Annotated in this window: 55 protein-coding genes and 1 pseudogene (2 of these 56 cut by a window edge); 20 read left to right on the forward strand and 36 right to left on the reverse strand. The window is 71.8% G+C overall.

Annotation, left to right across the window (positions count from 1 at the left end):
- Positions 1-12 carry the final stretch of an LLM class F420-dependent oxidoreductase gene (locus tag ACMTAK_RS12685; RefSeq protein WP_413806312.1) on the forward strand. 954 nt of this gene lie to the left of the window's left edge, so 12 of the gene's 966 nt are visible here — the last part of the coding sequence; its start codon lies beyond the left edge, outside the window; the stop codon is at positions 10-12.
- Here ACMTAK_RS12685 and ACMTAK_RS12690 read toward each other — a convergent pair.
- A complete protein-coding gene (locus tag ACMTAK_RS12690; RefSeq protein ID WP_413806313.1) occupies positions 7-939 on the reverse strand; it encodes a LysR family transcriptional regulator in 933 nt (310 codons plus the stop codon). The two genes, ACMTAK_RS12685 and ACMTAK_RS12690, sit on opposite strands and share 6 nt — an antisense overlap.
- 812 nt (positions 940-1,751) lie before the next feature.
- Here ACMTAK_RS12690 and ssuE point away from each other — a divergent pair.
- Both ssuE and ACMTAK_RS12700 read left to right on the forward strand, forming a co-directional pair.
- Positions 1,752-2,306, forward strand: a complete 555-nt coding sequence (gene ssuE, locus ACMTAK_RS12695; RefSeq protein ID WP_413806314.1) for an NADPH-dependent FMN reductase — start codon at positions 1,752-1,754, stop codon at positions 2,304-2,306.
- Positions 2,307-2,568: 262 nt separating this feature from the next.
- Entirely contained in the window at positions 2,569-3,729 is a 1,161-nt protein-coding gene (locus ACMTAK_RS12700; protein WP_413806315.1) for an LLM class flavin-dependent oxidoreductase, read from the forward strand.
- A gap of 57 nt (positions 3,730-3,786) precedes the next feature.
- Here the strand turns inward: ACMTAK_RS12700 and ACMTAK_RS12705 are convergent, their stop codons facing one another.
- Both ACMTAK_RS12705 and ACMTAK_RS12710 read right to left on the reverse strand, forming a co-directional pair.
- On the reverse strand, positions 3,787-3,972 hold the full coding sequence (locus ACMTAK_RS12705; protein ID WP_413806316.1) for a DUF397 domain-containing protein: 186 nt from the start codon (positions 3,970-3,972) through the stop codon (positions 3,787-3,789).
- Positions 3,969-4,826, reverse strand: a complete 858-nt coding sequence (locus ACMTAK_RS12710; protein ID WP_413806317.1) for a helix-turn-helix domain-containing protein — start codon at positions 4,824-4,826, stop codon at positions 3,969-3,971. Before ACMTAK_RS12710 ends, ACMTAK_RS12705 begins: the two co-directional genes overlap by 4 nt.
- Positions 4,827-4,988: 162 nt before the next feature.
- Between ACMTAK_RS12710 and ACMTAK_RS12715 the strand changes: the two genes are divergently transcribed.
- Positions 4,989-5,444 (forward strand): ATP-binding protein, encoded by a 456-nt coding sequence (locus tag ACMTAK_RS12715; RefSeq protein WP_413806318.1) that lies wholly within the window; start codon positions 4,989-4,991, stop codon positions 5,442-5,444.
- On the opposite strand, the gene ACMTAK_RS12720 is transcribed toward ACMTAK_RS12715, so the two are convergent.
- Positions 5,433-5,987, reverse strand: coding sequence for a hypothetical protein (locus ACMTAK_RS12720; RefSeq protein WP_413806319.1), 555 nt, complete (start codon positions 5,985-5,987; stop codon positions 5,433-5,435). The two genes, ACMTAK_RS12715 and ACMTAK_RS12720, sit on opposite strands and share 12 nt — an antisense overlap.
- Positions 5,984-7,171 (reverse strand): helix-turn-helix domain-containing protein, encoded by a 1,188-nt coding sequence (locus tag ACMTAK_RS12725; protein WP_413806320.1) that lies wholly within the window; start codon positions 7,169-7,171, stop codon positions 5,984-5,986. The genes ACMTAK_RS12720 and ACMTAK_RS12725 overlap by 4 nt, the downstream gene beginning before the upstream one ends.
- A 295-nt stretch (positions 7,172-7,466) precedes the next feature.
- Between ACMTAK_RS12725 and ACMTAK_RS12730 the strand changes: the two genes are divergently transcribed.
- Together ACMTAK_RS12730 and ACMTAK_RS12735 are read left to right on the forward strand one after the other, a co-directional pair.
- Positions 7,467-7,853, forward strand: coding sequence for a DUF6234 family protein (locus ACMTAK_RS12730; RefSeq protein WP_413806321.1), 387 nt, complete (start codon positions 7,467-7,469; stop codon positions 7,851-7,853).
- A 155-nt stretch (positions 7,854-8,008) separates the two neighbouring features.
- Complete coding sequence (locus ACMTAK_RS12735) at positions 8,009-8,272, forward strand: hypothetical protein (protein ID WP_413806322.1); 264 nt, start codon at positions 8,009-8,011, stop codon at positions 8,270-8,272.
- A 222-nt stretch (positions 8,273-8,494) separates the two neighbouring features.
- Here ACMTAK_RS12735 and ACMTAK_RS12740 read toward each other — a convergent pair whose 3' ends face one another.
- From ACMTAK_RS12740 to ACMTAK_RS12770, 7 genes are all read right to left on the reverse strand, one after another.
- Positions 8,495-10,819, reverse strand: coding sequence for a glycosyl hydrolase family 95 catalytic domain-containing protein (locus ACMTAK_RS12740; RefSeq protein ID WP_413806323.1), 2,325 nt, complete (start codon positions 10,817-10,819; stop codon positions 8,495-8,497).
- A 189-nt stretch (positions 10,820-11,008) separates the two neighbouring features.
- Positions 11,009-11,866, reverse strand: a complete 858-nt coding sequence (locus tag ACMTAK_RS12745) for an ABC transporter ATP-binding protein (RefSeq protein WP_413806324.1) — start codon at positions 11,864-11,866, stop codon at positions 11,009-11,011.
- Positions 11,863-12,867 (reverse strand): ABC transporter ATP-binding protein, encoded by a 1,005-nt coding sequence (locus tag ACMTAK_RS12750; RefSeq protein WP_413806325.1) that lies wholly within the window; start codon positions 12,865-12,867, stop codon positions 11,863-11,865. Before ACMTAK_RS12750 ends, ACMTAK_RS12745 begins: the two co-directional genes overlap by 4 nt.
- A 6-nt stretch (positions 12,868-12,873) precedes the next feature.
- Entirely contained in the window at positions 12,874-13,725 is an 852-nt protein-coding gene (locus ACMTAK_RS12755; protein ID WP_413806326.1) for an ABC transporter permease, read from the reverse strand.
- Complete coding sequence (locus tag ACMTAK_RS12760; RefSeq protein ID WP_413806327.1) at positions 13,722-14,696, reverse strand: ABC transporter permease; 975 nt, start codon at positions 14,694-14,696, stop codon at positions 13,722-13,724. The genes ACMTAK_RS12755 and ACMTAK_RS12760 overlap by 4 nt, the downstream gene beginning before the upstream one ends.
- A 3-nt stretch (positions 14,697-14,699) precedes the next feature.
- On the reverse strand, positions 14,700-16,349 hold the full coding sequence (locus ACMTAK_RS12765) for an ABC transporter substrate-binding protein (RefSeq protein ID WP_413806328.1): 1,650 nt from the start codon (positions 16,347-16,349) through the stop codon (positions 14,700-14,702).
- Between the two features lie 40 nt (positions 16,350-16,389).
- Positions 16,390-17,562 carry a C45 family autoproteolytic acyltransferase/hydolase gene (locus ACMTAK_RS12770; protein ID WP_413806329.1) on the reverse strand — a complete coding sequence of 391 codons (1,173 nt, stop codon included), beginning with the start codon at positions 17,560-17,562 and terminating at the stop codon, positions 16,390-16,392.
- 121 nt (positions 17,563-17,683) lie between these two features.
- On the opposite strand from ACMTAK_RS12770, the gene ACMTAK_RS12775 reads away from it, so the two are divergent.
- Complete coding sequence (locus ACMTAK_RS12775) at positions 17,684-18,586, forward strand: MurR/RpiR family transcriptional regulator (RefSeq protein WP_413806330.1); 903 nt, start codon at positions 17,684-17,686, stop codon at positions 18,584-18,586.
- Positions 18,587-18,616: 30 nt separating this feature from the next.
- Here the strand turns inward: ACMTAK_RS12775 and ACMTAK_RS12780 are convergent, their stop codons facing one another.
- The 8 genes from ACMTAK_RS12780 to ACMTAK_RS12815 form a co-directional block, all read right to left on the reverse strand.
- Entirely contained in the window at positions 18,617-18,940 is a 324-nt protein-coding gene (locus ACMTAK_RS12780) for a gas vesicle protein K (RefSeq protein ID WP_413806331.1), read from the reverse strand.
- Between the two features lie 98 nt (positions 18,941-19,038).
- Positions 19,039-19,275 (reverse strand): gas vesicle protein, encoded by a 237-nt coding sequence (locus ACMTAK_RS12785; RefSeq protein WP_413806332.1) that lies wholly within the window; start codon positions 19,273-19,275, stop codon positions 19,039-19,041.
- Positions 19,272-20,195: a GvpL/GvpF family gas vesicle protein gene (locus ACMTAK_RS12790; RefSeq protein ID WP_413806333.1), complete on the reverse strand. Its 924-nt coding sequence runs from the start codon at positions 20,193-20,195 to the stop codon at positions 19,272-19,274. Before ACMTAK_RS12790 ends, ACMTAK_RS12785 begins: the two co-directional genes overlap by 4 nt.
- Entirely contained in the window at positions 20,192-20,584 is a 393-nt protein-coding gene (locus tag ACMTAK_RS12795; RefSeq protein WP_413806334.1) for a gas vesicle protein, read from the reverse strand. Before ACMTAK_RS12795 ends, ACMTAK_RS12790 begins: the two co-directional genes overlap by 4 nt.
- On the reverse strand, positions 20,581-20,844 hold the full coding sequence (locus ACMTAK_RS12800) for a gas vesicle protein GvpG (RefSeq protein WP_413806335.1): 264 nt from the start codon (positions 20,842-20,844) through the stop codon (positions 20,581-20,583). Before ACMTAK_RS12800 ends, ACMTAK_RS12795 begins: the two co-directional genes overlap by 4 nt.
- Before the next feature lie 13 nt (positions 20,845-20,857).
- Entirely contained in the window at positions 20,858-21,601 is a 744-nt protein-coding gene (locus ACMTAK_RS12805; RefSeq protein ID WP_413806336.1) for a GvpL/GvpF family gas vesicle protein, read from the reverse strand.
- Positions 21,602-21,603: 2 nt separating this feature from the next.
- Positions 21,604-21,975: a gas vesicle protein GvpJ gene (gvpJ, locus tag ACMTAK_RS12810; RefSeq protein WP_214663399.1), complete on the reverse strand. Its 372-nt coding sequence runs from the start codon at positions 21,973-21,975 to the stop codon at positions 21,604-21,606.
- Positions 21,976-22,192: 217 nt separating this feature from the next.
- The gene (locus tag ACMTAK_RS12815) at positions 22,193-22,519 is read right to left on the reverse strand and encodes a gas vesicle protein GvpO (RefSeq protein WP_413806337.1); all 327 of its coding nucleotides are present in this window, start codon (positions 22,517-22,519) and stop codon (positions 22,193-22,195) included.
- A 212-nt stretch (positions 22,520-22,731) separates the two neighbouring features.
- Here ACMTAK_RS12815 and ACMTAK_RS12820 point away from each other — a divergent pair.
- Positions 22,732-22,918 (forward strand): annotated as a pseudogene (locus tag ACMTAK_RS12820) (diaminopimelate decarboxylase); the annotation flags it as partial.
- A gap of 119 nt (positions 22,919-23,037) precedes the next feature.
- Here the strand turns inward: ACMTAK_RS12820 and ACMTAK_RS12825 are convergent.
- Genes ACMTAK_RS12825 through ACMTAK_RS12835 form a run of 3 tightly spaced genes read right to left on the reverse strand, consistent with a single transcriptional unit; the run spans position 23,038 to position 24,207 of the window.
- Positions 23,038-23,271 carry a helix-turn-helix domain-containing protein gene (locus ACMTAK_RS12825; protein ID WP_413806338.1) on the reverse strand — a complete coding sequence of 78 codons (234 nt, stop codon included), beginning with the start codon at positions 23,269-23,271 and terminating at the stop codon, positions 23,038-23,040.
- Entirely contained in the window at positions 23,271-23,768 is a 498-nt protein-coding gene (locus tag ACMTAK_RS12830) for a DUF2975 domain-containing protein (RefSeq protein ID WP_413806339.1), read from the reverse strand. The genes ACMTAK_RS12825 and ACMTAK_RS12830 overlap by 1 nt, the downstream gene beginning before the upstream one ends.
- Positions 23,769-23,799: 31 nt before the next feature.
- Positions 23,800-24,207 (reverse strand): tautomerase family protein, encoded by a 408-nt coding sequence (locus tag ACMTAK_RS12835; RefSeq protein WP_413806340.1) that lies wholly within the window; start codon positions 24,205-24,207, stop codon positions 23,800-23,802.
- A 114-nt stretch (positions 24,208-24,321) separates the two neighbouring features.
- Here ACMTAK_RS12835 and ACMTAK_RS12840 point away from each other — a divergent pair, with 114 nt between their 5' ends.
- The 3 genes from ACMTAK_RS12840 (at position 24,322) to ACMTAK_RS12850 (ending at position 26,828) form a co-directional block, all read left to right on the forward strand.
- On the forward strand, positions 24,322-25,239 hold the full coding sequence (locus tag ACMTAK_RS12840; RefSeq protein ID WP_413806341.1) for a LysR family transcriptional regulator: 918 nt from the start codon (positions 24,322-24,324) through the stop codon (positions 25,237-25,239).
- Positions 25,240-25,316: 77 nt separating this feature from the next.
- Positions 25,317-25,919: a TetR/AcrR family transcriptional regulator gene (locus ACMTAK_RS12845; protein WP_413806342.1), complete on the forward strand. Its 603-nt coding sequence runs from the start codon at positions 25,317-25,319 to the stop codon at positions 25,917-25,919.
- 144 nt (positions 25,920-26,063) lie between these two features.
- Entirely contained in the window at positions 26,064-26,828 is a 765-nt protein-coding gene (locus ACMTAK_RS12850; RefSeq protein WP_413806343.1) for an SDR family NAD(P)-dependent oxidoreductase, read from the forward strand.
- A 385-nt stretch (positions 26,829-27,213) separates the two neighbouring features.
- On the opposite strand, the gene ACMTAK_RS12855 is transcribed toward ACMTAK_RS12850, so the two are convergent.
- Entirely contained in the window at positions 27,214-28,041 is an 828-nt protein-coding gene (locus tag ACMTAK_RS12855) for an alpha/beta fold hydrolase (protein ID WP_413806344.1), read from the reverse strand.
- Positions 28,042-28,112: 71 nt separating this feature from the next.
- Here ACMTAK_RS12855 and ACMTAK_RS12860 point away from each other — a divergent pair, with 71 nt between their 5' ends.
- Both ACMTAK_RS12860 and ACMTAK_RS12865 read left to right on the forward strand, forming a co-directional pair.
- Positions 28,113-29,066 (forward strand): helix-turn-helix domain-containing protein, encoded by a 954-nt coding sequence (locus tag ACMTAK_RS12860; RefSeq protein WP_413806345.1) that lies wholly within the window; start codon positions 28,113-28,115, stop codon positions 29,064-29,066.
- A 77-nt stretch (positions 29,067-29,143) separates the two neighbouring features.
- On the forward strand, positions 29,144-30,985 hold the full coding sequence (locus ACMTAK_RS12865; RefSeq protein ID WP_413806346.1) for a leucine-rich repeat domain-containing protein: 1,842 nt from the start codon (positions 29,144-29,146) through the stop codon (positions 30,983-30,985).
- Positions 30,986-30,988: 3 nt separating this feature from the next.
- Here ACMTAK_RS12865 and zwf read toward each other — a convergent pair whose 3' ends face one another.
- Genes zwf through tkt form a run of 3 tightly spaced genes read right to left on the reverse strand, consistent with a single transcriptional unit; the run spans position 30,989 to position 35,586 of the window.
- Positions 30,989-32,461, reverse strand: a complete 1,473-nt coding sequence (zwf, locus tag ACMTAK_RS12870; protein WP_413806347.1) for a glucose-6-phosphate dehydrogenase — start codon at positions 32,459-32,461, stop codon at positions 30,989-30,991.
- Entirely contained in the window at positions 32,458-33,492 is a 1,035-nt protein-coding gene (gnd, locus tag ACMTAK_RS12875) for a phosphogluconate dehydrogenase (NAD(+)-dependent, decarboxylating) (RefSeq protein ID WP_413806348.1), read from the reverse strand. Before gnd ends, zwf begins: the two co-directional genes overlap by 4 nt.
- 27 nt (positions 33,493-33,519) lie before the next feature.
- Positions 33,520-35,586, reverse strand: coding sequence for a transketolase (gene tkt, locus ACMTAK_RS12880; protein WP_413806349.1), 2,067 nt, complete (start codon positions 35,584-35,586; stop codon positions 33,520-33,522).
- A 265-nt stretch (positions 35,587-35,851) separates the two neighbouring features.
- Here tkt and ACMTAK_RS12885 point away from each other — a divergent pair, with 265 nt between their 5' ends.
- The 3 genes from ACMTAK_RS12885 (at position 35,852) to ACMTAK_RS12895 (ending at position 38,310) form a co-directional block, all read left to right on the forward strand.
- Complete coding sequence (locus ACMTAK_RS12885; RefSeq protein WP_413806350.1) at positions 35,852-36,526, forward strand: HAD family hydrolase; 675 nt, start codon at positions 35,852-35,854, stop codon at positions 36,524-36,526.
- Positions 36,486-36,644, forward strand: a complete 159-nt coding sequence (locus tag ACMTAK_RS12890; protein ID WP_413806351.1) for a hypothetical protein — start codon at positions 36,486-36,488, stop codon at positions 36,642-36,644. Before ACMTAK_RS12885 ends, ACMTAK_RS12890 begins: the two co-directional genes overlap by 41 nt.
- Positions 36,645-36,819: 175 nt before the next feature.
- Positions 36,820-38,310, forward strand: coding sequence for a sensor histidine kinase (locus ACMTAK_RS12895; protein ID WP_413806352.1), 1,491 nt, complete (start codon positions 36,820-36,822; stop codon positions 38,308-38,310).
- Between the two features lie 10 nt (positions 38,311-38,320).
- Here the strand turns inward: ACMTAK_RS12895 and ACMTAK_RS12900 are convergent, their stop codons facing one another.
- A complete protein-coding gene (locus tag ACMTAK_RS12900; protein ID WP_413806353.1) occupies positions 38,321-38,881 on the reverse strand; it encodes an NADPH-dependent FMN reductase in 561 nt (186 codons plus the stop codon).
- A 503-nt stretch (positions 38,882-39,384) separates the two neighbouring features.
- Positions 39,385-40,266 carry a LysR family transcriptional regulator gene (locus ACMTAK_RS12905; protein WP_413806354.1) on the reverse strand — a complete coding sequence of 294 codons (882 nt, stop codon included), beginning with the start codon at positions 40,264-40,266 and terminating at the stop codon, positions 39,385-39,387.
- A gap of 80 nt (positions 40,267-40,346) precedes the next feature.
- On the opposite strand from ACMTAK_RS12905, the gene ACMTAK_RS12910 reads away from it, so the two are divergent.
- The 3 genes from ACMTAK_RS12910 (at position 40,347) to ACMTAK_RS12920 (ending at position 43,207) form a co-directional block, all read left to right on the forward strand.
- The gene (locus ACMTAK_RS12910; protein ID WP_413806355.1) at positions 40,347-41,330 is read left to right on the forward strand and encodes an EamA family transporter; all 984 of its coding nucleotides are present in this window, start codon (positions 40,347-40,349) and stop codon (positions 41,328-41,330) included.
- Positions 41,327-41,959, forward strand: a complete 633-nt coding sequence (locus ACMTAK_RS12915) for an NAD(P)-dependent oxidoreductase (protein ID WP_413806356.1) — start codon at positions 41,327-41,329, stop codon at positions 41,957-41,959. The genes ACMTAK_RS12910 and ACMTAK_RS12915 overlap by 4 nt, the downstream gene beginning before the upstream one ends.
- A 396-nt stretch (positions 41,960-42,355) precedes the next feature.
- On the forward strand, positions 42,356-43,207 hold the full coding sequence (locus ACMTAK_RS12920; protein WP_413806357.1) for a universal stress protein: 852 nt from the start codon (positions 42,356-42,358) through the stop codon (positions 43,205-43,207).
- A gap of 44 nt (positions 43,208-43,251) precedes the next feature.
- On the opposite strand, the gene ACMTAK_RS12925 is transcribed toward ACMTAK_RS12920, so the two are convergent.
- Genes ACMTAK_RS12925 through ACMTAK_RS12935 form a run of 3 tightly spaced genes read right to left on the reverse strand, consistent with a single transcriptional unit; the run spans position 43,252 to position 49,361 of the window.
- Positions 43,252-44,388 carry an enolase C-terminal domain-like protein gene (locus tag ACMTAK_RS12925; RefSeq protein WP_413806358.1) on the reverse strand — a complete coding sequence of 379 codons (1,137 nt, stop codon included), beginning with the start codon at positions 44,386-44,388 and terminating at the stop codon, positions 43,252-43,254.
- Positions 44,389-44,395: 7 nt separating this feature from the next.
- The gene (locus ACMTAK_RS12930) at positions 44,396-47,539 is read right to left on the reverse strand and encodes an FAD-binding and (Fe-S)-binding domain-containing protein (protein ID WP_413806359.1); all 3,144 of its coding nucleotides are present in this window, start codon (positions 47,537-47,539) and stop codon (positions 44,396-44,398) included.
- A 19-nt stretch (positions 47,540-47,558) separates the two neighbouring features.
- Entirely contained in the window at positions 47,559-49,361 is a 1,803-nt protein-coding gene (locus ACMTAK_RS12935; protein ID WP_413806360.1) for a thiamine pyrophosphate-requiring protein, read from the reverse strand.
- A gap of 176 nt (positions 49,362-49,537) precedes the next feature.
- On the opposite strand from ACMTAK_RS12935, the gene ACMTAK_RS12940 reads away from it, so the two are divergent.
- Positions 49,538-49,729: a hypothetical protein gene (locus ACMTAK_RS12940; RefSeq protein ID WP_413806361.1), complete on the forward strand. Its 192-nt coding sequence runs from the start codon at positions 49,538-49,540 to the stop codon at positions 49,727-49,729.
- Here ACMTAK_RS12940 and ACMTAK_RS12945 read toward each other — a convergent pair.
- The 4 genes in view from ACMTAK_RS12945 to ACMTAK_RS12960 are tightly spaced (at most 35 nt apart) and all read right to left on the reverse strand, a layout consistent with a single transcriptional unit that may run on beyond the window.
- A complete protein-coding gene (locus ACMTAK_RS12945) occupies positions 49,706-50,467 on the reverse strand; it encodes a class I SAM-dependent methyltransferase (protein ID WP_413806362.1) in 762 nt (253 codons plus the stop codon). The genes ACMTAK_RS12940 and ACMTAK_RS12945 overlap by 24 nt on opposite strands.
- Positions 50,464-51,291 carry a MerR family transcriptional regulator gene (locus ACMTAK_RS12950; RefSeq protein ID WP_413806363.1) on the reverse strand — a complete coding sequence of 276 codons (828 nt, stop codon included), beginning with the start codon at positions 51,289-51,291 and terminating at the stop codon, positions 50,464-50,466. The genes ACMTAK_RS12945 and ACMTAK_RS12950 overlap by 4 nt, the downstream gene beginning before the upstream one ends.
- Positions 51,292-51,314: 23 nt before the next feature.
- Entirely contained in the window at positions 51,315-52,124 is an 810-nt protein-coding gene (locus ACMTAK_RS12955; RefSeq protein ID WP_413806364.1) for an alpha/beta fold hydrolase, read from the reverse strand.
- A 35-nt stretch (positions 52,125-52,159) separates the two neighbouring features.
- On the reverse strand, positions 52,160-53,886 hold the 3' portion of the coding sequence (locus tag ACMTAK_RS12960; protein ID WP_413806365.1) for a protein kinase domain-containing protein. The gene runs 604 nt beyond the window's last position; 1,727 of the gene's 2,331 nt are visible here — the last part of the coding sequence; its start codon lies beyond the right edge, outside the window; it ends in the stop codon at positions 52,160-52,162.

Raw genomic sequence — 53,886 nt, forward strand, 5'->3', positions numbered from 1 at the left:
AGGGAGCTATAGCCCCCGGGAAGCCCGGGGCGTTCCGGGGCTGTCCGCGCGCCGTACGAAGAGCTCGTGCAGATCGCGTACGGCGCGCGGCACCGAGCCCGAGCGGCGGCGCTGGATCATCAGCAGCACTTCGGTGGCCTCGCCGTCCGCGAGCGGCCGGTGGGTGATCGCGCCCCCGCGCTCCAGGGGGTCGCCGATGACACTGAAGTCGGGGAGCACGGTGACGCCGAGCCCCTCGGCCACCATCAGCTTGCCCATCTCGGCCCCGTCGGTGGAGTACGAGAAGGACGGGGTGCGCCCGGCGAGCAGCCGGTGGATGAAGCGGTGCATCAGATAGCCGGAGCGCATCACGATCAACGGCTCCCGCCCGTCCAGCAGATCCGCCGCGCTCACCGTCGGCCGGGCGGCCAGCGGACTGTCCGGGCGCAGACAGACCACCGGGCGACCGCGCAGCAGCTCGGCGCTCTCCAGGGTGGGCGGGACGTCGTCCCCCTGGAGGCAGTTGACCAGGCCCAGGTCGAAACTCCCCTCCAGCAGCGCCCGGTGGATCTCGGCCTGCTGCGCGCCCACCACCTCGACCTGGGTCACCGGGTGGGTGGCGCGGAACTCCCGGACGGCCGGGATCAGCAGCGGGACGGTCGCGGTGTTGACCGTGCCCAGCCGGATCATCCGGCTGACGCGGTGCTGGTCACCGGCGGCGCCGCGCAGCCGGTCGACGGCCTCGATGACGCCGGCGATATGCGGCAGCAGCTCCCTTCCCTCGGCGCTGATCGTCGCGCCGGAGCGCTTGCGCTCCAGCAGATCCACGCCGAGTTCGCGTTCGAGATTGCGCACGGTCTCGCTGAGCGCCGGCTGGGACAGATGCAGTTCCTCGGCGGCGCGGCGGAGCGATCCGAGGCGGGTGACGGCGGCGATGTATTCCAGCTGTTCAATTCGCACACTCCGCACCCTGCCCGCGCGGGCCCGCCCGCTTCAAGGGGATCCCTATCACGGTCTCATGAATACCGACTCACTCCCCGGCCCGCCTCCCGGGTAATCTCGAAGCGGGCATCGCGGAATTCCGCGGCCCGGCCCGCGCGTCCGGGATATGGAATGGCACCCGGGCCTTCTTGACCGGCAGGACTTCCCCCTGGTTGGATCGGTGACATGAAGCGACAGGACCTCACGCGGCGACGCCATGTCGACCTCGCGCGTGTCTCCAGCGCGTCCTGTTGCTGTCCGGCCTGACCCGCCGTACGGGTCTGAGCGAGCCCTGAGGGATCACGCCCGCTGCGCTCCCCGTCGCCTCCCATGATCGGGAAAGGCTTTTAGCCGCCGCCACCGAGGAATCGCGGCCGCGCCGCCCCGCCTTCGGCGCCCTTTAGCGCTCCCGGTCTTTCCGCGCCCCTGCCACGGTGAATTCCATTCGCCGCCGGGGCGCCGATTCCCCATGCCCGCAATTGCTCCACCGGGAGTTCCCCCATGCCCGCAGAACCTCTCCGTTTCGCCTATTGGGCGGCGACTTGGGCGGCGACCGATGTCAGCGGTGGCCACCGAGCAGATCGGGGACGTCCGCGCCTCCGCCGCCACCGCCGGCCGCCCGGCGCCCGGCTTCGCCCTCAACGCCTCTCTGCCGCTGGTCCGCGAGCTCGAGGCGGAGCCGCCGGAGCCGGTGCCCGCGCTCATCCGACCTCCACCGTTCCCACCGGTGTCGCCACCGCTCCCACCGGCTCCTGACCCCACCGCTCCGACCGCACCACGAAGGGTTGCTCATGGCCACCGTCCTGTCCCTCTCCGGCTCCCCCTCCGCCACCTCCCGCACCGCCCGGCTGCTGCGCCGTCTGGACGCCCGGCTGACCGCCCAGGGCCATCATGTGGTCCCGCTCGACGTCCGCGCCCTGCCCGCCGCCGCGCTGCTCGGCGCGGACTTCTCGCACCCGGCCATCGTCCGGGCCAAGGCGCTGGTCGAGCAGGCGGACGGGCTCGTGGTGGGGACGCCGGTCTACAAGGCCGCCTACTCCGGGCTGCTGAAGTCCCTGCTGGACCTGCTGCCGCAGTACGCGCTCGCGGGCAAGACCGTGCTGCCGCTGGCCACCGGTGGCACCACCGCCCACGTCCTGGCCATCGACTACGCGCTGCGGCCGGTGCTGTCCTCCATGGGGGCGGCCCATATCGTGCAGGGCTGGTTCACCCTGGACAAGGACATCACGGTGGAGCCGGACGGCGGGGTGAGCGTGGCCGCCGGGGCGGCCGAGGCGCTGGAGCAGGTGGTCGACCAGTTCTCGGCGGCGCTCGGCCACCCCACCGTGCTGGCCGCGGCGAGCTGACCGTGTCGTCCCCGCCCGAGTCCGCCCATGTCATCGCCGATGACACCGAGGCGCTGAAGGTGGCCGTGGCCCTCGCCGAGGTGTTCCGGCTGCTCGCGGCCGCCGACGGCTCGCACACCCTGACCGGTGTCAAGCACTACCCCTGCACGACCCGGCCCGCTGGAAGGACCAGCACATCGGCCGCTATGTGCTCAACGGCACGAAGCCACCCCGCCACGGCCTCCTCTAGTCCCCCACCCGCCTCCCTGAACGGAGCCGCACCATGTCCCTCACCTTCCACTGGTTCCTGCCCACCAACGGCGACAGCCGCCATGTCGTCGGCGGTGGCCATGGCACCCCCGTCACCTCGGCCGGAGGGGATCGTCCGCCGTCCGTCGGCTATCTCGCGCAGATCGCCCGCGCCGCCGAACACCTCGGCTTCGCCGGTGCGCTCACCCCGACCGGTGCCTGGTGCGAGGACGCCTGGCTGACCACCGCGATGGTCAGCCAGCACACCGAGCGGCTGAAGTTCCTGGTGGCCTTCCGCCCCGGCTTCCTCTCGCCCACCTTCGCCGCCCAGATGGCCTCCACCTACCAGCGGCAGACCGGCGGACGGCTGATGCTCAACGTGGTCACCGGCGGCGAGAGCCAGGAGCAGCGCGGCTACGGCGACTTCCTCGACAAGGAGGCCCGCTACGCCCGCACCGGCGAGTTCCTGGGCATCGTCCGCGACCTGTGGGACGGCAAGACCGTCGATCTCGCCGGGGAACACCTCCATGTCGAGGGCGCCAAACTGGCCCGGCTCCCCGACCCGATCCCCCAGGTCTACTTCGGCGGCTCCTCGCCCGCCGCCGGTCAGGTCGCCGCCCGCCACTGCGATGTCTACCTCACCTGGGGCGAGCCGCCCGCCCAGGTGGCCCGGAAGATCGCCTGGATCCGCTCCCTCGCCGCCGAGCGGGGCCGTACGATCCGCTTCGGCATCCGGCTGCACGTCATCACCCGCGACACCGCCGAGCAGGCGTGGGCCGAGGCGCGCCGGCTGCTCGACGGCTTCGACCCGGAGACCGTGCGCTCCATCCAGAACGGCCTCGGCCGCAGCGAGTCCGAGGGCCAGCAGCGCATGCTCGCCCTGCACGGCGGCAGCCTGGACAACCTCGAGATCTACCCCAACCTCTGGGCCGGTGTCGGCCTGGTGCGCGGCGGCGCGGGCACGGCGCTGGTGGGCAGCCACGCCGAGGTGGCCGAGCGGATCGCCGAGTACCACCGACTCGGCATCGACGAGTTCATCCTGTCCGGCTATCCGCACCTGGAGGAGGCGTACTGGTTCGGCGAGGGCGTCCTGCCCGAGCTGCGCAAGCAGGGCCTGTGGTCCCACCCCTTCCAGCCCACCGCCCCCGAACAGTCCACCGCCCAGGTCCCCTTCGCGGCGGCCGGGAGTTCCTGACGACCCGGTGACGTCGGGTGGCGTGCCCGCGGTTGAGTCCGCGGGCGCGCCTCCGGCTCAGCCGTGTGCGGCGAACCGGACGAACTGCGCCCAGCCGTCACGGCTGACGGCAAGACCGGGGCGCGCCGTGTCCTTGGAGTCCCGTACGTGGACGGCCTCTTCGGTGACGGCGACCTCCACGCAGTCGTCTCCCTGACTGCCGCTGTAGCTGGACTTGAACCAGGTGAGTTCCGCCCTACTCATAGGTCTCCTCGCAGTCGCTCCAGCAGGCCACGGGAGTCTTGGGGTGTCAGGGCCTGCGAGCGCAGTGTGTCATAGCGCTGGTGGAGGAGGCGTACCTCTTTCGAGTCGGCAATCAGCCGTCCGTTCTGCTGCCCCTCCGAGTAGGCGTAGCGCCGCCCTTCCAGTGTTTCCAGCAACCGAACAGGTCCGTCCAGGCACGCGTGCAACTCGGCTTCGACAGGAACGACTTGCAGCTTCACGTTACGCAGCGCGCTGCGCTCCAGCACGTGGTCGAACAAGCGCCGCCGCTGCTCTCGATCACCGAACCTCCTCCGGAACACGGCCTCCTCCACGATGAAGCTGAACGGGACGTGCGGCCGCTCGTGCAGCATCTTCTGCCGCTCGGTCCGCGCCACAAGCTGGGCCTCCAACTGCTCATTCGTCAGCAGAGGGATGGTGCCCTCGAACACCGCCCGCGCGTAGTCCTCCGACTGCAACAACCCCGGCACCAGCCGACACTCATAGGTGCACAGACTCACCGCCACCCGCTCCAGCCGCGCCCATCGCCGGAACCACGCCGCGAGCCCCGGCTCGCCGCGCGACAGATGCCGGGCCGCCTTCCGCAGCGCGCCCGTGTTGCCCAGGACCCCCTCCGCCCGCTCCACGAACGACTCGTCCGGCATGCGCCGCCCCAGCTCCACCGACGCCACGGTGTGCTTCGAGAATCGGACCAGCTCCCCGAACTGAGCCCGGGTGAGGCCCGCATGTTCGCGGAGGGCCTGGACCACGGCCCCGAAGGTCCGCAGACTGTCGGAGGGGTCGGGCTCCCGTTCCCAGTCACCGTCCCCGGCCACACAGGTGTTGTCGGTCGTCATACGCGGACACCTCCAGGTGCGTACGTGCGAGGGCCCCCGCGCTCGACTCACCCAGGGTGACGGATCAACGGGTGTACCGTCCACCGAGCGCGCATGTACGCTGACGCTGCGTACGCGGCGCGGTGCTGGCCAAGGCCGACGATCATCCGCCACCGTGGCCCCATGAACGCAAGCACGCCCCAACTCCCCGCCACGAGCTGGAGCTTTACCCAACGCCTGTCCTCCACGCGGCGCGGGGCCCGGCTGGCCCGGCTGCTCGCCGTGGAGCAGCTCCGCGTCTGGCCCGTGTCACCCGACGTCGCCGACCGCGCCATGGCGATCATCGCCGAGCTGAGCGCCAACGCGGCGCTGCACGGGCGTGTGCCGGGCCGCGACTTCCGGCTCGGCCTCGCCCTCGACGGCGCCAAGGAAACCCTCCGCATCGAGGTCATCGACACACGGGGCGAGCGGCAGCCGACCCTCCAGCCGACCGCCCCTCTCCCGGACCGTGAAACCGGGCGCGGCCTGCTGCTGGTGGACGCGCTCGCCGACCGATGGGGCACCGAGCCGCACCATCCGGTGGGCAAGACGGTGTGGGCGGAGCTGGACTCCCGCCCCGGCTGCCGGTCAGTGCCGTAGGTCCTCCGGTCGCGGGGGTATGCCCCGCAGATGGCGGCCCTGCTCCGTCATGGCCCGTAAAAGGCGGTGCCCTTCGTGCGCCACGACCAGCTCCTCGGCCACGGCCACCCGGACGATGCCCACGGTATCCAGAGCCGTGATCCCCTTGCGTCGGGCGAAGCGGCCGGCCTCCCCGTCGTCGGTGATCCAGACCGAGCCGGCGAATTCCGGCCGGTTCTGGATCAGCGTCAGAGTCTCCGCCTCGCCGAGGTGCTGGAGGGGGCGCGCCGGGTCACCGGCGAAGACCAACCGCCGTAAGCGGTCGACGAGTTCGGTCTCGTGCGGGTCGTCGATCTCGATCGGCTTGCCGAGCCAGCCGTCGGCGACGACCGTGCGGAGCCGGGGCAGGTGGCGCGCCGAGCGTGTGGCCTCGTAGGCGACGGCCTGGGTCCAGCGGCCCCGGCTGTCGAGGATCTTTTCCAGCAGGCTCAGCCGGTCGACGGCCGCGAAGTTGCACAGGACCGTGTTGTCGGGGAACCACCAGGTGCGTTTCGTGGCCGTCATGGCTGGAAGATCAGGTCGCCCTTCTCCGCGTCCGCGGCGGGAACGGTGGCCGCGGGCTGCTCGGGGTCCAGGGCGTCGTGCAATGCGTTCGGGTCCATGCCGAAGTAGGCCGCGAGCGGGCGCAATGTGGTGTCACCTGCCAGATAGCCCTCGTAGAGACCACGGGCGGGGGCCAGCGGGAGGCGTCTGGCTTGGGCCGCGGCGACGCGTTTCTCATGGAGATCCGCGTGTTGGGCCAATAGGTGGCACATCTCGGTGGTCACGCCGCGCAGGCGGTTCCTGGCGTGGGGGGTGACCAGGCCGAGCTGGTGCAGGCGGGCGGCGAGCGCGCTCGGAGAGACCTTGAATCGGACGACCAGAGCGCGGAAGGCGTCATCGGACACCCCGGAGTCGGCCGACTCGGTGCCCACTTCGGCATGGATCTCTGCCTGCGGCATCAGGAAGTTCGCCGCGAAGACATTGGCACGGATCTCCGTGTGGTCCTTCTGCCTGCCGGGAGCCAGGTGGGTCTCGGTGCGCATCTCCTGTGCGTCGCGGGCCAGGATGTGGCCGAGTTCATGGGCCAGGGTGAAGCGCTGCCGGGTCCACACCCCCGTGCGCGCCAGCAGCACCAGCCGGAAGCGATCCGTCTGCCAGGCCGCCCCGTCGAGGCCCCGTGGGAGATCCGTCTGCGCCACGTCGATCCCGAAGTGCTCTTCGAGGGCATGGGCGAGGTCGGAGGTCTCGCATGCGGCCACTGATGTCACTCCGCGAGCGGAAAGCGCCGTCAGGGCATCCAGTGCCAGCGCTTCCCCCTGGTCGACATACCGCTCCAGGTCCGCCTTGGGACGGGGCAGGGCAGGCAGCGAGCGGGATCGGCCCATCAGGTCGAGCACGTCGTACGCGGTGGTGAACCGGTGGACGAGCTCCTTCAGGGCGAGACCGGAATCGGAGTCGGAGAAGGGACTACTGGCGCGTGCCGCGAAGGCAGGACGCTGCGGCTCGCGACCGGTGAGCAGCCAGTCCACCGTGGTCTGGCCCAGCTCCGCGACGCGGGCCAGGTCGAGCGAGGTGAAACGGCGCCTGCCGCTCAGTGACTTGGACAGCTTGTCGGGGGTGAGCCCGACGCGCTCCGCGAACGCGGCCTGCTGGAGGGAGGCAGCACTCATGACCTTGCGCACACGGTCGGTCACAGTCTCGTCCATGAGGACAGCCTAACCAAGGCTTGCGAAAATCGCAATCGACGAGCGCACGGCGCACCCCTGCTCTTGTAAAGCGAAGGTCGTCGGTTCGAACCCGACGGTCGGCTCGCTACCTGAGCAGGGAAGAAGCCTCGGACGGTCTGCCGTCCGGGGCTTTTGACATCTACAGGTGACATCAACGCCACCGGGGAAGCGTCGGAGCCCAGTTCGAGGGTGTCTTTCGCGTCAACTGTGGCGAGAAAGGTCCTGAGTACAGGTACTCATGTGCCTCCCGTGCGGGTCGTGATGGGCTGGACAGGTGGCTGAGCGAACCCCAAGCGGGTGCAGCGGGTGTGTCCTGGTCGGCGCTGAGTTGACGGCCCTGGTGTTGATCTTTCTCGCCTGGAGCGCTTCCTACTTCTCTTGGGATCCGCTGCACGTCGGAGACTCGATCAGTCCATACATCGCGAAGGCGGCTGTTGTGGCCGTGATCGCTGCCGTTGCGGCGATCGTGGCCGCCGTGCGCGGCGCATCGGGGGTGGCCTGGGGTCAGGGGGCAGTCGTGTGCCTCACCATCGTGGTCATGCTCGGGGCGAACTTGGTGGGCAAGAGAGTGGAGGAAGAGCACCGGCGCAGCGCGTGTTACGCGGGCTTAGGCGCGTCCTGGTGCGAGGAATACACCGTAAACGGCGCAGTCGCCCCCTGAGAGGCGTTGAAGAGCCCGCCATCGTCGATTGGCGGGCTCTTGTGGTCGCTGGAAGCGGTCAGCTGCGGTGGAGCCGCCGTTTCAGCAGCCGGTCCATGTGACTGATCGCTTCTCGCCGGGTGTCCTGCGCGACGTGCGCGTAGACGTCCATGGTCATGCTGATCATCGGCTACGACCTGAACCGGCCGGGCCAGGACTACGGCTCGCTGCAAGAAGCGATCAAGACCCTGGGGACTTGGTGGCATCACCTGGACTCGACGTGGATCGTCGCGACGAGCAAGACGACGATCCAGGTCAGGGACGGGCTCAAGAAGCACATTGACGTGAATGATGAGCTGCTCGTCGTGGAGCTGACGGGCGTCGGTGCCTGGTGTGGTTTCCCCGCCAGTGGCAGCGAGTGGCTCAAGAAGAACCTGTAGTACAACCAGTTGGGCCGTCCTGGGCTGTCCAGGGCGGCCCAACGGTGCCACGGGCGGCATGACTGACATCTACGGCTGACATCAACGACGGTGGACAGCGGTGGACCCGTGCGAGTCCCGGCTGGCGCTCACCTGCCGCGTGGGCGCCAGCCGCCTCGGATCGACTCAGCGGGGGACAGAACGGCAGGCGTGCGCTCATCGCCTTGTTCGGGCGACCACGGTTCAGTCCGGCAGCCCCCACGGCTTGGACTCGCCGACGGCCGGGACATCGCGCGGGGCCGGGTCCGGGCGGTGGCCCCGGGGCGTGATGAGGGCCGTTTCGTCGCGGGCGAGGGGGATCTCGATACGGCCGGGGCCGGTGGCGCGGTAGTGGAGGGGGCGGCCCCGGTGGTCGCGGACGTCGATCGGGCCGGGGATGCCGTGGTGCAGGACGAGGGGGGCACCGGCCTCGCTGTGGACGCGGATCCAGCGGGTGCGCCCGGCCGAGCGGTCGGCGTCCACCAGGAAGGCGCCCTGGGTGCGCAGGGAGTGGACCGAGAGGTCGGGCCAGCGGCGGGAGACGGACGGGAAGACCCGCACCACGCCGTTGTGGCTCTGGACGGCCATCTCCAGGACCGACTGGGCCGCCGTCAGGGGGCTCTCGGTGGCGAGGTTGCCGCCCTCGACGTACATGGTGTTCGGGGTGATCCAGGCATTCTTGATCAGGTTGCCGTCCGTGAGGAAGGTGAGGAAGTCGAGGGCCTCCTCGGGCCGTTCCATGCGCGAGGCCATGGAGGAGGCGACGGCGTAGCTGTAACCGGCCCACAGGCCGCGGTCCTTGACCCAGTGGTCGAAGGTGGTGCGCATGATGTCCCGGTCGGCCGGGCGGTCCCAGTCCAGCTCGTGCAGCGGGTAGAGCCAGAGCATATGGGAGAAGTGGCGGTGGGACTCGGTGAGCGGCTTGCCCGCGCCGATCATGATGCCGGTGGCATCGCGGGGGTAGGCCACCAGGCGGTCCAGGATCTCGCGCCAGCGCCGGGCGCGGGGGTGGTCGGTGCGCAGGACGCGCAGACAGTCCAGGAGGGTGGCGCAGCCCCAGCGGAGCAGGGAGAGGTCGTAGGTGCAGTCCTCGGCGTCCGCCCACTCCGGTGAGCGGGTCAGCGGCAGATGCAGCTTCCCGTCGCCGCCCTCGTACAGGAAGTGGTCGTAGAAGTTCACCGCCTTGGCGAGGATCGGGTAGAGGACGTCGCGCACGATGCGGATGTCCATGGTGTGGCGGTAGCTGAGCCAGACGTTGTGCATGGCCCAGATGAGGTTGCCGTTGTTGTCGGTCTTGGTGGAGGTGCCGGGGATGCCGACGGTCTTGGCGCCGGGGCGCAGCAGCCAGTCGGAGGGGTGGGCGAGGGCGTAGGTGTTCCCGTCCTGGTACTCCGGGGGGACGGACAGCGGCAGGTTCTTCTCGAAGTCGCGGAAGGTGGAGGTCACCGAGTCGAGTTCGAGGTGGTTGGAGCCCTGGACCAGCCAGGTGGCGATCTGGACGTTGAGATTCCACCAGACCGCGGTCCAGCTGCCGCCGGTCTCCGGGTACCACGGCCCCCATTCGGACATCGAGGGCCCGTCGGCGCGGGTGGCGCAGGCGGCCTTGTAGAGCTGGATCCAGTAGAAGCTCTGCAGCCGCTTGTCGGGTACGGAGAGCAGGCTCCGCTGGTAGTAGCGGTGCCACCAGGCGCGGTGTGAGTGCGCCAGGTCGTCGGGGTCGACGGCGAGGGTGCGGGCCACCTCGGCGACGGCCAGTTCGGTGGTGCGCGACAGGTCCTCGGGGTGGCGGTAGACGATATGGGCGGCCAGCAGCCTGCCGGTGCCCACCCGCCGTTCCCGCCAGGCGGTGGTCCAGCCGCCGCCCGCGATCAGCGGTTGTTCGACGTAGTGGGTGTCGCCCGCGGAGCCGGTGCGGGGGTCGGGGTTGCCCGTGTAGTCGGCGGGCTTGTCCTTGGTCCGGGGCGAGGCCGCGGGCATCCAGGTGAACGACCAGGCCGCGGCCTCCTCACCGGCGCTCGGCCGGGTGGAGATCAGCAGCGCGCTACGGGCGTTGTGCACCAGCATCGTGAAACGGACGCTGCCCCGGGTGGTGGTGATGGTGCCGCGCAGCTCGGCGTCCCAGATGTCCAGCGTCCAGTCGACACCCGTCACCTCTCCGGCGAGGGTGAGGTCGAAGTGGCCGATGGGCAGGCGGGAGTAGCCGTACGGGGCGCGCCACTGGGGGCGCTGGTCCTGCACCTGGGTGTGGCTGAGCATGACCTTCACGGAGCCCGGCGTCTCGCCCTTGTACACCACCGCGCCGAGCAGGCCGTTGGCCAGGAAGGGGCCGTCCTTCCAGTCGCCGGGCAGCCGCCGCCACCGCGGGGCGGCGGCCCTGGCCATCCGCTCGGGCAGGGCCGCCGCCGCGCCGGACGCCTGGGGCGCGGCCCAGGCGGTGCCGGATCCAGCCAGCCAGCCCCCGGCGCCGACCGCGGCCGCGGTGCCGATCACACCTCTTCGAGAGATCCCGTTCCCTGTTGGCGCGGTCACGTATGTGCCTCCCATATCCGGTGGTGAACTACCGGCATGGTGCAGTGCACTTGAGCACCTGGGAATACCTCCGACGTATAGAAATTCAACTGGCCACGTATTCGCAGATGAGGCGGGCTCAGCTCCTCACATTGAGCTACCGAGGGCCAGAGTGAGCCGATGTCTCGTCTTCGGCGGCCACGGTCGCGGTCACAGCTCGGCGAGTTCCGCGCGCAGCCGTACCGTCTCCGCCGGGTCCCAGCCGTCATGCGGCACCGACGACAGCAGCAGCCGGGTGTACGGATCCTCCGGGGTGTCCAGCACCCGGGCCGTCGGACCCGTCTCCACCGCGCGGCCACGCCGCATCACCAGCGTGTCGTCCGTGATGTGCCGTACGACGGCCAGGTCATGGCTGACGAAGACCAGGGCCACACCGGTCTCCCGGCGGATGTCGGCGAGCAGCCGGAGGATCTGCGCCTGGATGGACACGTCCAGCGCCGCCACCGCCTCGTCCAGCACCAGCACCTCGGGTTCCACGGCGAGCGCACGGGCGATGGCCAGCCGCTGGCGCTGCCCGCCCGACAGACCGCGCGGGCGGGCGTCGCCCTCCCGTTTGCCGAGGCCCACCTGGTCCAGCAGCTCCTCGATCCGGCCGGCGGCGGCCTGCCCCTCGTGCCGGCCGTGCAGCCGCAGGGCGGTGTGCAGGCACTGACGCGCGGTCAGGCGCGGGTCGAGCGATACGTACGGGTCCTGGAAGACGATCTGGATCTCGCGGGCGCGGCCCAGCCGTACCGCGCGGCGCGCGCCCGGACCGAGCAGCCGTCCGCCGCCCCGCCGTCCCGGTGTGCGCTCCCGCCCGTTCACCGTGATGGTCCCCGCGTCCGGCCGCACCAGGTCCACCAGGATCCGGGCCACCGTGGTCTTGCCGGAGCCGGACTCCCCCACGATGCCCAGCGAGCCGCCGGCCGGGACGGAGAACGATACGCCGTCCACGGCCGTGGTCCGGCCGCCGCCGGGGAGCGCGTAGGTCTTGCGCAGCCCCGCTACGACGAGTGCGGGCTCGGTCATGCGTTGCTCCTCGATACGAGTTCCAGTCGGCGGCAGGCCGCGGAGCCGTCCCTCTCCGATCCGTCGCCGCCGCCTACGGGGACGGCCACCGGCGCCCAGGTCTCGCACTCCGCCTCGGCTTGTGCGCAGCGCGGGAGGAAGGGGCAACCGGTGAGGGCGTCGGACAGGGAGGGCGGGCGGCCGGGGATGGGCCGCGGTTCGCGGTCGTCCTCCAGGCTGGGCGAGCATTCCAGCAGACCGCGGGTGTAGGGGTGTTTCGGGTCGGCGAACAGCCCGTGGGCGGGCTGCTGCTCCACCACACGGCCCGCGTACATCACATACACGCGGTCGCAGTAGGCGGCCGCGAGCGGCAGGTCGTGGGTGATGAAGAGCGTTCCGAGGCCGCTGCCGGCCCGCCGCCGCTCCTCCTGGATGCCCCGCAGCAGGGCCAGCACCTCCGCCTGGGTGGTCGCGTCCAGCGCGCTCGTCGCCTCGTCGGCGAGGAGCAGGTCGGGGTCGGTGGACAGGGCGGCGGCGATCACGACCCGTTGCAGCATCCCGCCGGACAGCTCGTGCGGACGCTGCCGCATCCGGCGCTCGGGGTCGGACAGCCCCACCGAGGCCAGCAGCTCCGTCGCCTTCACCACCGCGTCGCGCCGGGACAGGCCCAGGACCCGGGTGAGCGGATCGGTGAGGAAGTCACCGATCCGGCGGACCGGGTTCATCGCCGAACGCGGGTCCTGGAAGATCATGGAGACGGTACGGGACCGGTGCCGGCGGAGCCGGGCCGGGTCCATGGCGAGCACGTCCTCGCCGTCCACCCGTACCGAGCCGGAGGCCCGCGCCCCCTCGGGGAGCATGCGCAGCACCGCCCGTGCCGTCGTGGACTTGCCCGAGCCGGACTCGCCCACCAGGCCGACCACTTCACCCCGGCCGACCCGCAGCGACACCTCGGCGAGCATCGGCCGGGCGGCGGCACCGGCCGGCAACTCGATGGTGAGATCCTCGATGTCCAGCAGCATCGCCGCCTACCTCCCCTTGCCAAGCCGGTCCGAGACCCAGACCCCGACGATGTTGAAGGCCACCACGACGGCGGCGATGGCCGTGCCCGGTACGAGGGCCGGCAGCAGCGCCCCCTGTACCACGGCGTCCTGCCCCTCCTGCACCATCAGCCCCCAGTCGATCGAGGGCGATCCGGCGCCGAAGCCCAGATAGCTGAGGGTGGCCAGGCTCATCAGCCCCTCGCCGAAGAGCACCACGAGATAGCCGACGATCGCCCCGGCCAGATTGGGCACCAGATGGCGCACGCAGATCCGGGTCCCGCTCATGCCCTGTACCCGGTAGGCGTCGATATACGGCTTGGACCGCTCGGCGAGGGCGAGGCTGCGGGTGTACCGCGCGATGGTGGGCGCGTACGCGAGCCCCAGCGCGATGATCGACGTGGTGAGGCCGTCGCCGAAGACCGCGATCACCAGGACCACGAACAGCAGGCCGGGGAAGGCGTACATCACATCGGTCACCCGCGAGAGCAGGGTGTCCACCCAGCCGCCGCGCCACGCCGCGACCGTGCCCATCGTGACGCCGAGCAGCGCGGCCAGCGCGAGCAGCGCCAGGGGTGCCAGCAGGCTCGACCGGGCCCCGTACAGCACCCGGGAGAGCAGATCCTGTCCCGAGGCGTCGGTGCCCAGCGGATGCTGGGAGGTGGTCCCCGCGAGCGAGGCGGACAGGTCGACCGCGTCGGGCGCGTGCGGGGCGATCAGGGGTGCGCACACCGCCGCCACCACGACCAGGGCGAGGAAACCGCCCGCGATCATCACCGGTACCGGGCGCCGGGCCCGGACCCGTACCGGGACCAGTGCCCCGGCCGTCACCGTCGTCATGCGGTCTTTCCTTCCGGCTTGCTTCGCGGCTTCCCGCCCGGCGCGACCCGGGGGTCGATCAGCGGATGGACCAGGTCGACCAGCGTCGTCACCACGACATAGCCGATGACCATCAGCAGCAGCACCGCCTGGGTGACCGGGAAGTCATGCGAGGTGATCGCGCTCACCAGCAGTGAGCCGACCCCGCTGAGCCCGAAGGCGGTCTCGACCACCACCGTCCCGGCGAGCATGCCCGCCATGACGAGCCCGCACATGGTGACGATCGGGCCGAGCGCGTTGCGCAGCACATGCTGGACGACGATCTGGCGCTCCGACTGCCCGGAGGCGCGGGCCGCCTCCACATGGTCGGAGGCGTACGCCTCGGCCATGGCCTGCCGGGTGACCCTGCTGATCACGGCGAGGGCGCTGAGGGCGAGGGCGAACGCGGGGAGCGTGAGGTGGTGCAGCCGCCCGGCGAGCCCCTCGCCCTGGCCGGTCACCGGGAACCAGCCGAGCCGCACCCCGAACAGGGAGACCAGCGCGATGGCCGCCACGAAGGCGGGCACCGAGGCGGCGAGCGTGGTCCCGCCGACCACCGCCGAGTCCACCCAGCCGCGGCGCAGCGCGGCCAGCACTCCGGAGCCGACGCCCAGCACCACGAAGAACACCGTGGCGTAGGCGACGAGCTCCAGGGTGGTCGGCAGCCGCGCCCCGATCAGGTCGGCCACATGGTCCCGGTACTGGAACGACCGGCCCAGGTCGCCCTGGAGGCCGTCCCACAGCCACCGGCCGTACTGGACGACGAGCGGCTCGTCCAGGTGGTGCTCGGCGCGGACCGCCGCGAGCTTCTCCGGGGTGAGCTCCTGTCGGCTGCCGGAGAGGAGGACGGCGGGATCCCCGGGGGCCGCGTAGACGGCGGCGAAGATGATGAACGAGGCGGCGAGCAGCGTGGCGAACAGGCCGGCGATCCGCCGCGGCAGTCCGCGGATCATGGGTCAGCCCTTCTTCGTGCCGAGGTCGGCGGCCCACGGGTAGTACATCGACACCATGGACGCCGGTGGGCCGGTGTACTTGTCGCCGAGCACCATCACCGACGGCACCTGCACCAGCGGGATCCACACCGCGTCGTCGGCGAACTTGGTCTGCGCGTCGATGACCAGCTTCGCGCGCTCGCGGTCGTCGATGGTCTGCTGGGCCTTGCCGACGAGGGCGTCATAGCCCTTGTCCGAGTAGCCGAGCCAGTTGTTGGCGTTGCCGGACAGGCCGTTGTCGTAGAAGCCCGCCGGGTCGGCCTTGGAGATGTACCAGTCGACCGGGATCAGGTCGAAGCCGTTCCGGGACTTCGGGTCGGAGAAGAACTCGTCGTAACGGCTCGACGCGATCGTCTTGACGGTGACCTTCAGCCCGATCTTCTGGGCCGCGCCGCGCACCGCGTTGGTGATGACCGTCTGGCTCTCGCTGCCGTCGCTGGAGACGACGATCGGCTTCGAGGGCGCTCCGGCCTGCTCGACCAGCTTCTTCGCCCGGTCGATGTCGTCCGCCGAGGGCGAGACGGTGTAGGCGGTGGAGTGCTCGAGCTCCTTCTGCGCCTTCTGGAACGCGGCCTTCTCATAGCCCCAGGCCCCGGGGCCCACCGGGGTCGCCCAGGGTTCGGCGAGGCCGTTGAAGCCGGACTTGGCGATGCCCTTGCGGTCCATGGCCAGCGACAGCGCCCTGCGCAGCCGCGCGTCCCCCAGCGCGCCGCCCTTGGTGGGGCTGAGCGACCAGGCGGTGGTGGACTGCCCGTAGTAGGCGCGCACCCCCTTCTTCTTGGACAGCACGGCGGCGGGGCCGGTGGCGGTCAGATAGGCGCCGTCCGCGGCGCCCGTGGAGATGGAGTTGACCAGGGCGCTGCCGGAGGCCCAGCGGAAGACGACCTCCTTGGTGAGCGGGCGGACGCTCTTGTCCCAGTAGCCCGCGGAGCGTTCGATGGTGAGGGCGGAGCCGGAGTTCCAGCTCTTCAGCCGGTACGGTCCGGTGCAGGCGTCGGGGTGGCCGGGGGTGCCGAAGTCGTCGCCCTGCTTCTCCACCGCCTCGCGCTCCATGACGATCCCGGCGTCACCGGCGAGGGCCTTGGTGAACAGGGCGCTCGGCTTCTTGAAGGTGATGGTGACCTGGTTCGCGCCGGTCTTGGCGATCGTGTCGACGTCCTCGTACTCGTCCGACTCGTTCATCTCCGGCCGGGCGTGCCGCTTGAGGCTCCACACCACGTCGTCGGCGGTCATCCGGGCGCCGTCGTGGAAGGTGACGTCGTCGCGGAGGGTGAGGACGAGCTTCTTGTCGCCGGTGTACTCGGCCTTCTCCGCCAGCCGCGGCGCGGTGGTCATATCGGGGTTGAGCAGGAGCAGCCGCTCGCAGATGTTGGCCAGCACGGTACGGGTGCTGCTGCCGCCCTGGGCGTCCATGTCCAGGGTGGCGGGCTCCTGCTCCACGAGCCAGTTCACCGTGGTGGCCGCGCCGGATGCCTTGGGGGTGGTGTCGGTGAGCTTGAGCTTCGCGGGGTCGACGGACGCGCCGCCGGACCCGGAGGTCGCCCCGGAGCACCCTGCGGTGAACAGCAGGGCACTCACGAGGCCGACTGCGGTGGTACAGAGCTTGGTTCTCATGGCAGGCTCTCTGGTCGTTCGTGCGGACGTGAGGGAGGCGTCAGTTGGGGGCGTGCGGACCGTCGTAGAGGTTCCAGGGCAGCTGCTGGTACTCGTGGTCGCAGGGGGTTCCGGGGGTCACGTGGTAGTCACCGGTGGTCAGGTCCACGCAGGAGGACAGCAGCGTCGTCCACCACTTGACCTCGGGCTGCCGGGGGTCGGGGTGGGTGCACAGGCCCTCGGGGTGGCCGAGGTGGTCCGACATGGCCTGGTGGATCAGCTTGCGGGACTCGTCCGGCGCGCCGGCCTCGCGCAGCAGGCGCAGCCCGGCCTCGGCCCGGGGCACCCGGATCAGGGAGTCGGAGGACTCGGGGCGGTAGCGGGCGGCGAGCTGGACGGGGACGGTGGTCTGGTAGTGGTTGCCGTGGACCAGCAGCCCCCGCGTCGGATACATCCAGCCGTGTGCGCCCGGAGTGGTCTCCAGGTCGAGGGCGAAGCCCTCGCGGCAGGTCAGCAGGGCGTTGCTGGCGATGTGGCCGCGGGTGCGGCACAGTACGTCGACCGCGTCGCTGATCGACACGCTGTCCAGGACCCGGCGGCGGATCACGGTCTGGGGCAGCCCCACGGCGTCGTCGAACCGGCCGCCGAGGCCGTTGGCGTTGAGCGCGATGCCCGCGGAGTTGGCGCCTTGGCGGCCGATCTGCCCGGCCTCCACCTGCATGACCACGGTGGGGTGCGGGGGCTGGACGATCCGGAGCATCAGGACGGTGTCCGCGACGCCCGCCCGCCAGTCCCAGTTCTGGCCGCAGTAGACGTGGCCGTCGCCGCTCGCCTCGCCCAGTACGGCGAAGGACGTACAGCCGTCGGTCACCTCACGGTCGTCCGTGACGTCCGCGACGGCGTCCGTCCGGGCCCGCATCCGGGCGAAGGTCTGGTCGTAGATGATCTCGCCACGGGCGTTGAGCGCGAGCACGTCCAGGAGCCCGACGCCCGCCCCTTCGGCGATCCCGTCCATCTCCTCGACCAGCTCGGGGGCGTAGGCGCGCACCGGCTCCAGCCAGCGCTCGGCGCGCGCGGCGACCTGGTCCCAGGTGAGCCCCGAGGACTCGCCGAACGCCTCCTCGTAGTAGGCGAGCGCCCTGCCGATGCTGTCGCGCGCCGCCTCGCCGTACTGGCGGCCGCGCTCGGCCGGCGGGCCGGAGATCTCGACGGTGGGGATGGTGGCGGCTGTCATGGCACTCCTGTGTTCTGAGGCCCGGACCCACGAGGGGCTGTAATGTGTGTTTCAGAAATCAGCGTTCTTGGAACGGTGAGCCCAGATAGTAATGTCCACCACAGGGAAGTCAATAGCTGTAATGAGCGAACCGAAAAGCGTTACCGGGACGACACGGCTCGCCGCCGCGGTCCGGGATATGTGGGGTGAGCTGTCCGCTTCCGAGCGAGTGGTGGCCCAGTACCTGGTCAGCGCCCCGCCGGAGAATCTGCTCTTCGCGAGCGCACAGGAGCTGGGCGCGGCCAGTGGCACGAGCAACGCCACCGTCGTCCGCGCCCTGCAGCGCCTCGGCTACGCCGGCCTGCCCGCGCTCAAGAGGGAGCTGGCCGCCGGATTCACCTCCGCGACCGCCCCCGAGGAGCGGCTCAAGCAGCGCATCGCCCGCGTCGGCCACGACCTGGACGAGATCAAGGACCGGGTCTTCGACGAGGCCGCGGAGCGTCTCGAGCAGTGTCGCCGCCTACTGGAGACGGATGTGCTGAAACAAGCGGTGCAAACGCTTGCGGACGCGCGTGAGGTGGTCGCCTATGGCGTGGGCGCCTCGGAGCTGGCCGCCCGGCATCTGGTGCTGAAGCTGCGCCGGGCCGGCCGCAGGGCGCGCTTCATCGGCGCCACCGGCTTCACCATGGCCGACGAGCTGCTGAGCCTCGGCCGCGGGGACGCGGTGGTGATCCTCCACCCCGGCCGCCGGCTGCGGGAGTTCACCGTGCTCACCGATCGGGCGCGGGCGGTCGGCGCGGGCGTGGTGCTGGTCACCGACGTCCCCACGGGGCCGCTGGCCACCCACGCCGACGTGGTGATCAGCGCCCCGCACACGCCCACCGGCATCACCGCGGAATCCCTGGCGGGGATCGTCGTCATGGACGCCCTCGTACTGGCCCTCGCCTCCCTGGACGAGCCACGGGCGGTCGAGGCGTCCCACCAACTCACTGTGTTGAGGGGGCAGTTGATCGACCGGTCAGAGCCGCGGCCGCGCAAGAGCTGAACGGCGGACGGGGTTTCTGCATGGGGTTTCTCAAGGGGCGGGCGGGCCCGCCGGGGAGCCCGCGGGAGAGAGCAGGGTGCCGAGCGGGCCCAGGTCGAGATTGAGGTCCGCCATCCGCAGTCCGTGACGGGCGCACATCTCCTCCATGCGCTGCTGGAGGATCATCAGCGTCATGCCGACGCGCTCCTCCTGCTCCTCGGTCAGGTCGCCCTTGTCGACGCGGTGGAGCGCCTGGCGCTCCATCAGCTGACGCAGCAGCTCGACCACGGTCAGCACCAGCTTGGCCAGATCGCGCTCGACCGTGTCCGCGTCGGTGCGCAGCCGCTGGGCGGCGGCGCCGGAGGGGGCTGGCATGCGCGGGTTTCCTTTCGTCGGGGCCTTGCGTGCCAGGGCCTTGCGTCAGGGCACTTCGTCAGGGCACTTGCGTCGGGGCCTTGCGTCACGGCCTTTCGTCAGAGCAGCAGCGGGGCGGGGTGTTCGGCGTCGACCGGAGCGATGACCGCGCGCAGGTCGATCCGTACGAGATCGACGTCCGCGATGGACAGGACGAGGTCACCGGCGAGCACGACCCCGCCCTGGAGCAGCCGGTCCAGCAGGTCGATCAGGGCGACCTCGCGGCCCGCGAGCGCCCGGGCGTCCTCCTCGTCCAGCGCGCCGCTCACACGGGTCCCGTCCAGGGCGCCGCTCATACGGGCTCCGGCCGGGCGGCCGACTCGGGCTCGGGCGGAAGGGCGAAGGAGTACGGCGCCCAGGGGCCGGTCACTTCGACGCGCACCCCGGGCTGCCCCTCGGCGGCGGCCAGGACGCGGGAGCGGAACTCCTCGGCGCGGTCGGCGGGCACCAGATACGCGTCGTTGGCGATGTTCTCACCACCGGGTTTCCCGCCACCGGACTTCCCACCACCCGCCGTCTCGCCACCGGACTTCCCGTCCCTCGCCGTCTCGCCACCGGCCACCTGGGCGAGTTCGCCGCGCTGCGGCCGGTGGGCGACCCTGCCCACCGCCAGGCCCCCGGCCTCCTCGGCGATGCGCGCGGCGGTCCGGGCCGCCGTCTGCCAGGCCTCCTCGGCGCCGCGCCGGCGCCGGCGGCGGGCGGCGAGATAGGCCCGCCCCGGGCTGAGGGCCTCCTCCCCGCCCGTGGCCCCGGCGGACACCGCCGCGTCACTCGCCAGGGAGTCGGTGGGGTCGGTGGGATCGGTGTAGACCTTGACGCCCCATTCGAGATGCCCGGCGAGCCGTTCCAGCAGCGGCAGGAACTGGTCGCGGCGCTCCTGGAGGACCTGCCGCACCCGGTCCTCGTCCCGGTAGACGGTGGCCAGCCGCAGTGGCAGTACGGCGCCGAGCGGGGCCAGCCCCGCCACCACCCCGTGGTGGCCGCGGGCCAGCGCCTCCAGCCGGGGCAGTTCCTCCAGGCCCGCCTTCAGCGCGCCCTCCTCGAACTCCTCGGCCGGGACCGGGCCCACGGCCGCCGCCAGGTCCCCCGTCTCCACGAGCCCCACCTGCTCGTCCGCCACCCCGCGCAGTACGGCCGCCGCCCGCGCGGCCTCCGGGGTGGGGCGCAGCACCGCGTAGGCGTACACCATGTGCTGTCGCTGTGCGCTCTCGGTCAACCGTCCACGCTCCTGTCCTCGGGCCGTGCCCGCAGCGCCGCGATCTCGGCGCGCAGCCGGGCGTTCTCCTCGGTGAGGGACCGCTCCGTGTCGTCGTCCGGTACGGCCCGGGTGCGGGCCCGGGAGGACAGCGACGGATCGTGCTCCCACCAGTCGATGCCCATCTCCTTCGCCTTGTCGACGGAGGCCACGAGCAGTCGGAGCTTGATGGTGAGCAGCTCGATGTCCAGCAGGTTGATGCGGATGTCGCCCGCGATCACCACGCCCTTGTCCAGCACCCGCTCCAGGATGTCGGCGAGCGACGGGGCGCCCTCGGCCCCCTGGCCGTACGGGGTGGCGGGCAGGCGTGGCGGGCCCAGCCCGCCCGCCACGGGTTCTGTCGTCGTCACAGGACTCGTCTCCGCTCGTCCGGCCGTTCCCGGCGTTCCAGCTCCGCCAGCCGGTCGAGCAACTCGTCCTCGCGGCGGTCGTACGCGTCCTCGTCGATCCGCCCGGCCAGCAGGTCCCGCTCCAGTTCGGAGAGGGCGCGCCGGACCGGCGCCGGGTCGTAGTACTCGCGCTCGGCGGCCGCGGCCATCTGCTCGGCGGCCCAGACGGTGGCGCGCACCGGCGCCAGCGGAAAGGTGAGCAGCCCGGTCAGCAGTCCCATGGCACCCCCGCCCTCAGGCCACGAAGCTGTACGGCGGCAAGGGGCCGCGCAGCCGGAAGTCGTAGCCCGCTCCGTAGCCCTGCGCGAGTTGCCGCGCGGCCCGGGAGAACTCCTCGGCGCGCCCCCGCTCCACCAGGAACGAGGCGTTGAGGAAGTCATCCCCGGCCGGGGAAGCCACCACCTTGCCGCGGGCCATCTCCGACAGCCGCCCGACGACCTGGTCGGCCAACCGCCCCCGACGCGCGTCCAGTTGACGTGCTACCAGCTCGCCGAGGGCCACCCGGTCCGCGTAGGTGCCACCGCCGTCGCGGGTGCGCTCGTTGAGGCGACGGGCGTCGTCGGACTCGGTGAGCACCTCCCGCAGCAGATCGTCCTGCGAACGGGCCGCCTTCAGGTTGAACTCCGCGGTGGCGTGCAACTCCTCGAGCCTGTGGACGTATTCGGCGCGCTTGCCGTCCAGCGCCGCCACCACCGCGGCGTCGTCGGGCGCCAGCATGCCGAACCGCATCGGCAGCATCGCGCCGTCCGCCATCAGCCGCTCCTGGACCTCCTGGTGGGCGGCGAGATCACGGCGCTTGGGGCGCAGCTCCGGCGGCGCCGGGCTCACCACGCAGGCCAGCGGCCCGCCAGTGACCGCGCGCAGGGCGCCGGACCCGCCGCCCACGGCCCGCAGCCCCTCCAGCCGCAGCGGATGATCGGACCCGGTTATCGCGTAGATGTAGAGGGACGGAGCCGGAGCCGGGGACGTGTTCGACATGGTCACTTGTCCTCGTCGTCGTCGCGGTCGAAGACGTCGCTGATGGCCCCGAGGGCCCCGCTGATCGCTCCCTCGGTCTTGCCCCGGGCGCCGCCCTCGACGATGTTGCCGACGATGTCGCTCAGCTTGTCCGGGGCCTTGCGGCCCGATTCCAGGTCGAGGCGGTTGCACGCCTCGGCGAAGCGCAGATACGTGTCCACGCTGGCGATCACGATCCGGATGTCGATCTTCAAGATCTCGATGCCGACGAGGGAGACCCGGATGAACACGTCGATGACGAGGCCACGGTCCAGGATGAGTTCAAGGATGTCGAAGAGGCTTCCGGTCCCTGAACCGGTCGATGCGGTGGCAGGCAGCCCGCCGGTCTGCGTCATCACGGTCACGTGTGCTTCCTCTCGGTCGCGCTCGGTCGCCTGTCCGCGTCTGATACGGGTGCGGTGGCGGTGGCGTTCACCGATGTCGACGTGGGTGACACATGGGCGCGCAGCCATGGCACGGCCCCGCGCCGGACATCACCGGCGCGGGGCCGTGGGAGGAAACCCGGCAAACGGGCGGCCGTGCCTGGTCCGGGTCCTGGTCCCGGTCCGGTGTCTAACGTCCGCGGTCGAGCTGGCCGCGGGCGTAGCGGTGTTGCCGCTCATAGCCGAGGAGTTGCCCTTGTGAGTCGAGGGTCACACGGTAGGTGGCCATGATGGTCATGGTCTCCGGCACCCGCACCAGCTCCACCACCTCCACATCGGCCACCCATCCGTCCGGTGTCGGCTGCATCGCGGAAACCGCCTCCGGCTCGGTGCCCAACAACTCCCCCAACTGCCGGGCGGCGCCCCGCATGGCCTGCGCCACGGGTACGCGGCGCGGCTGCGCGCCGGAAGTTTCGGGGGTGTCCGTGGGCGGTGTGTCCGGGTCAATGCTCGTCATGGTCCTACGGTGCCAAGTCCCGTGGGGGCGTGGTGTGCGGATCCCCAAAGCGGCGCCGGGAAGACGCGGAGTTTCCCCTACCCGCCCCTCCCCGAACCAAGGGACTCCGCCCCCTGCCCCCCGAACGCCCTCCGGGCGTGTCCTCAATCGCCGGACGGGCTGGATTCCCCCCACCCCCGGGCAAGAAGCCCGGCGCCGGCGAGGCGGGGCCGCCGGGCGACATCCGCCCCGGCGATCTGCTCGCGGTGCCGGTGGCGGGCGCGTACCACCTGTCCATGGCGTCCGGCTGCAACCTGCTCGGCCGCCCGCCGGTGGTCGCTCGTGGCGGACGGCAGGGCGCGGCTGCTGGTCCGGCGTGAGTCGCTGGACGACATCCGCGGCCGTGACGTCGGTCTGTAGCCAGGACAGCGTCTGGGGAAGGGGCGGCCATCCCGCCGCCCCTCCCCCGGGCCGGGCGCCGTCAACGCGCCCGCGCCGCAGCGAGGTTCGCTCAAGGGCGACGGTCGTCGTGCCCTCGCTCAACGGCGCCGGTCGTCGTCCCCGCCGTCATCCGGGACCCAGCGCAGGATGTCGCCGGGCTGGCAGTCGAGTGTGCGGCAGATGGCATCGAGCGTCGTGAACCGCACCGCCTTCGCCCGGCCGTTCTTCAACACGGCGACGTTGGCGGGTGTGATGCCGACGGCGGCGGCGAACTCGCCGACCGACATCTTGCGCCGGGCGAGCAGGAGGTCGAGGTCGACGACGATCGCCATCAGACCACCTCGGCCATCTCGGTCTCCAGATCCGTCGCCTTCCGCAACAGGCTCCGCATGATGACCATCAGCATCGCGAACGCCGCCCCCACGCCCACGCTCACCATCGCGGCTCCCAGGGCGCCGATGACCTCCATGCCGTCGTCGGGGGTGGGGATCTGGGCCAGCGCCAGATGCCCGGTGACGCCGAGTGCCAGCAGCGTCGCCACGACCGAGGAGCCGATGATGGTGTCGACCCATCGGAAGGCCAGCGGTGTGAAGATCGCGCCGCGGCGGACCATGGCGAGCAGCATCCACACCGCGACGAGCGCCACTTGGACGCAGGCGACGCCGAGGATCGCGACCGTCACGTACGGCGTGGCGAACGGGGCGTACGGAGGGAAGCGGTCGACCTCGTCGGCCGCCGTCGTCGGGATGACGACGATCTGACCGAAGAGGCCCGCCATGATCGCTGCGACGATGCCGGCCCGGAGCGCGACGATGAAGAGTCGATGCATGCATCGACTATCGATGGATTCCTATCGATAGTCAATCGATGTCCATGCGCTCGTCGTAGCCGGTCCGGGGGTTGACGGTCCGCCCGGCAGCCCACCAGTTCTCGCTGTTCGTCTCGACCACGCACAGGAGGATGTCCTCCTCGGGGACGTCCGCGTACAGCCGGAGGTTGCCGCGGATGGCCTCGAACAGCTCCGCCTTCTGCTGGGGGTCGCGGTCGTTGAAGAAGAGCTGGATGAACATCGTGCGGTCGCCGCGGCGGATGCCGAAGAACACCGGCTGCGTCTGGACGTTCTCGGGCTTGAGTTCGTGAATGAGGTGGAACTGGTCGTCCTGCGGGACCTTCAGGACGTCCACCATGGACCGGTGGATGCCCAGCGAGACATTCCGGCGGTACTCCGGGGTGGTGCCCTCGCGCAGGTAGATGTTGACCAGAGGCATGATGTGTCGTTTCCGTTCTGCTGTGGTGTGCTCACCACGCTAGGAACGGCCATGACATTCCGCCAACGAATGTCCCGCATGGCCGGTATGCTTCGTACGCATGGACGTGCGCTCATGGACATGACCCTGGTCGGGCTGCGGGTGCTGCGCGAGGTGGCGGAGCGGGGCACGATCACCGCCGCGGCGGAGGCGCTCGGGTACACCCAGTCGGCCGTCTCCCGGCAGGTGGCCGCGCTGGAGCAGGCGGCCGGAGCCCGGCTCTTCGACCGCCATCCGGGCGGTGTGCGGCTGACCACCGAGGGGCGCGCCCTGCTGCGGCACGCCGTGGTCGCGCTGGACGCACTCGACGCGGCCGACCGGGAGTTGCACGGGGGCGAGGCGGAGGACGGCCCGGTGCGGCTCGGGTTCTTCCCCACCGCCGGAACGGTGATCGTGTCCCGTGCGCTGGCGGCCCTGCGCCGGGAGCACCCCCGGATCCGGGTGAGCACACGGGAGGGCACCACCCCGTCGCTGGCGCGGGCGCTGCGCACCGGCACACTCGACGTCGCCCTGCTGTCGTCCAGACCACCCCACCGCTCCCCCGACACCGACGCCCCGCCGCTGCGTGTGGAGCCGCTGTTCGAGACCCGGCTGGCCGTGGCGGTGGCCACGAGCGGCCGGTTCGCCGGACGCGACAGCGTCACGGCCGAGGAGATCGCGGACGAGCCGTGGATCGCGAGCCCGGCCGCCGCGGAGGAGCCGCTGCTCGGCGTCTGGCCGGGACTGCCGGGACGGCCCCGGGTGCGCCACACCGTCCGCGACTGGCTGACGAAGCTGCACCTGGTGGCGGCCGGGGCGGGCGTCACCACGGCCCCGCCGGCGCTGCTTCCCGCCGTCCCGCCCGGTGTGCGTCTCGTCGCCGTCGAGGGCGTGGCGGAGGAGTGGCGCCGCGTCAGCCTCGTACACGCGCCGAGCCCCGCCACGGCATCGGCGAACGCGGTGGTACACGCCCTGCGGCAGGAGGCCGCCGAGCTGGCCGACAGCTCCGGTTGACGGCCTGGGCCGCCGAGTCCTGATCCGGACACCCCGCTCAGTAGGCTGGACCAGCCAGTCCAGTCGAGAGGGGCGCCATGCACAGGGAGCTGACGGCCAAGGGGAAGGCCACCCGGAAGCGGATCATCGAGGGCGCGGCCGCGGTGCTGCGTGAGAAGGACGTTTCGATGGCCACGCTCGACGACGTCATGGCGCGCACGCGCACCAGCAAGAGCCAGCTGTTCCACTACTTCCCCGAGGGGAAGGACGAACTGCTGCTGGCGGTCGCGCACCACGAGGCCGACCAGGTCCTGGAGGACCAGCAGCCGTATCTGGGCTGCCTGGACTCCTGGGAGGCGTGGCAGCGGTGGCGCGATCAGGTGGTCAAGCGCTATGCGGAGCAGGGCGAGGAGTGCCCGCTGGGCTCGCTGGTCCTCCATCTGGGCCGCTCCACCCCGGGCGCCCGGGATGTCGTGGTGACGTTGATGCGGCAGTGGCAGGAGAGCCTGGCCACCGGCATCCGGGCCCTCCAGACGGCCGGGCAGCTGCCCGCCGAGCTGGATGTCGAGCACCGCGCGGCCGCCCTGCTGGCCGGCATCCAGGGCGGTGTGCTGATCCTCCAGTCGACCGGCCGAGCCGACCATCTGCGGGCCGCGCTCGATCAGGGCATCGGGGATCTGCGGCGCGCCGCGGCGGTTTGAGCGGCCACGGATGAGCGCGCCGCCGCGGCCCGAGCGGCCCGGATACTGGACTTGCAAGTCCATTTTTTTCTTCGCACAGTGGCATGGCCCCGGCGGACCCGCGGGGCATCCATGGTGCGGTGAACGAGCGTGCGGGAGTGCGTGATGAGTGGACGGCTGACGGGCAAGAGGGCGCTGGTGACCGGTGCGACCAGCAACATCGGGCGGGCGATCGCGGAGCGGTTCGCCGCCGAGGGCGCGCATGTGGTGGTGTCCGGCCGCAGCGCCGAACGGGGTACGGAGGTGGTCGACGCCATCCGCGCGCGGGGCGGCCGGGCCGACTTCGTACAGGCGGATCTGGACGGAAGCGCGGAGGCCTCCCGCGCCCTGGCCGAGGAGGCGGGGTCGGTGCTGGGCGGAGGCATCGACGTCCTGGTCAACAACGCCGGGATCTACCCCGGCGACAGCACCGCGGACACCGATGAGAAGTCCTTCGACCAGGTCTACGCGGTGAATGTGAAGGCACCGTTCTTCCTGACCGCCGCGATCGCTCCGGCGATGGCCGGGGCCGGTGGCGGGGCGATCATCAACCTGGGGTCGTGGATCGCCCGGCTGGGCATTCCCATCGGCGCGCTCTACAGCTCCAGCAAGGGCGCGATGGAGACCCTGACGCGGGCCTGGGCCGCCGAGTTCGGGCCGCGCGGTGTGCGGGTGAACGCGATCTCTCCCGGAGTGGTCCACACGCCCGTACCCGGTGAGGTGCACCCGGGCGAGGCCATGATGAACGGCACCCCGGCCGGGTGCGTCGGCAGCCCGGAGGCCATCGCGCACGCGGCGGTCTATCTCGCGGGCGACGAGGCCGCGTTCGTGCACGGCATCGTGCTGGACGTCGACGGCGGCCGCACCACGGCGGCCGTCATCGCGGCGTAGCGGACCGTGTGTCCCGGCTGGGTGGGCACTAGCGGTGCACGGCGTCCTCGGGGCCGGCCGGGCGAGCGTGTCCGCCACCGTGGCGCGCGCGAGCCGGACCATGGAGCGCGGCTCCGCGTCCGGCGCACCGGCCCGGCTCAGTACGGCGCACGACCCGGCGGCCGACCCTCCCCGTCCTGACCGTCGCGGGAGCCGACTACCTGGGCGAGGCGGTCGGCGCCACGATGAGGCTCGCAGCGGACGACATGGAAAGCGTGGTCCTTCCCGGCTGCGGCCACTACCCCGCCGAGGAGACCCCGGACGCGATGCTGTCCTCGCTGACCCCATTCCCGGCCCCCTACCGGGAACTGACGGCAGACCTCCCGGAGGGGGACCGCGCCCATGCCTACGCGGCGAAGAAGTCGACGAGCGCGCGGGCGATGGCGCCGGGCGCGTTCTCCATGGGGATGTGGTCCGCGTCGGGGATGCGTACGAGCGTGGTGTGCGGCATCTCCGCGGCGAACCGCTCGGCGTACGCCACCTTCTCGTAGCCGTCCTCCTCGCCCCAGAGCAGCAGCTTGGGCGTCGCCGATCGACGCAGCGCGGGTACCAGGTCGAGGGTGTAGCGGCTGTCGGCCGCGCCCGCCAGGGCCGCCCAGGAGCGGCGTACCCGCGGGTCGGTCCACGGGGTCAGGTAGTCCGCGACGCGCTGCTCGGTGGCGGCACCGGCCAGCGCCGCGGTCACCGCCTGTCGGCGAGCGGCGAGGACGTCCTCCGCAGCGGGGCTTGGGCCTCGGAAGCGGGCCACGTGGGGCGCCGGCCAGGAGTCGTAGGTGACCGAGTTGACCAGCGCCAGCCGGGACACCTCCAACCGGTCGTGAACGAGGAGATGCTGGGCGATGGCACCGCCGATGTCATGGCCCGCCACGGGGACCGCTCCACAGACGCCCACCGCGGACGCGAATCGCGCCACCCAGTCCGCGAGGGCCGGGACCGTGGCCGTTTCCGGGGTGAGCTCGCCTCCGGAGCGTCCCAGGCCGGGGAGGTCGACCGCGAGCGGCCGCAGCCCCGCGTCGGCGAGACGGGCCACCACCGGCAGCCAGACCCGGCTCCAGTACGTCCCGTGCAGCAGCAGCACGGGCGGGCCCTCCCGCTCCACGGTCAGGTAGCTGGCCGCCTCCCCGTCCACCTGGACCGCGGTCCTCAGTACTTCCGTTTCGGTGGTGTCACTCATGGGACCACTGTGACCGGGGCCGGTCTCCTCGGCCGAGAGTCCGGAAAGACGCCTGCAGGTACATTCTTGCCATGAGCCTCCACCGGGTAGTGGCCCTGCTCACCGAGCCGCAGTCGCCCTTTGAGGTCGCCTGCGCCGCCGAGGTCTTCGGCGCGGACGTCCCCGAAGTGCCGGCCCGCTACAGCTTCCGGGCCTGCGCCGAGCGACCCGGCCCCCTGCGGACCACCGTCGGCTGCTCGATGCTCGTCGATGCGGGGCTGGACGCCGTGCAGGAGGCGGACACCGTGGTCATCCCCGGCTGGCAGCAGTCGGGGACGACCACGGTGTCGCCGGCCGTCACCGAAGCGCTGCGGGCCGCCCACGGGCGCGGGGCGAGGATCGTCGCCATCTGTACGGGCGCGTTCGTCCTCGCCCGGACCGGGCTGCTCGACGGCCGCCGCGCCACCACCCACTGGCGCGGCACGGCCCGGCTCGCCGCCGCCTTCCCCGAGGTGCGGGTGGACACCAACGTGCTCTTCGTCGACCACGGCGACGTGGCGACCAGCGCCGGCACCGGCGCGGGTATCGACCTGTGCCTCCACCTCGTACGTAAGGACCATGGCGCGGCCTACGCCGCCCGGATCGCCCGAAACATGGTCCTGCCGCCGCACCGCGAGGGCAGCCAGCTCCAGTACGCCACGCCCCCCGTACCGGCCAAGGCGGACGAATCCCTGGCCCCGGTGCTGGAATGGGCCACCGCGCGCCTCGGCACCCGGCTGACCCTCGACCGCCTCGCCGAACGCGCGGGGCTGTCCCACCGCACGCTTGCCCGCCGGTTCACCGAACAGCTCGGCACCAGCCCGGGACAGTGGCTGCTCACCCAGCGCATCAACGCGGCCCGGGTACTGCTGGAGCAGACCGCCCTGCCAGTCGAAGCCATCGCCACCCGGGTCGGCCTCGCCTCGGCGGTCAACCTGCGCCGCCGCTTCAGGACGCACCTCGGCACCACACCCGGCGCCTACCGACGCACCTTCAGCGAGACGTGACGCTCCCGCCGCGCACCTGCCCGCCGGTGTGCGCTCGCGCGCTCCGCTGTCAGGCCCGGCCTATAAGGTCCCGTGCCATGACCTCGGACAATCGACTGGGCGAACTGCGCGAGCTGCTGGCGACGGGCAAGCCGGTCAAGATACGCAAGGCCATCGGGGAACTCGTCCTGATCCGGGACGACGGTGCGGCGCTCGCCCTGGCCGCCCGGTTCGAACGCGCGGCCGGGTACTCCTCGGAGACGCTGTTACGGCTGTGGCCCAAGGCGGCCGACCCGGACGGCTTCTGCGCCGCCCTCCTCGTCCCCGCCTTCGCGCGCGAGAACCGCACCTCGCTGCGCCTGCGCCGGATGACCTCGCTGACCGGCCTGCGCCACCTCACCACGCTCCGCGCCCTGCACGTCGACCGCTGCAAGGAGATCACGGACCTCACCGAGGTCGGCGAGCTCACCTGCCTCACCGACCTCGACCTCAACGGCTGCGCGGGCATCGAGGACCTCACCCCGATCGGCCGCCTCACCGAACTGACCCGGCTCAACCTGCACCGCTGCCGGGCGGTGTCGGACATCGCGCCGCTGCTGGCGCTCGGGCGGCTGCGCGAGCTGGACCTCAGCATGACCAAGGTGCGGTCCGCCGACGGCTTCGGTACGGCGTTCCCCGCGCTGGAGAGCCTGACGCTGCGCGGGTGCCGCTCCTTCAAGGACGCCTCGCCGCTGTCCGGGCTGGCCCGGCTCACCCACCTCGACCTCGGCTGGACCGGGATCCGCGACCTGACCGGGCTGCGGGACGTCCCCGCGGTGACCGAACTGGACCTGCGCAGCTGCGGCCACCTGCGGGACCTGACCGGCATCGACGCGCTGCCCGCCCTGACCGACCTGACCCTGGACGACTGTCCGCGTCTGAAGACCCTCCGCGGGCTCGGCTCCCACCCCGGCGTGGAGTGGCTCGGTATCAGTGGCTGCACCGAACTGACCGACCTGTCCGCGCTGTCCGCGCTGACTGGGCTGCGGAGGCTGTTCATCACGCGGGCCGAGCACCTCACCGACCTGCGCGGACTCGAAACCGTCCGCGGCCTGGTGCAGGTCTGGCTCGAAGACTGCCCCGATCTGGGGGACTTCTCCGCGCTCACCCGGCTGCCGTCACTGCGCTCGATCAACCTGCGGGGCATCCGGCGACTCCGCGATCTCTCGTCGTTCGCGGGGGTCTCGGGTCTGGCGTTCATCACCATCGATCACTGCGACAATCTGGTCACCCTGGAGGGCCTCGAACGCAAGGACCAGTTGGACAAGCTGTGGGTCTCCCACTGCCGCAGCCTGCGCGCCCCCGGCCGCCTCGGTGAGCTGCCCGCCCTGCGCGAGGTGCGGATCCAGGACTGCCCTTCGCTGACCGGCCTCGACGGCCTCGGCGACCTGCCCGCGCTGCGCGAACTCCGCGTCGAGGACTGCGCGGTGCTCGTGGACCCCGGCGGCCTGGCCGGTGCCCCGGTGGACGACCTGACCTTCTCCCAGGTGCCGGGCCTGGGCTCGCTGCGCGCCCTGGAGGACTGCCCCGACCTGCGGAAGCTGGTGCTCGATGGCTGCCCCCGCGTGGCCGACATACCGGCCGGGCCAGTCGTCGACCTCAATCTGAAGGGCGTGGACTGGCGGGACCTCTCCCGCCTGGCCGGTCACCAGAACCTCCGCGTCCTGCGGCTGTGGATGCCCGAGCTGAAGGACATCGGCACGCTGTCCGGCCTGCCCGGCCTCACCGACGTCCACCTGCTGGAGTGCAGGGCTCTCGAGGACGTGAGCCCGCTGCTCGACCTGCCGTCCCTGGCAAAGGCCGCGCTGCCCCACAGCATGGCGTGGGAGGCGTACTACGGGCGGCCCGTGCCCGTGCACACGGCACTCACCGAGCGGGGGGTGACCGTCTCCGGTATCTGACCCTCATGTGCCGGTCCCGGGCGTGCCGAAGGTTCCGGGCAGGATCTCGGCGGCGTCCGGCAGATGCCACGGGTAGGGCGCGATCAGTTCGCTGAGGGCCGGTTCGGGGCCCCAGGAGCCGGGGGCGTAGGGCTGGACCGGCGGGGGGTTCTCCAGGAGGGGGGCCGACGCGGCCCAGATGTGTTCGATGCCGCCTGCCCGGGTGAACAGCGACTGGTCGCCCAGCATGGCGTCCAGGATGAGGCGTTCGTAGCCCTCGAGCCCGTTCTCCTCGCAGAACGACCCGGCGTAGCCGAAGGCCATCGTGGCCGGTTCGAGCCGCATCGCGGGGCCCGGCTCCTTGGTGAGGAAGCGGGCGGCGATCCACCCGGGGTCCCCGAAGTCGATCACGATCTTGTTGGCCCGGTTCTTCTCCTGGTCGGCGAGGTCGGCCGGGAACATCCGCAGGGGCGGCTCGCGCAGTCCGAGGGTGATCACCTGGCGGCCCTGTGCGAGGTTCTTGCCGGAGCGCAGATGGAACGGGACCCCGGCCCACCGCCAGTTGTCCACCTCCACCCGCAGCGCGGCGAACGTCTCGGTCGTCGAATCGGGGGCCACACCGGGTTCGTCGCGGTAGCCCTCGTACTGGCCGCGCACGACATCCCCGGGCCCGATGGGGCGCAGCGCCTCGAAGACCTTGTCCTTCTCGTCGCGCAACGGCTCGGCGGCGAGCGAGACCGGTGGTTCCATCGCCACGATGCCGAGCACCTGGATCAGATGGGTGACGATCATGTCCCGGAAGGCTCCGGTGCCCTCGTAGAAGTGGGCACGGCCCTCCAGGCCGAGCGTCTCCGGCACATCGATCTGCACATAACTGACGTGGTCCCGGTTCCAGTTGGGCTCGAACATGCCGTTGGCGAACCGGAGGGCGAGGATGTTGTCCACCGACTCCTTGCCGAGGAAGTGATCGATGCGGAAGACCCGGGATTCGTCGAAGACGGCGTTGATCCTCTCGTTGAGCGCCCGCGCCGACGCCAGATCGGTGCCGAAGGGCTTCTCCACGATCACCTTCGCGTTCTCGGCCAGGCCCGTGTCGCCGAGCATGCCGATGGTGGACGCGAACGCCGAGGGCGGAATGGCCAGGTGGAACAGTCTGCGGGACGGCCCGCCGAGGGAGTCCTCCGCCGCCCGTACGGCCGCGAGCAGCGGGCCGGGATCCTCGGCGTCGGCCGCGCCGAAGGACAGCGACTCCTCGAAGGACTTCCACACCGGTCCGGTCGGCTTGGACCGTCCGAAGGTGGCGACCGCGTCATGGGCGTGGGTGCGGAACGCGTCGTCGCTCATCGCGGACCGGGACGGGGCCGAACCCACGATGCGGTAGCCGTCGGGGAGGAGCCCCGCGGCGGCGAGGTGGAACAGCCCGGGGAGCAGCTTGCGCTTGGCGAGGTCGCCGGTGGCGCCGAAGAGCACGATCACATGGTCGTCCGGTGCCGTCATCGCCCGCTCCTCTTCTCGGCGTGTCCGCCGAACTCGCTGCGCATGGCGGACAGCACCCGGTCGGCGAACTCGCCGAGGCCCCGGGACTGGAAGCGGTCGGTGAGCGCCGTGGAGATCACGGCGGCGGGCACGCCCTCGTCGATCGCGGCTCGTACCGTCCAGCGCCCTTCGCCGGAGTCCGAGACACGCCCGGTGAACTCGTCCAGCTGCGGCGACCTGGCCAGCGCGTCGGCGGTGAGGTCGACGAGCCAGGAGCCCACGACCGAGCCGCGGCGCCACACCTCGGCCACCTCGCCTACGTCGATCTCGAAACGGTACGCCTCCGGCTCGCGCAGCGGGGTGGTCTCCGCGTCGGCGGCGCGCTTGCGCAGCCCGGCGTCCGCGTGGTCGATGATGCTGAGCCCCTCGGCGATCGCGGCCATCATGCCGTACTCGACCCCGTTGTGAACCATCTTCACGAAGTGGCCGGCTCCGCTGGGGCCGCAGTGGAGATAGCCTTCGGGCGCCGTTCCGTCGCCGTGTCTGCTCGGTGTCGGCTCGGCGGAGCCGGTGCCGGGAGCGATGGTGCGGAAGATGGGGTCGAGCCGGGCGACGGGCCCGTCCTCACCGCCGATCATCAGGCAGTAGCCGCGCTCAAGTCCCCAGACTCCGCCGGAGGTTCCGCAGTCCAGGTAGTGGATGCGGTGCGGGGCGAGCTGTGCCGCGCGGGTGATGTCGTCGCGGTAGTAGGAGTTGCCACCGTCGATGATGGCGTCGTCCGGGTCGAGGAGCTCGGTGAGCTGGTCGAGGGTGGGCTGTACGACGGCGGCGGGCAGCATGAGCCAGACGGCCCGTGGCCGTTCCAGATTCGCCACCAGGTCGCCGAGCGAGCGGGCGGCGACGGCGCCCTCGCCCTCCATTTCCTGAACGGCGCTTTCGTTGACGTCGTAGACCACACAGCGGTGGCCGTCGCGCATCAGCCGGCGCACGAGGTTCGCGCCCATCCGGCCGAGCCCGATCATGCCGAGCTGCATCGGGGTGTCGGTAGCCATGTGTTCTCCTGTCGCGTCATTGCCCGCTCAGCCCGGGGCCACCAGCTCGCGCGCCACCTGCGCGACGCGCTCGGGGGTGAATCCGAACTTCGTGAGCAGCTGTTTGAGGGGTGCGGAGGCGCCGAAGGTGTGCATTCCGATGACGGCCCCGTCCGCGCCGACGTACCGGTCCCAGCCGAACGTGGAGCCCTCCTCCACCGCGACCCTGCGCGTGACCGCGGGCGGCAGCACCTGGTCGCGGTACTCGCGCGGCTGACGGTCGAACAGCTCCCAGCACGGCATGCTCACCACGCGGGACGCGATGCCCTCGGCGGTGAGTTCCTCGTGTGCGGCCAGGGCCAGCGCCACCTCGGAGCCGGTGGCGAGCAGGATCACCTCGGGCTCGCCCCGGTCCGCGTCCGCCAGGACGTAGGCGCCCCAGGCGACACCGGTGGCCGCCCCGAGCCGGGTGCGGTCCAGGGTGGGCAGGGGCTGGCGGGAGAGGACCAGCGCGGCCGGCGCCCGGCGGAGGCCGGCGACCACCCGCCACGTTTCGGCGACCTCGTTCGCGTCGGCGGGGCGGAACACCAGCAGTCCGGGCGTGGCGCGCAGCCCGGCGAGCTGCTCGACGGGCTGGTGGGTGGGTCCGTCCTCGCCGACCCCGATGGAGTCGTGGGTGAAGACGTGCACGGTGGGGATCTCCATCAGCGCCGAGAGGCGAATGGCCGCCTTGGCGTAGTCGGAGAAGATCAGGAACCCGGACCAGTACGGACGGAGCTTCGTCAGCGCCATTCCATTGGCCACCGCGGCGGCCGCGTGCTCCCGGACGCCGAAGTGCAGATTGCGCCCGGCGTGGTCATACGGCTGGAAGTCGCCCGCACCGCCGAAGGTGAGGCGGGTCTTGGTCGACGGCGCCAGATCGGCGGACCCGCCGAGCACCCAGGGCACCGCCTTGGCCACCGCGTTCAGCACCTGGCCCGAGGAGTCGCGGCTTGCCAGGCCCTTCGGATCGGCCGCGAAGGTGGGCAGCGCGGTCTCCCAGCCGTCCGGCAGCTCACGGCGCTGGATCCGCTCCAACTCGTCGGCGAGCTCGGGATACGCGCCGCGGTAGGCGTCGAACGTCTTCTCCCAGTGGCTGCGCAGCTGGCCGCCGCGTGCGCCGATCCCCCGTGCGAACCAGTCGGGCACACCGTCGGGGATGTGGAAGTCGGCGTCGGGCGGCAGGCCGAGGGCGCGCTTGGTGGCCTTGACCCCCTCCGGCCCGAACGGCGACCCATGTGCCTTCGGTGAGTCCTCGACCGGCGAGCCGTAGCCGATGTGGCTGTGGACGAGGATCAGGGTCGGGCGCGCGGCCTCGGCGCGGAAGGAGTGGAAGGCGCGGCCGATCCGGCCGAGGTCGCCTGCGTCGGCCACGGTGGTCACGTTCCAGCCGTAGGCCAGGAAGCGGGCGGCGACGTCCTCGGTGAAGGTGATGTCGGTGTGGCCCTCGATGGTGACCCGGTTGGAGTCGTAGATCCAGCACAGGTTGGACAGCCGGAGGTGTCCGGCGAGCGAGGCCGCCTCGGAGGAGACGCCCTCCATCATGCAGCCGTCCCCGGCGAGCGCGTACACATCGAAGTCGAAGAGCGTGAAGTCGTCGCGGTTGTACCGCGCCGCCAGCCACTGCCCGGCGATCGCCATGCCGACGGAGGTGGCGACGCCCTGACCGAGCGGGCCGGTGGTCGTCTCGACGCCGCTGGTCCACCGGTACTCGGGGTGGCCGGGGCAGCGCGAGTCGAGCTGCCGGAAGGACTTCAGATCGTCGAGGGTCACCGCCGGACGGCCCAGCACCTCGTACTCCGGGTCGACCGTGCGCACGCCGGTCAGATGCAGCAGCGACCAGAGCAGGGCGGAGGCATGGCCCTCGGAGAGCACGAAGCGGTCGCGGTTCGGCCAGATGGGATCGGCCGGATCGAAGCGCAGAAACCGCTGCCACAGTGTGTACGCGACGGGCGCCATCGCCATGGGCGTTCCGGGGTGCCCCGAATTCGCCTTCTGGACCGCGTCCATGCACAGTCCGCGGATCGTGTTCACCGACAGCGTGTCCAGGTCGGTCATGGCGACGCCGCCCTCCATGCGCTCGATGGTTGTCTGCGAAGCCTCGCTGTTCCGCGGTGCTCGCCAGGGGGCCGTCGGCGGTCTCGACGCGTACGGTATGCGGATCGGTGAACCCGGCGGTCCCGGTGATCACCGAGACGGTGTCCATATCGTTCAGCCCGTCGTAGTCGCCACGCTGCCTCCGTCATTTCAACGGCACCACCAACACCGCGCCCCCGCAACTGGCCGCCTCCGGCGCCACCGCGCACCCTGGAAGCAGGCGGAACCGGAGGAGATGCGTGCGATGGCCGGACCGATAGCGGTGCTCTTCGACATCGACGAAACCCTGATCCACACCGGAGGGTCGGGAGCCCGGAGTTGGGCCTGGGCCTTCGAGCGGTTGCACGGGGTGGCCGCCGATATCGGAGAACACACCTCGGCCGGGGAGACGGATCCGCAGGTCGGCCGGGAGACGTTCCGGGCCGTGCTCGGCCGCGAGCCCAGTCACGATGAGATGGCCCGCCTGTACGCGGCGTATCTGTGGCATCTCTCGGAGGACATCCGGACCTCGGAGGGGTATCGCGTCATGGACGGTGTCGAAGACACCCTGCGGCGGATCACGGACGCGGGGATCATCCTCGGGCTCATCTCCGGCGCGATGGAGGGCGCGGCCCGGATCAAGATGGAACCGGGCAGGCTGGGCCGCTATTTCGTGTTCGGCGCCTACGGCTCGGACTCCCCGGACCGTGCGGAGATCACCCGCCTGGCGACGGCGAAGGCCGCCCGGCTGCACGGGCACGATCTGGGCCGCTCCGATGTCTACGTGGTCGGGGACACGCCTCGCGACATCGAGGCCGGGCACGCCGCGAACGCGACGGCGGTGGGGGTCGCGAGCGGCCACTACTCCGCGGCGGAACTGCGTGCCGCGGAGGCCGACCATGTGCTTACGTCGCTGGCCGAGCCGTTCCCGCACACATGACATCATCGCCACCGGGCGGAGCACCGACCGGCCGGCCGATCTGGCCGAGCGCGGCGTCCAGGTGCGGCGGGCCGACGTCACCGACGCCACCGGCCTCACCGGGGCTCTCGGCTCCTGACGGCGGGGCCACCGCGGCGGCGGCCGCCGGTGCCGCGCCGGTTCGGTGTGGAGACACCGGCCATGTCGATGCTTTGATCTGTTCCTCGGACGGACGCGTTCGACCGCCGCGGAACAGAGGTGTGCATGGCAGGCAACGACGGACTGCCCGGGGAAACGTCATCCGGGGAGGCGCCATGAGACTGTCCACCCGTATCGCGCTCGCGGTCGGCGTGAGCGTGCCGCTGCTGGTGCTGGCCTCCGGCTGGCTGCTGCTGCGTCTGGTCGGCGACGACCTGCGCGCACACCAGAACTCCCAGTTGCGCGCTCGCGCCACGGTCGTCGCCAAGAACGCCAAGGCCTTCCTCGAGGTCGCCGGGACCGACCGTCCGGTCATGGAGCAGGCCCGGCAGCGGCGGCTGGTCAACTCCGCGCGGGACGTGGGCATCCGGCTGACCGCGCCCGGGGGCACGATCTCGGCCGGGCCGCGGCCCGACCCGCTCCCCTCGCTGCCCCGCACCGCCCCGAAGCCGGTCACCGTGACCTCCGATGACACGGACTGGCTGGTCCTGTCGCTGCGTGTCGGTGCCGCGAAAGAGGGCACCACGCCGAATCTGTGGCTGTTCTCGCCGGACACCACCGAGGAGGAGCTGGCGCTGGTGCGCCAACGGGTCGTGTTCGGGGCGCTGGTGGCCGCGCCCCTGGCCGGGGCCACCACGTGGGCCATCGCGGCCCGTGCGGTGCTGCCGCTGCGGCGCTTGCAGCGCCGCACCAGCGGCCTGGACCCGAGGACCAGCGCCGTACGCCTGGAGCACACGCCGACCCGTATCGGCGAGGTCGACGACCTGGCGTACACGCTGCAGACCGTGCTCGCCCGCTACGACGAGCAGGTCGAACGCACCGGGGAGGCGCTGGCCACCGCCCGCGCGTTCGCCGCGACCGCGTCCCACGAGCTGCGTACCCCGCTGATGAGCATGCGCACCAACATCGACATCCTCGCCGACCACCCCGACCTGGACCCCGTGGACCGGGCGGAAGCACTCGACGACCTGGGCCGCGAACACACCCGGCTGCTGGGGCTGCTGGTGATGCTCAGGGCGCTCGCGCAGGGCGACCTGGTCGAGGCGGACGCGTTCACGTCGCTGGACCTCACGGAGGTGCTGGACGCGTCCGTCTCCGGCCTGCGGCGCACCCATCCGGATGCCGAGGTGTCCGTACGCACCACCCCGGGGCTGCTGGTGCACGGCTGGGAGGAGGGGCTGCGCTCGGCGGTGGACAACCTGCTGACCAACGCCTGGACCCATGGCCGCGCCACCGACGGCACGGCCCACATCGAGGTGACCCTGCGTCAATCCGGCGACCCGCGGCAGCCGCTCGCCGTGCTCACCGTGGACGACCACGGCCCCGGCATCCCACCCGAACGCCGCGAGGAGGTCTTCCAGCGCTTCCGGCGCGGCCCGGACAGCCCCGGCTCCGGCCTGGGCCTGACCCTGGTCGCCCAGCAGATCGCCCTGCACCGGGGCCGGATCACCGTACTGGACCGGCCCGACGGGCGCCCCGGCACACGCGTCGAGGTGCGGCTGCCGGTCACCGGCGTCCGGGACATGGAGAGCACTCTGCCGCTGCTCCGCCGGGACTGGCTGACCGGCCGCCACCCGCTGCCGACGAGGTCCGACACGCGGGTGTGAGGAGCGTTCGCTAGGCGGCGCGGACGGTGGCCATCGCGGTGCTCCAGATGACGACCTGGTCGAGCAGGGTGTTCACGGCCTCGGTCTGGTGCTCGGCGGGGTTGAACCTGCTGAAGTCCTCGAAGTCGGTGAACAGGGACAGCGAGACCTGTGCGCGCACATCGGCCACCTGTAGCTCGGCCATGATCAGGCGCAGGTGCTCGACCGCGCGGGTGCCACCGGCGCTGCCGTAGCCGACGAAGCCGGCGGCCTTGTTGTTCCACTCGGCGTACAGGAAGTCGATGGCGTTCTTCAGGGCGCCGGAGGTGGAGTGGTTGTACTCGGGGGTGATGAACACATAGCCGTCGAAGGAGGCGATCTTCTCCGCCCAGGTCCTGGTGTGCGGCTGTGAGTACTGGCCCAGCGACGGCGGGACCGCCTCGTCCAGGAGGGGGAGCCGGTAGTCGGCGATGTCGACGAGCTCGTACTCCGCGTCGGTGCGCCGCCGGGCGATGTCGAAGACCCACTGGGCGACGGCTTCGCCGTTGCGGCCGGGACGGGTGCTGCCGAGGATGATGGCGATCTTGGGCATCTGCGTAGTCCTTTCCGTCCCGTGGCGCGTTCCCCGGAGTCGGGCCCGTAATTCGTCCGGTTGGACCGCTGTCCCCCATCGCCCGCCCCCACGCGCGACATCGGCGGGTGGGGGCGGGACGGGAGCGTATTCCGCCGGGCGTGCCGAGGGTGACGATCGGGCATGTGGCACGGGCGGCGGAGGTGTCGACCGCGACGGTGTCCAACGTGCGGGGCGGCACCGGCCGGGTCTCGGAGGCGAGGCGGGGCCCGGGTGAGGGCGGTGGCCGGTGCGCTCGGTTACGGCCCGGTGGGGAGCGGCGGGCGCACCCTGGGGCTCGCGGTGACCACTCATGGCGACGGCCTACCGGCGGTGGTGTTCGCGGGCCGGTGTGCGGCCGTGTGTGGTCCCGTTCACCGCCGCCGGTGGTGAACGGGACTCGTCTGGTGGTTCGTTCGTCCTCGACGTGCCGATCCCCCCGGCGGGCATCGTGAGGGCGGGGTGGCCCGGCCCCGTCGCATGCGTCAGGATTCCGTGGGCGTGATGTCCAGCGCCGTGAGGAAGGCGGTCGCCGCCGGTGTGCGGCTGAAGCGGCTCCAGATGACGTACTCGACGCGGGCCGGTGCGTCGGCGACCTCGACGGTGACGACGCCCGCGAGATGAGGCGCGTAGGCGGTGGGAAGCATCGCCACGCCGAGTCCCGGGCCGACGAGCCGGGCGATGAAGTCCGCACTGGTCACTTCGAAGGCCACGTCACGGGTGAGCCCGGCGGCCTCGAAGGCCAGGTCGGACTGGGCGCGTCCGGCGGTCCCCGCCGGGAGGTCCACGAACACCTCGGAGGAGAGCCTGCGCAGGTCGACCTGTGATTCCCCGGCGAGGGGATGGTCCGGCGCGACCACGGCGACGAGCCGGTCACGCGCGAGTTCATGGGCGTCGACACCTTGCGGGCGGGCGGTGGTCGGCAGGCCGAGGAACGCCACGTCGAGGGCGCCTTCCTTCACCTGCTCGACGAGGTCGTCGCTGGCGCCCACCCGCAGGCTGACGCGCACACGCGGATACCGCTCGTGGAAGTCGCGCAGCGCGCCCGGGATGTCGACCGCGGTGACGGTGGGGATCAGGCCCACGGCGAGCCGTCCGCGTACCTCCCCGACGGCCGCGGCGACCTCGGCGGCCGCGCGCTCGGCGGCGTCCAGGCACTGGCGGGCGGCGGGGAGGAAGGCCGCGCCGGCCGGTGTCAGCCGCACCCGGCGGCTGGTGCGCTCGAAGAGTCTCGCACCCAACTCCCTTTCCAGGCGGGCGATTTGGTGGCTGAGGGCGGACTGGACGACCAGACACCGCTCCGCGGCGCGGGTGAAGCTGTTCGTCTCGGCGACGGCGACGACGTACCGCATCTGCTGAAGCTCCATGGATCCATCGTGGATCGAGATCGATGAGGTGACAAACATGTGTTGGACTCATCAATGGCGCCGGGACGAGACTTCGAGGCATGACACGGCACACCACAGAAGTGGTTTCCGGCGGGGCCGGCGGTGTCCGCCACGGAAACCTGCCACGCACCGCGTGGACGGCGCTCGCGCCCTCGGTGTGGGGCACGACGTATGTCGTCACCACCGAACTGCTCCCCGAGGGACATCCGCTCTTCGCGGGGTTCCTGCGCGCGTTGCCCGCCGGCCTGATCGCGCTGGCCCTCACCCGGACGCTGCCGCGCGGCGCCTGGTGGGGGAAGGCCGCGGCACTCGGCGTGCTGAACATCGGGCTCTTCCTCCCGCTGCTGTTCGTCGCGGCCGAACGCCTGCCGGGTGGCGTGGCCGCCACCTTGGCGGCGGCCCAGCCGCTGGTCGTGGCCGTCCTGGCCGTCACCGTGCTCCATGAGCGCCTTTCGCCGTGGCGCCTCCTGTGGGGTGTGACGGGCGTCGTCGGCGTCGGTCTTGTGGTGATCGGGCCGAACGCGGCGCTCGACGCCGTCGGGGTCGTGGCGGGCCTCGCGGGCGCCGTCACGATGGCGCTCGGCGTGACGCTCACCAAGCGCTGGGGGCGCCCCGCCGGGGTCGGTGCCACCACCTTCGCCGGGTGGCAACTCACCGCGGGAGGGCTCTTCCTGCTGCCCCTCACCTTCCTCGTCGAGGGGGCACCTCCCGCGGTCGACCTGCCCGCCGCGCTCGGCTACCTCTGGCTGGGGCTGGTCGGCGGTCTGATCACCTACGCCCTGTGGTTCCAGGGCATCACCAGCCTGCCCGTGGCCTCGGTCGCGGTCCTCGCCCTGCTCTCACCGCTGGTGGCCGCCGTTCTCGGCGCCATCGTGCTCGACCAGACGCTCGGCCCGATCCAGCTCGTGGGATTCGCGCTCTCGCTCGCCGCGATCGTCGCGGGACAGCTTCCGCCGCGTACCCGCACCCGCACCCGCACCCGCCCCCGGACGCCCGAACAGGACTCCGTCTCCACCCCCGCCCCGGAAGGGACACCTCGATGAAGATCGCCGTTGTCGGAGCCGCCGGAATGGTCGGCTCGCGTGTCGTCGACGAAGCCGTGAGCCGGGGCCATGACCTCGTCGCGGTGTTCCACAAGGAGCCGACGGCCGCCCCGCCGCCCGGAGTGATCGCCGTGCGGGGCGACGCCGACGACCCCGACCACATGAGCCGGCTCTTCACCGGCACCGACGCGATCGTGGCCGCGACCCGCCCCGCCCCCGGTCACGAGGACACCGCCGTCAGGACCACGACGGCGCTGCTCACCGCCGCCGAGACGGCCCGGACACGCATGCTCGTCATCGGCGGCGCCGCGCCCCTGCGGAACCCGGACCACCCCGACCGGCTCGTCCTGGACAGCCCGGAGTACGTCCCGGAGCCCTTCCGCGCCATCGCCGCCACCAGCGCCGCGCAGCTGGACGTCTGCCGGGCCCACTCGGCGGACTGGGTCTATCTCAGCCCACCCGCCCTCCTCGAGCCCGGCCACCGCACCGGAAAGTACCGGCGCGGCACCACGACCCTCATCACCACCGCCGACGGCACGTCCCGCGTCTCGGCGGAAGACCTCGCCGTGGCGGTCCTCGACGAACTGGAGAACCCCGGCGAGGACACGCACTTCACCGTCGGCTACTAGGTGTCCGACGGTACGCGTACGCCTGCGGCGGGCTGTTCCCCTCCCCGCCCCTTCCCACAACTGGGGCTCCGCCCCTTAACCCCGGGATCCAGGGGCACAGCCCCGCCACGCCGGGCATCCCGTAGCGGGCCTGACGCCGTCCACTGTGACACCGCCGGTGAGCGGTGTCCGGGCGGAACGCCCTCGGCCGGGGGCCGGATGGCCCCGTGGTGGGCCGTGTGGCCGGGAGAGGGAGCCATGAGGCTCATTCGGCGGCGCGGGCGAGCTGGCAGGCTCGGTGGAGGAGGCTGGTGGCACTGTTCTCGGAGAGCGATGTCACCGCCGCGCCGGTCGTGGGCGGTTCGGGACGCCCGATCGGTGTGGTGTGGACCAGGGAACCCGACGGGAGGCACTGCCATGGAACAAGTGGTCACCGTTGGTCTCGACGGCTCGGCCGAGAGCCTGACCGCCGCGCACTGGGCCGCCGACGAGGCGGAGCGGCGTGAGCTGGCGCTGCGCCTGACGCACGCCTGGATCCTGCTGGGCCCCCGCACGCCCGACACCCCCGCGGCGGACGACCAGAACTACTGGGCGAAGCGGATCGTGCACGACGCGCACACCGAGCTGGCCCGTGACCATCCGAAGCTGACCATCATCGAGGACCTGGTGGCGGACGAGCCCGAGACGGCCCTGCTCGACGCGGCGGCGCACTCCCGCATGCTGGTGCTCGGATCGCGGGGGCTGGACCGGGTGGCCAGCTTCTTCCTCGGTGACATCGGGCTGCACACCATCGCCCGCGCGGAGCGGCCGGTGGTGCTGATGCGCGCGGGGCGGGGAGCACGTGAACGCCCGGGGCGTGTGGTCGTGGGCCTGAGCCTGCACGGTCCGCAGGACAACCTCCTGGAGTTCGCCTACGTCACCGCGTTCACCCGCGATGTGCCACTGCACGCCGTCCACGGCCGAAAACCCGACCGGGCCCACGCCGCCACCGGGGGCGATGACATGGCCCGGGACACCATGGAGCGGGCGCGGCGGGAGCTGGACGAGGTGCTGCGGCCGTGGCGGGAGAAGTTCCCCCGGGTGCGGGTCGTCGACGAGGTCCGGCTGGAGAGCCCGGCCCGCGCCGTCGTCCAGGCCGCGGCCGACAGCGATCTGCTGATGGTCGGACGGCGGAAACACCCGCCCGCGCTGGGGCCCCGCCTGGGGCCCGTGGTGCAGGCGGCGGTGCACCACGCGAGCTGTCCGGTGGCCGTCGTTCCCCATGAGTGAGCGCGCTCGACTGAGTGCGTGCGCTCGGCGTCTCGCCGTACGGCTCAGGCCACACGGTACGGCCGGGCCCGTTCGCTGTTCAGCGTGAGCCCCAGTCCGGGCGCTCCGTCATGGCCCGGGGTGAGGCCGCCGCCGTCGGGCGCGAGGACGCCGTCGAACAGAAGGCGCTCGATGCGTACATGGTCGTGGAACCACTCCAGGTGGCGCAGGTTGGGCACGGACGCGGCGGCGTGGGCGTGGGCGTGTGGGGCGCAGTGGCCGGAGATCTCGAGGCCCTGGCCGTGGGCGAGGGCGGCGGCGCGCAGCCAGACGGTGATGCCGCCGCAGCGGGTGACGTCGGCCTGGAGGCAGTCCACGGCACCGGCGGCGAGCATATGTGCGAAGTAGGGCAGGGTGTAGCCGTATTCACCGGCCGTGACCTCCATCGGGACCCGGTCGCGGACGGTGGCGAGCGTGGTGAGGTGGTCGGAGGAGACGGGTTCCTCGAACCAGGTCACCCCGTGGTCGGCGAGCGTGTCGGCCATGCGTACGGCCTGTTTGGCGGCGTAGCCGCCGTTGGCGTCCACGTACAGGTCGGTGGTGTCGCCGATGCTCGCACGGGCCTCGGCGACGCGTTCCTGGTCGCGGTCCTCGCACCGCCCCCAGGACTCGCCGATTTTGATTTTGACGCGGGGGATGCCCTCTTCCTCGGTCCAGCCGCGCAGCTGACGGTCCTGGTGCTCGGCGTCGTACGTGGTGAAGCCGCCGCTGCCGTATACGGGCACCTCGTCCCGCGCCCTGCCCAGGAGGTCGACGAGGGGCAGGTCGAGCAGGCGGGCCTTGCAGTCCCACAGGGCGATGTCCACGGCGGCGATGGCCTGTGCGGCCACGCCGGGCAGTCCGGCGTTGCGCACGGCGCGGTGCATGGCCTCGTTCGCGCGTGGCACATCGAGGGCCGGGGTGCCGGTGACCACGTCCGCGAGCAGATCGTCGACGACCAGGGCCGTGGCGGCGGGGGCGTAGGTGTAGCCCAGTCCGGTGACCCGGCCGCACCGGACGGTGGCGAGGACGAGGGTGGTGCTGTCCCAGCCGAGGGTGGCGTCGGCCTCGGGGGCGTCGGTGGGCACCGTGTAGACGGCGCTGTCCACCCCGTCCACGACGCGCTCGCCCGCGCCTCCGGCCACGACGCGATCCGTGACCACCGTGCGGTCACCTTCCCCCGCGGCGCGTGCGCCGCGAGGCGGCGCGGCCGACCCCCGCCGCGGCCCCGGCCACGGCCGTCGCCGTGAGGGCGGCGGCACCGGCGGTGGTCGCCCAGCGGGCCGTGCGCGAGGGCGGGTCCGCACGCTGTGCCAGGCGTTCGGGCCGCTCGCTGGGCAGGGTGGTGTCGAGGCCCAGGGCCAGCGCCTCGGCCAGGTGGAGGGCCCCGCGGCCGGTGTCGCCCTGCTCGATCTGGGTGCGGCAGCTGAAGCCGTCCGCGAGCAGCAGGCTGCCGGGCGCGGCCGCCCGCACGGCGGGCAGCACGCCCTGTTCCGCGATGGCCATCGAGACCTCGTGGTGGCCGCGTTCGAAGCCGAAGTTCCCGGCCAGGCCGCAGCAGCCCTCGTCCAGGACGTCGGTGACGAGATGGGCGCGCCGCATCAGTTCGCGGTCCGCGTCGTCCTTCATGATGGCGTGCTGGTGGCAGTGGGTCTGGACGACGGCCTGCCGGCTGAGCGCGGGTGGCCGCCAGCCGTCGGGGGCGTGGTGGACGAGGTGTTCGGCGAAGGTGCGGAACTGCCCGGCCAGCCGCTCCACGTCCTGGTCGGCGGGCATCAGTTCGGGCGCGTCGGCCCGGAACACCGCGGTGCAGGAGGGTTCGAGGCCGATGACCGGGGTGCCCGCCTCGAGGTAGGGCCGCAGCACCCGCAGCGTACGCCGCAACACGCGCTTCGCCGTGGCCAGTTGCCCGGTGGAGATCCAGGTCAGACCGCAGCACACGGGCTCGGTCGGTACGGCGACCCGGAAGCCGGCGTCCTCCAGCACCCGGACGGCCGAGATGGTGACCGAGGGGTGGAAGTAGGTGCTGAAGGTGTCGGGCCACACCACCACGGTCCGCGGGTCGGCCGGGTCCGGCTCCTCGGTGGCGCGGGCGCGCCACCACTGGAGGAAGGACCGCGGTGCGAACACCGGCGCCTGGCGCGCGCCTTCCACCCCGGCCAGCCGCTTGCCGAGACCGGCCACCCCCGGCGCCCGGGCCACGGTGTTGACCAGCGAGGGCGCGATACGGGAGAGCCGGGCCCACACCGGCAGCCAGCCCATGGAGTAGTGCGCCGCCGGGCGCGGGCGGCCCGCGTAGTGGTGGGCGAGGAACTCGGCCTTGAGCGTCGCCATGTCGACACCGGTCGGGCAGTCGGACTTGCAGCCCTTGCACGCCAGGCACAGGTCCAGGGCGTCCCGGACCTCGGTCGAGCGCCAGCCGTCGGTGACGGCGGAGTCCGCGTGGCCGCCGAGCATCTCGAACAGCAGCCGGGCCCGGCCGCGGGTGGAGTGCTCCTCCTCATTGGTGGCCCGGTACGACGGGCACATCACGGCGCCGTGGTGGCTTCGGCAGTTGCCGATGCCGACACAGCGCATGACCGCGCGGGTGAAGGAGTGCTCGTCGTCGGGGTAGCCGAAGTGGGTGTCGGGGGTGGCCGGCCGCCACCCCGGGCCCAGGCGCAGCTGACCGTCGACCGGATTCGGGCCGGTGACGGTGCCAGGGCCGGTGACGGTGCCCGCACCGGTGACCGTGCCAGGGCCGGTGACCTTCGCGGGATTCGGACCGGTGACCTTGCCGGGGTTCATCCGGTTCTCCGGGTCGAACACCGCCTTCACCTCGCCGAACGCGCTCACCAGGCGCTCGCCGAACATGCGGGTGAGCAGTTCGCCCCGCGCCTGCCCGTCCCCGTGCTCGCCGGACAGCGAGCCGCCGTACGAGACCACCAGGTCGGCGGCGCGTTCCAGGAAGCGGCGGAAGTCGGCCACACCGTCGGCGGTCTCCATCCCGAACGGGATGCGGGTGTGCACACAGCCCTGCCCGAAGTGGCCGTACAGCGACGGATGGTCGTAGCCGAACTCCGCGAACAGGTCCTTGAGATCGCGCAGATAGTCCCCCAGGCGCTCGGGCGGGACGGCGGAGTCCTCCCAGCCCTCCCAGGTCTCCCGGTCGTCCGGCGGGCGCGCGGTCACCCCGAGGCCCGCCTCGCGGGCCTTGAGCATCCGCTGCTCGCGCCGGGGGTCGTCGGAGAAGGCCACCGTGGCGTCCTTCTCGTCCCGCCCCACCGAGCGCAGCAGCGCGTGCGCCTGCTCGTCGACGTCCTCCTGGGTGTCCCCGCTGAACTGCACCATCAGCCAACTTCCGCCCTCGGGGAGCGAGTTGAGCGACTCGAGATACGCGTGCTCCTCCCGCATCAGCTGGGCCATCCGCCCGTCGAGGGCCTCCAGTTCGCTGGGTGTGCAGTGCTCCAGGAGCCGCGGCACATCGTCGGCGGCGGTGCAGATGTCGCCGTAGCCGAGCACCAGCAGCGACTGGTACGGGGGCACCGGCACCAGGTCCACTTCGGCGCGCACCACCGTCACCAGGGTGCCCTCGCTGCCCACCAGGGCCCGGGCCACGTCGAAGCCGTTCTCCGGCAGCAGCGAGTCCAGGTTGTAGCCGGAGACCCGGCGCGGGATCTTCGGGTAGCCGCGCCGGATGTCCGCGAGGTACTCGCCGACGACGCGGTCCAGCCCGTCGTAGATCTCGGCCCGGCGGCCGCCCTCCGCCGCGATCCGGGCCCGCTCGGCCTTGGACGTCGGCCCCACCCACATGCGCACGCCGTCGTAGGTGAGGACCTCCAGGCGGCGCACGTTGTCCACGGTCTTGCCGTACGCCTGTGCCGAGGCGCCGCACGAGTTGTTGCCGATCATGCCGCCCAGCGCGCACTGGCTGTGCGTGGACGGCTTGGGCCCGAACTGTAGCTTGTAGTCGGCCAGTTGGCGGTTGAGCTCGTCCAGTACCAGCCCCGGCTCCACCACACAGGTGCGCGCCTCGGGATCCACCGAGACCAGGGCGTGGCAGTACTTGCTCCAGTCGATCACCACGGCGGTGTTCGTGGACTGACCGGCCAGGCTGGTCCCGCCACCCCGCGACAGGACGGGCGCGCCGAAGCGGGCGCACACCTCCACCGCCCGCGCCCCGGCCTCCACGTCGCGCGGGACGACGACGCCGATGGGCACCTGGCGGTAGTTGGAGCCGTCCGTGGCGTACGCGCCCCGGCTGCCCGCGTCAAACCTGATCTCGGCGTCCACCTCCGCACGCAGTGCCCCCTCGAGCCCGCTCGCAGTATGCATGCCGCGCCTCCCCCTTCCGTCAGGAGTGTCCGCGTCCCGGCAGGCGCTCGGCGTACTGGGCGACCTTCTGCCGGATGCCCCGGTGGGTGATCCCGGCCAGCTCGGGGTCGTGCAGAGCGGCCTTCACGGTCTTCTTCGCCATGGGGACCATGAGATGGGGCGGGATCGGTGCGATCTCCTGGTCGACCATGAACTCCAGGACGACCGGGCGGCCACTGGCCAGCGCCTCGTCCCAGGCCCTGCCGACCTTCTTCGGGGAATCGCAGCGGATCCCCCGCAGCCCCAGCAGCTCGGCGTACGCCCCGTAGGGGATGTCGGGGATGACCTGGGAGGCGGGGTATTTCGGGTCCCCGGCCATGGCGCGCTGCTCCCAGGTGACCTGGTTCAGATCCTGGTTGTTGAAGACGCAGAACACGAGCGGCGGGCCGCCCGCCAGCCGGTCCAGATAGCGCTTGACGGTGATCATCTCGTTCATGCCGTTCATCTGGAAGGCGCCGTCTCCCACGAAGGCGATCACCGGGCGGGTGGGATGCGCGAAGCGCGCCGCGATCGCGTACGGCACTCCGGGGCCCATGGTGGCCAGCGTCCCGGACAGCGAGGCGTCCATTCCGTCGCGCAGCTTCAGATGGCGCGCCCACCAGTTGGTGGCCGATCCGGAGTCGGCGGTGAGGATCGCCCGGTCCGGCAGCCGCGAGGAGAGCTCGGCGGCCACCGACTGGGGGTTGATGGTGTCCCCGAAGTGCTGGCCGGCCCAGGTGTCGCAGATGGTGAGCCACTCCCGCACATCCTTCTCGACCTTCTTCCGCCAGGTCCGCTTCTCCTTGCGCCGCAGCAGCGGGAGGAGCGCCTTGAGGGTCTCCTTCGCATCGCCCACCAGATGTGCGTCCATGGGGTAGCGCATACCGATCATGCGGCCGTCGATGTCGATCTCGACGCCGCGCGCCTGCCCCTCGTCCGGCAGCCACTCGGCGTACGGAAAGCTGGTGCCGATCAGGAAGAGGGTGTCGCACTCCTTGATCATCTTGTCGCTGGCGGTGCTGCCCAGCAGACCGATCGGCCCGGTCACATAGGGCAGGTCGTCGGGGAGGACGTCCCGGCCCAGCAGCGCCTTGGCCACTCCGGCACCCAGCAGCTCCGCCACTCCGACGACCTCGCCCGCGGCATCGGCCGCGCCCTGGCCGATGAGGATGGCGACCCTCTCGCCCTCGTTGAGGACATCGGCGGCGCGGCGCAGCTCATCGGGGTCGGGAAGGACGCGGGGACGGCTCCAGCCCACGCTGGAGAACACCGATCCGTGTGCTTTGGGCGGGGAGGGCTGGGCGTCCTCCTCCTGGATGTCGTTGGGGATCACGATCGTCGCCACGCCGCGGGTGGTCAGCGCGGTCTTGAAGGCGCGGTCGATGACATGCCGTGCCTGGCCCGGGTGGGTGACCATCTCGCAGTACTCGGAGACGTCGTCGAACAGCCGGTCCAGATGGATTTCCTGCTGGTAGTGCGAGCCCAGGCTGAGCCGCTTCTGCTGGCCCACGATGGCGACCACCGGCTGGTGGTCCAGCTTGGCGTCGTACAGACCGTTGAGCAGGTGGACGGCGCCCGGCCCCGAGGTGGCGGCGCAGACTCCGACCTCGCCGGTGAACTTGGCGTGGCCGCAGGCCATGAACGCGGCCATCTCCTCGTGCCGGACCTGGATGAACTCGGGGTCCCCCTTGGCCCGGTCGAACGCCCCGAGCAGACCGTTGATCCCGTCCCCCGGATAGCCGAAGACCCGGGCCACCCCCCACTCCCGCAGCCGAGCCAGCACGAAATCCGAAACCTGAGCCACGGCGCCTCCTCGGTAGTGCCGCATGAAGCACCTCCTAGGAGTAGCCGTCGAACGGGCCGGTAAACGTGGCGCGCATGGGGCACGGCCGGCCGGGGCACCCGGCCGCCGGTCGGCAGCACCTACGCATGCGGCGGCCCGGCCGGGAACGCGGCGGCCCGCCGAGGGAGGACACGGTCATGAGCGGCGAGAAGAAGGGCGCCCGGACGGCGGCCGAGGAGATCGAGGCGGAGATCACCGAGGCCGAGACACAGGTGACCGACGACGAGGAGGACAGCCGTTACGGCGAGTCGGGGGACGCCATCACGCCCAACGTCGACGCCCAGGAGGAGAGCCGGGGCGAGGGCTCAGGGGCGGGCGGCCACCAGTAGGTCCACCAGATAGGTCTCCTCCACCCGCTCGTCCGGGAAGAGCTCGCGCAGCCGACCGCGCTCGTCCGCGAGAAACGCCCGGGTGCCGGCCTCGCCGAGGACGAGGAACGCCGAGTGGCTGGTGATGTTGGCCAGGTGGGTGTCGAGGGAGACAACGCGGCTCCAGCGCACATGGCGGCGGGTGACGCGGAGACCGGAGAGGCCCGCGAGCCGGGCGGCGCGGGTGTCGTCCGAACCCACCTGGGGGGTCGACGTCACACCGGAGTGGGCCGCGACGCGCTCGGCCTGGGCGGCGATCCACGGCACGTCGAAGGCGGTGGTGTTCCACCAGACCGCCAGGGCGCCACCCGGGCGCAGCACGCGCAGCGCCTCCGGAACGGACCGGTCGGTGTCGGTCCAGTGCCAGGACTGCGCATACGTGATCAGGTCGCGGGAGGCGTCGGCGAGGGGCAGGGCGTTGCCGTCGCCCCGGACGATCGGCGCGTCCGGAAGCGTCCGGCGGAACTGGGCCGCCATGCCCGCGCCCGGCTCGACGGCGATCACATCGGCGCCGCGCTCGCGCAGGACGGCGGTGGCGATTCCGGTGCCCGCACCGACGTCGGCGACGCGGGCACCCGCGAGGGGACGTCCGGCGAGCTCCTCTACGGCGTCGAAGAGGGCGGGCGGGTAGGAGGGGCGGTTCGCGCCGTACTGGGCGGCGGCCGCGTTGAACGAATGGGCGCGCGAGGTGGCGGTCATCCGTCCATCCTCACCCGTTCGGCCCCTTCTGCCGAGCCCCCGTGTTCCGGCCGCCCCCGGCCGACGCGCCCGACCTTGGTCCAGCCGGTCCAGCCCCGCTGTCTCAGCAGCTCGATCAGCCGGCGGGCCGACGGCATGGTCTCGAACGCGTGGGTGTCCATCACCCTGACCAGCGGTGACTCGATCTCGGCGTCGTCGATGTAGTCCTCGCCCCGCTCCTCGGCCAGCGCCGTGAGGTAGGCGGCCAGCTCATCGGCCGGCCCGTCCAGCCGGGGATCGTCGTCGGCGCGGTCGAGCGCCTGGCCCAGGGTGCGGTAGAAGCCGATGAACCTCGGGTCGGCGATCTGCTCCCGCTTGCGCGCCATCCACTCCGGGACCCGCTCGGGTGCGTGCGCGGCCAGCGGGATCCAGCCGTCGCGCTCCGCCTGGACGATCCGTTCGTCGACCCCGAGCGCCCGCAGCCGGTCGAGAAACTCCACCACCTCCGGGGGCAGCGCCAGGCTGTCCCCGGCGGCCAGGCGGGCGATCCGCGCGCGGTGCCGCCGCCGCTCCCGGATCTCCGCCCGCAGCCGCTGGTCGATCTCCGCGACCGCCGCGGCGAACTCCTCCTCACCGGCCCCGAGCAGCTCCCGTACGCGCGCCAGCGGAACCCCGGCCTCGGCGAGGGTCCGGATCCTGATCAGCTCGACGACGGCGTCGGCGCCGTACCGCCGATAGCCGGAGTGGTCCCGCTCCGGCTCGGGCAGCAGCCCCTTGGCGTGGTAGTGCCGCACCGCGCGCACCGTCACTCCGGCGTACGACGCCAGCTCGCCGATGGTCAGCATCGGACCAGTCTCCTGGAAGTCGCCTATGAAGCCACCTCGTCGGCCGGGTGGCGCCGGATGATCTCCGCGATCTCCCGGGCGTGGGTGAAGACCAGCCGGTGGCCGGTGTCGAGCCAGGTCGCGGAGGTGTCAGGCCGTTCGCGCACAAGCCGGTCGATGCCCGCGCGCCAGAGCCGGTTGTGCCGGGGGGCACGTCCTTCGGTGCTGTCGCCCGCGATCGCGGCCGACATGACCATGTGGATCGGGCGGTCGATCTTCCGGTACCGGTCGAGGATTCCGGCCCGCACCATATCCATCTCCACCTGCAGATCGAGGATGTCCTGCGGGCCGAGCAACACCTGCCGGGCGGTGCCCCTGGCCCGCTCGATCTCCCGCCACATGGCCGGATCCTCCGCCATCGCGCGGAACTCCGGCAGGTCGGCGTCGGTGATGAACGGTTCGGGCAGCGGGTTCGCCCCGTCGATGAGGACCAGCCCGGCGACGGCGTCAGGGCACTCGGAGGCGTAGTGCACGGCCAGGTCCGCGCCCAGCGAGTAGCCCACGAGCACGGGCGGCGAGGGCAGGCCGAGGCACCCCGGCTCCGCCAGCACGGCGAAGAGATCGCCCCGAAACGCGTCGAAGGAGTACCGGTCGGCGGCCGTCGCGCGGCCATGGCCCCGGAGGTCGAAGGTCACCACGTCGTGGTCGCGCCGCAGGAGCTCGATCAGCTCGTGCAGATCGGCCTGGGTGGAGTTGAGTCCGGGGCACAGAACCAGCGGTCGTCCCCGGCCGCCACGGGACACCGGGATCGTGACGCCGTCGTGGTGGACCGTGAAGTGCTGCGTCGTCGTCATGCCGACCATGCTGCGAGGTTGCCCCTGCGTCAGGGTCAACCGCCACGGCGGCCCTCACCACGGAGAGTCCCCTGGGGCCGGTACGGGTTCTTCCACAGGTACACCCTGCGGTGCTTGCTGTCGTTGCCCGCGATCAGCCGACCGTCCTTGCTGAAGGCCACGTCCTGGATCACATTGGCTGTCCCCTCCGCGCTGGTCGACAGGATGGCGCGCGGTTTGCGGGTGGCCACGTTCCACAGCAACAGTCCGTATTCGGAGGGGGTGGCGAGCGTCTTGCCGTCCGGGCTGAACGCCAGGTGGTGGACCTCCGATGGGATGAGGGAGTCGCTGAGGGTGGCTCGCTGATGGCCGGTCTTCGCATCCCACAGCCGGACCTCGCCGTCGTAGCTGCCGGTGGCGAGCGTCTTGCCGTCCGGGCTGAAGGCCAGGCTCAGGACTCCTTGCGCGGGGGAGATGGTGACCCGTGGATCGCCCTGGCCGTAAGGTTCCGGATCGCGGTGTGCCACGTCCCACAGCCGCACCGAGTGTTTCGGGGTGAGATTGCTGTCGGAGTCGTCGCCCGCGGAGGCCAACGTCCGGCCATCGGGGCTGAAGGCCACGCCCGTGACCTTGGCCTCCTGGTCGTAGTAGGCGAGTATCTCGTCCTTGTGGCTGTTGGTGTCCCACAGGTCCACCGAGCCGGGCCCACTGCCGGTGGCGAACAGCTTGCCATCCGGGCTGAAGGCCACCTTTTCGCCGCTGTCGACTCCCTGGAGGAAACGAGTCTGCCGGCGCTTGGCCACGTCCCACATGGTCAGCCAGCCGGTCATATTGGTGGCGGCGAGGAGCTTGCCGTCGGGGCTGAACGCCACGTCGCGGTTGGCGAACCCGTCATTGCCGACGCTGTCGCGCTGGGTGAAGGTGGCTCCTGGCTTGCGGTCGGCGACATTCCACAGCCGCACCTTGCCCTCGTCGTTGCCGGTGGCGAGCGTCTTGCCGTCCGGGCTGAACGCCAAGCCCTCGGCCGTCCTGGACCGGCCGGTGGGGCCGAGGGAGGCCGTGGGCCCGATCGAGCGATAGGGGAGGTCGGGGCCGCGGTCGGGGGAAGAGCCGGGGAGGTAGACGGCGATCAGGACGACGGCGAGGACGAGGATCCCGACCCCGCTGAGCAGGACGGGCAGCCCCGGGGCGGGCGTGGTGAGCGGGTCCGGGACCGGCGGGTTCGGCGAGGTGTCCGCGCCCGGTGGGGTAGCGGAACCGCCGGGGGCGCCGCCCCGTGCCGGGTCGTGCGCGGCCGGAGCGGACGGCGGCGGTACGGGGGCGGCGGGCCCGGACCCTCGCGGCGGCGGTGAGGTGCGGGTCCCGGCGTCGGGCGGGCCGGGAGTGCTGGGCGAGCCCGGGGCGCCCCGCGGGCCAGGGGTCCCGCGCTCGGGCCCTGACGGCGACACCACGGTGCGGGTGCGGGCGTCGGCGATGGCGTCGGCGATGCCCGCCGTGCCGACCCGGCCGCACTGCTCGATGACCTGGGCCGGGGCCGGCCGCCGCTCCGGGTCCTTCTCCAGGCAGTGGGCGGCGATGGCCCGGAGGGGTTCGGGGCAGCCGTCGAGGTCGGGATCCTGCTCCAAGACGCGGTAGATGACGCTGTGGTCGGAGCCGCCGCCGAAGGCGAGCCGTCCGGTGGCGGCGAAACCGGCGATCACGCCGAGGGCGAACACATCACCGGCCTCGGTGACGTCCTGCCCCCTGATGTATTCGGGCGCCATGTACGCGGGCGTTCCGGTGC

The sequence above is a fragment of the Streptomyces lacaronensis genome (assembly GCF_047337785.1).
Lineage (GTDB): Bacteria > Actinomycetota > Actinomycetes > Streptomycetales > Streptomycetaceae > Streptomyces > Streptomyces lycopersici.

Excerpts from the sequence above, each read along its gene's own strand:
- ssuE (WP_413806314.1), top strand. The coding sequence starts at position 1,752 with ATGGCCACCGTCCTGTCCCTCTCCGGCTCCCCCTCCGCCACCTCCCGC.
- ACMTAK_RS12700 (WP_413806315.1), top strand. The coding sequence starts at position 2,569 with ATGTCCCTCACCTTCCACTGGTTCCTGCCCACCAACGGCGACAGCCGC.
- ACMTAK_RS12705 (WP_413806316.1), bottom strand. The coding sequence starts at position 3,972 with ATGAGTAGGGCGGAACTCACCTGGTTCAAGTCCAGCTACAGCGGCAGT.
- ACMTAK_RS12710 (WP_413806317.1), bottom strand. The coding sequence starts at position 4,826 with ATGACGACCGACAACACCTGTGTGGCCGGGGACGGTGACTGGGAACGG.
- ACMTAK_RS12715 (WP_413806318.1), top strand. The coding sequence starts at position 4,989 with ATGAACGCAAGCACGCCCCAACTCCCCGCCACGAGCTGGAGCTTTACC.
- ACMTAK_RS12720 (WP_413806319.1), bottom strand. The coding sequence starts at position 5,987 with ATGACGGCCACGAAACGCACCTGGTGGTTCCCCGACAACACGGTCCTG.
- ACMTAK_RS12725 (WP_413806320.1), bottom strand. The coding sequence starts at position 7,171 with ATGGACGAGACTGTGACCGACCGTGTGCGCAAGGTCATGAGTGCTGCC.
- ACMTAK_RS12735 (WP_413806322.1), top strand. The coding sequence starts at position 8,009 with ATGCTGATCATCGGCTACGACCTGAACCGGCCGGGCCAGGACTACGGC.
- ACMTAK_RS12745 (WP_413806324.1), bottom strand. The coding sequence starts at position 11,866 with ATGACCGAGCCCGCACTCGTCGTAGCGGGGCTGCGCAAGACCTACGCG.
- ACMTAK_RS12750 (WP_413806325.1), bottom strand. The coding sequence starts at position 12,867 with ATGCTGCTGGACATCGAGGATCTCACCATCGAGTTGCCGGCCGGTGCC.
- ACMTAK_RS12755 (WP_413806326.1), bottom strand. The coding sequence starts at position 13,725 with ATGACGACGGTGACGGCCGGGGCACTGGTCCCGGTACGGGTCCGGGCC.
- ACMTAK_RS12760 (WP_413806327.1), bottom strand. The coding sequence starts at position 14,696 with ATGATCCGCGGACTGCCGCGGCGGATCGCCGGCCTGTTCGCCACGCTG.
- ACMTAK_RS12765 (WP_413806328.1), bottom strand. The coding sequence starts at position 16,349 with ATGAGAACCAAGCTCTGTACCACCGCAGTCGGCCTCGTGAGTGCCCTG.
- ACMTAK_RS12770 (WP_413806329.1), bottom strand. The coding sequence starts at position 17,562 with ATGACAGCCGCCACCATCCCCACCGTCGAGATCTCCGGCCCGCCGGCC.
- ACMTAK_RS12775 (WP_413806330.1), top strand. The coding sequence starts at position 17,684 with ATGAGCGAACCGAAAAGCGTTACCGGGACGACACGGCTCGCCGCCGCG.
- ACMTAK_RS12780 (WP_413806331.1), bottom strand. The coding sequence starts at position 18,940 with ATGCCAGCCCCCTCCGGCGCCGCCGCCCAGCGGCTGCGCACCGACGCG.
- ACMTAK_RS12785 (WP_413806332.1), bottom strand. The coding sequence starts at position 19,275 with ATGAGCGGCGCCCTGGACGGGACCCGTGTGAGCGGCGCGCTGGACGAG.
- ACMTAK_RS12800 (WP_413806335.1), bottom strand. The coding sequence starts at position 20,844 with ATGGGACTGCTGACCGGGCTGCTCACCTTTCCGCTGGCGCCGGTGCGC.
- ACMTAK_RS12805 (WP_413806336.1), bottom strand. The coding sequence starts at position 21,601 with ATGTCGAACACGTCCCCGGCTCCGGCTCCGTCCCTCTACATCTACGCG.
- gvpJ (WP_214663399.1), bottom strand. The coding sequence starts at position 21,975 with ATGACGCAGACCGGCGGGCTGCCTGCCACCGCATCGACCGGTTCAGGG.
- ACMTAK_RS12815 (WP_413806337.1), bottom strand. The coding sequence starts at position 22,519 with ATGACGAGCATTGACCCGGACACACCGCCCACGGACACCCCCGAAACT.
- ACMTAK_RS12825 (WP_413806338.1), bottom strand. The coding sequence starts at position 23,271 with ATGGCGATCGTCGTCGACCTCGACCTCCTGCTCGCCCGGCGCAAGATG.
- ACMTAK_RS12830 (WP_413806339.1), bottom strand. The coding sequence starts at position 23,768 with ATGCATCGACTCTTCATCGTCGCGCTCCGGGCCGGCATCGTCGCAGCG.
- ACMTAK_RS12835 (WP_413806340.1), bottom strand. The coding sequence starts at position 24,207 with ATGCCTCTGGTCAACATCTACCTGCGCGAGGGCACCACCCCGGAGTAC.
- ACMTAK_RS12840 (WP_413806341.1), top strand. The coding sequence starts at position 24,322 with ATGGACATGACCCTGGTCGGGCTGCGGGTGCTGCGCGAGGTGGCGGAG.
- ACMTAK_RS12845 (WP_413806342.1), top strand. The coding sequence starts at position 25,317 with ATGCACAGGGAGCTGACGGCCAAGGGGAAGGCCACCCGGAAGCGGATC.
- ACMTAK_RS12850 (WP_413806343.1), top strand. The coding sequence starts at position 26,064 with ATGAGTGGACGGCTGACGGGCAAGAGGGCGCTGGTGACCGGTGCGACC.
- ACMTAK_RS12855 (WP_413806344.1), bottom strand. The coding sequence starts at position 28,041 with ATGAGTGACACCACCGAAACGGAAGTACTGAGGACCGCGGTCCAGGTG.
- ACMTAK_RS12860 (WP_413806345.1), top strand. The coding sequence starts at position 28,113 with ATGAGCCTCCACCGGGTAGTGGCCCTGCTCACCGAGCCGCAGTCGCCC.
- ACMTAK_RS12865 (WP_413806346.1), top strand. The coding sequence starts at position 29,144 with ATGACCTCGGACAATCGACTGGGCGAACTGCGCGAGCTGCTGGCGACG.
- zwf (WP_413806347.1), bottom strand. The coding sequence starts at position 32,461 with ATGACGGCACCGGACGACCATGTGATCGTGCTCTTCGGCGCCACCGGC.
- gnd (WP_413806348.1), bottom strand. The coding sequence starts at position 33,492 with ATGGCTACCGACACCCCGATGCAGCTCGGCATGATCGGGCTCGGCCGG.
- tkt (WP_413806349.1), bottom strand. The coding sequence starts at position 35,586 with ATGGAGGGCGGCGTCGCCATGACCGACCTGGACACGCTGTCGGTGAAC.
- ACMTAK_RS12885 (WP_413806350.1), top strand. The coding sequence starts at position 35,852 with ATGGCCGGACCGATAGCGGTGCTCTTCGACATCGACGAAACCCTGATC.
- ACMTAK_RS12890 (WP_413806351.1), top strand. The coding sequence starts at position 36,486 with ATGTGCTTACGTCGCTGGCCGAGCCGTTCCCGCACACATGACATCATC.
- ACMTAK_RS12895 (WP_413806352.1), top strand. The coding sequence starts at position 36,820 with ATGAGACTGTCCACCCGTATCGCGCTCGCGGTCGGCGTGAGCGTGCCG.
- ACMTAK_RS12900 (WP_413806353.1), bottom strand. The coding sequence starts at position 38,881 with ATGCCCAAGATCGCCATCATCCTCGGCAGCACCCGTCCCGGCCGCAAC.
- ACMTAK_RS12905 (WP_413806354.1), bottom strand. The coding sequence starts at position 40,266 with ATGGAGCTTCAGCAGATGCGGTACGTCGTCGCCGTCGCCGAGACGAAC.
- ACMTAK_RS12910 (WP_413806355.1), top strand. The coding sequence starts at position 40,347 with ATGACACGGCACACCACAGAAGTGGTTTCCGGCGGGGCCGGCGGTGTC.
- ACMTAK_RS12915 (WP_413806356.1), top strand. The coding sequence starts at position 41,327 with ATGAAGATCGCCGTTGTCGGAGCCGCCGGAATGGTCGGCTCGCGTGTC.
- ACMTAK_RS12920 (WP_413806357.1), top strand. The coding sequence starts at position 42,356 with ATGGAACAAGTGGTCACCGTTGGTCTCGACGGCTCGGCCGAGAGCCTG.
- ACMTAK_RS12930 (WP_413806359.1), bottom strand. The coding sequence starts at position 47,539 with ATGCATACTGCGAGCGGGCTCGAGGGGGCACTGCGTGCGGAGGTGGAC.
- ACMTAK_RS12940 (WP_413806361.1), top strand. The coding sequence starts at position 49,538 with ATGAGCGGCGAGAAGAAGGGCGCCCGGACGGCGGCCGAGGAGATCGAG.
- ACMTAK_RS12945 (WP_413806362.1), bottom strand. The coding sequence starts at position 50,467 with ATGACCGCCACCTCGCGCGCCCATTCGTTCAACGCGGCCGCCGCCCAG.
- ACMTAK_RS12950 (WP_413806363.1), bottom strand. The coding sequence starts at position 51,291 with ATGCTGACCATCGGCGAGCTGGCGTCGTACGCCGGAGTGACGGTGCGC.
- ACMTAK_RS12955 (WP_413806364.1), bottom strand. The coding sequence starts at position 52,124 with ATGACGACGACGCAGCACTTCACGGTCCACCACGACGGCGTCACGATC.